The sequence below is a fragment of the Streptomyces sp. NPDC059917 genome (assembly GCF_042730635.1).
Taxonomy (GTDB): Bacteria; Actinomycetota; Actinomycetes; order Streptomycetales; family Streptomycetaceae; genus Streptomyces.
The window spans coordinates 93,781-146,884 of sequence record NZ_JBHWLC010000005.1; the positions used below are offsets into that span (position 1 = coordinate 93,781).

Consider the following 53,104-nt stretch of genomic DNA (forward strand, 5'->3'; position numbering starts at 1 on the left):
AGGCGCGGTCATGGGCTGCGCCGTCGCACCGGACGGCACCTGGCTGGCATCGGCCGGAGCCGACGGCACGGTCCGCGTCTGGGACCTGCGGTCCGGTCTGGAGCGGCTGTCCTTGACGGGCCACGAGGGGTGGGTCAACGCGTGTGCCGTGGCGGCCGACGGCGCCCTGCTGGTCTCGGCGGGTGCGGACCGCACCGTCCGCGTCTGGGATCCGACCGCCGGGCACCTCGGGATCACCCTCTTCGGAGACACCGGAGGCGCCACCTCCTGTGCGGTGGCCCCCGATGCGAGCTGGATCGCCGCGGGCGGTGCGGACACCATGGTGCGGGTCTGGCGCCCGCGGTGGGGTGACGGGGACGGCGGCAGGCTCCCCGGGGCGGCAGCCGTGCGCACCCGGGTGCGCGGCCCGGTCGAACCGGTCCGCGAGTGCGCCGTCTTCCCGGACGGCGCCCGGATCGTCTCCTCGGGCGACGACGGCGCCGTGCGGCTCTGGGACGTCGCCACGGGCAGCGAACTGGCCGTCCGCAACGCCGGTACCGGCGGGGCGGCGTGCTGCGCGGTCGCGCCGAACGGCTCGTGGATCGCTTCCAGCGGAGCCGCCGACGGACACGACAGCACCCTCCACCTGTGGAAGCCCGACGGTGACGGCCGGCTCCCGCACCTCACCTTGAGCGGCCACACGGCATGGGTCGAGCGCTGCGCTTTCACCCCGGACGGCGCGCAGGTGGCCACCGTCAGCGGTGACGGGACGATCCGCCTGTGGGACACCGCCGACGGCGCGCCCCTCGCCGTGCTCGGCGCCGATCTCGGCCAGCTGTTCGGCTGCTCGATCTCCCGCGACGGGACCAGGCTCGCCTCGTGCGGAACGGATCGGCTCGTGCGCCTGTGGGACCTCGGGTCCCGCACCCTGATCTCTGTCCTGGCCGGCCACACGAACCGGGTGATCAACTGCGCCTTCTCGGCGGACGGTGCGTGGTTGGCCTCCGCCGCCTACGACGGGACCGTCCGCACCTGGGACACCGCCACGGGGACCTCCCTGCTCACCATGGACGCCGGCAGCGCCGTCTGGGACTGCGCCGTCTCCCCGGACGACGCCTTGATCGCGAGCACCGGCACGGACGGCGTCATCCGGATCTGGGACGCCCGCACCGGGCAGTGCCGCAGCGCGCTGCGCGTGGGGCAGGAACTGCGTTCGTGCGCCTGGATCTCCGACTCCCGCCTGTGCGTGTCGGGGTACGCGGGCGTCTACGTGCTGGATTACGCCGCCGGAGGCTGAGCCCGCCTTCGCGGGGTTCCCCCCGCCGGGATGACGACGGCCGCGGAGCGCGGCGGCAGGTCGAGGCGCCCGTCGACGACGCCGGTCCACCTGTCGTCGCCGACGAGCCGGTAGAGGGGCCGGGAGCCGATCCCTTCGATCCGGACCGACGCGGTCTCGGCGGCGTAGTTGGCGACGGCGAGAGCGGGCTCGCGCGTGTGGCGGTGCAGATGGACGGCATACGGGTGGTGCGGGCTTCCGTCGGCGGACCGCACCTCGGCGCCCACGGTGTCGCGGAACGTGCCGTCCCAGAACCAGTCGCGCAGTTCGGTGCGGAGCGCGTCCATCTGCCGGCCGTAGGCGATGGTCCGGGGGAAGTCGGTCGGGCGTCCCTTGAAGTGGAACGGTTCGTAGCTGATGAGGTACCGGTACAGCAGGCACTGGTTGATCATGTTGCGGTCGTCGAAGCCGCTGACCGCGGTCATCATCGACGCCCCTGGCAGCAGGTACCGGTGGAGCGGGAGGTGCCCGGGGTCCGCGCTCTGGAGGTACGAGAGGTGGTACCGCTCGAATTCCCAGTCGTACAGGCGCTCCCCGGCGTAGAGGAAGTCGGGCGTCCGCGGCGTCTGCCGGGAGAACCGGCGGACGAGCTCGTTGTCGTTGCCGTAGACGGGCCAGGCGAGCGGATGGCCGTGGCCGGGGTCGAAGCAGAGCCGGGCGTCGGCGTGGTGTTGGCACTGGTCGAACAGCAGGCCCGCCGCGCCCAGCGCGACGATGATGGCGAACTCCCGCTCGCAGACGGCCAGGTAGCGCTCGCTGCCGAAGCACATCGGGATCAGGTGACGGACGTTGACGCCGAGCAGTTGGGTGGAGGTCTGGTAGCGGTAGTGGACGCCGTTGTAGGGGTCGCCGTACGGGTCCTTGACGGTGTCCGCGGCGATCTCCGAGTACCGGGGGGCGGTCCGGTCGCCCCACGTGAACTTGGCGAAGAGCACCACCTTGACGCCGAGCTCCTGGATCCGCGCGATCGCGTCGTGCAGTTCCTCGAAGGTGCCGAGCCTGGGATCGGGCCGGTGGAAGGGGTAGCCGCGGTCCTGGCCGCCCTCGTTCCACCCCACGAGCTGGATCGCGCGAATTCCCGCGTCGGCGCACTCCCGCCCCACCTCGGGCAACTCACGGAAAGGAAGGCGCAGTTCGTCCTCGGGCGAGTTGAGGTGCAGCTGGAGCCAGGCGTGCGGCTCGCCCGTCCAGGCGGGCGCCGTCGGTCCGGCCATCCACTCCCCCCGCCAGCGCCGGTAGATGTCCGCACCGGTGTGCCAGTCGCCCTGGAACAGTTCGAGCGCGATCGGGGTGAGCGCCTTCGTCGTGCCGGGCGCGACGAAGGGCAGGTGGACGGTGGAGAACCGGATCGTCGCGTCGGGGTCCGGCTGTCGGGCGATGGTGTCCGCGTACCCGGGGACCAGTTCGGACCGCCAGCTCACGAGATCGTCCCGGCGCTCGGCGACACCGACGTACATCCCCTGGTCCCGCGCCAGGACCAGCATGAAGGGGGAACCGGGTGTCGCACCGGCGTTCGGATCGTCGAAGCTGGCCATCTGGGTCGGGTGATCGACGCCGTGGGGTGGGCAGTTGCCCTGGAAGCGCGGCCACAGCCGCTGCTGCACGGCGGTCGCCTGGGACAGGCAGAAGCTGCGCAGCTCCTGGTCCGCGGAGGGTGGGCGGAGGTCCCCGAGGCACGGTGCCCAGACGTTCTCGACGGTGTGCTCGGACCGGTTGTCCACGGTGGTCTCGAACAGGACCCGTCGTCCGGTGACGCTGATCCGCTGGACCACGCCGATCGGGTGTTCGCCGCCGTGCTCGGAGCGCACCCGCCGCCAGGAGAGCGTGATCGCGCCGCCCGAGGGGTCGACCCGGATCTCGGGGGGATCCTGTCGCACGCCGTCGGCCGGATTGTTGCGGCGTCCGGGAAGCGGGATGAGCAGTCGGAACCCGGCCGCCAGCTCGGTCCGGTCGGTGACCCGCCATCCGGTCCCCGTCGACTCCACCCGCGCCAGGGCGCCGGTGCGGCGGTCGATCGCCACCCTGATCCCGTCGCCGGACAGGTGGACCAGGTCGGTCTTCGTCATCGAGCCGTCTCCCCTCCGAGCGGGGGCGTCGCCGTCGACGCCTCCGGCTCGTACGCGGCCTCACTGCCCACGAGGCGACCACATGAGCGGCGGCGCGGTCAACCGTCACTTCCTCTTCCCGTACGTCGGCCGGCCTGAACGGGTGTCAGCGGATGCCGGGAGGCCGGGTCGGATCCCGCCAGATGTCCAACGGAACGGCGCGCACCGCGCGTCCGTCCGCGTCGAGGATCCGGCCCATCCGCTTCACGGTGCGCAGGGACACGCGGCGCTCGGCCACGCGCAGGTCGGGGAACCTGCGGGCGAGAGCGGTCTCCAGGCGCTGGACGTCGGCGAGGGAGCGCTGCCAGACGGAGAGCATCAGGTTGTGCGCGCCGGTGACGGATACGCACAGCCGGACCTCGGGGAGTCGGGCGAGCTGATGGCCGACCTCGTCCAGCCGGTCCGCCGGGAGGTCGGCCAGGAAGGTCGCCAGGACCGGTCGGCCCGCGTCGCGGGCGGCGATCTCGCAGCGGAAGCGGATCGCGTCGGAGGCTGCGAGCCGGTCGAGGCGGCGGCGCAGCGTGGACGGGCTGAGCCCGGTGGCGGCGGCCAGCTCGGCTTGGTCGAGGCGGCCGTCGACACCCAGCCTGATGAGCAACTCGCGGTCCTCGACGCGGACTTCCGCCCGGACCCCGGAGGCCGTCCCGTTGCCCGCCGCATGATCGTCGTGCAGCTCCACGCGCTGGGCCGGGTCCAGCGAGTCCAGCCGCCAGCGGATCCCCTCGGCGTAGAAGCAGGTCGCGAGGTGGACGCGTACGGCGTCGACTCCGTGGAGTCGGCCGAGGCGTTCAGCGGTGTACCGGGAGACCGTCGCGAGGTCGGTGAAGGCGGCGGTGACGACGAGGTCGCAGCCCTGGGAGTGGTGCTCGATGCTCATCACGTGCGGGTCCTCGGCCAGTTCGTCAGCGATCTGCCGCAGCCGGTCGGGCGCGCAGTCCAGGTCGAGGTAGGCGACGCAGCCGCGGTCATCGGGGTGCGGCAGGCCGTACGCCGTCACCCAGGCGATCCCGGCCGACGAGAGGCGGTGCCAGCGGCGGGCAGCGGTGACGGGGCTGATGCCGAGGGTCTGGCCGAGCAGCGACCAGGGCGCCCGGGGGCGCAGCTGCATCGCGTTCACCAGGGCGAGGTCCAGTTCGTCCACCGTCGCGTCGGCGCGGCTCACCGGCGGCTTCCGGTGGATTCGTTCATGGGAGGTCCCCTGGTGGCGTGATCCTGCACAATCGCGGGAAACTCCCGCCTCGGGACCAAGAATCAGGGAACAAGATCGCTCTGCACAAGTTCCCGCTCGCGCGGGTGCGACGGAGGTACCCGTGTCCCTGTACGACGATGCTCTCGGGCTGGCCCCGGACCTGGTCCGGCTCCGCCACGACCTGCACCGGTTCCCCGAGCTGGGTCTGGCCCTCCCGCGCACCCAGGAGCGGGTGCTCGAGGCCCTGGACGGACTGCCGCTGGAGGTGAGCCGGGGCTCCGCGCTGAGTTCGGTCACCGCGGTGCTGCGCGGCGGGCGACCGGGGCCGGTGGTGCTGTTGCGCGCCGACATGGACGGGCTGCCGATCACGGAGAAGGCCCCGGTGTCCTTCGCCGCCGACAACGGCGCCATGCACGCCTGCGGGCACGATCTGCACACCGCCATGCTCGCCGGTTCCGCGCACCTGCTGGCCGCACGTAGGGACCGGCTCCACGGCGACGTGGTCTTCATGTTCCAGCCCGGCGAGGAGGGCTGGGACGGCGCCGGAGCGATGCTCGCCGAGGGCGTGCTGGACGCGGCGGGCAGGCGTCCGGTCGCCGCGTACGCCCTGCACGTGGCGTCGACCATGCCGCACGGCGAGTTCAGCTCCCGGCGCGGGCCGATCCTCGCCGCCTCCGATGCGCTGAACGTCACCGTGCACGGCGCGGGCGGCCACGGTTCGATGCCGCACCGGGCCATGGACCCCGTTCCGGCGGCCTGTGAGATGGTCGCCGCCCTGCAGACCATGGTGACCCGCCGCTTCGACGTGTTCGATCCGGTGGTGGTCACCGTCGGGCTCCTGCGGGCCGGCACCCAGCGCAACATCATCCCGGAGTCCGCGCGCTTCGAGGCGACCGTGCGCACCTTCTCCGCCGAGGCGCGGGCCAAGGTCGCCGAGACCGTGGTGGAGCTGGTCGCATCCGTCGCGGCCGCCCACGGCCTGCGGGCGGAGGTCGAGTACCTTCCCGAGTACCCGGTGACCGTGACGGACGGGGCCGAGACCGACTTCCTGGCGGAGACGGTCCGCGAGGTCTTCGGCGAGGAGCGCTACCGGACGATGGCGAACCCGATGACCGGGTCGGAGGACTTCTCCCGGGTGCTCGAAGCCGTTCCGGGATCGTTCGCGTGGCTCGGCGCGGCCCCGAAGGGGGCCGACCCCGACGACCTGCCGCTCAATCACTCGCCCTACGCGGAGTTCGACGACGCGGTGCTCCCCGAGGGAGCCGCGCTCTACGCGGAACTCGCCACCCGTCGCCTCGCGGCCTGACACCGTAGACCTGCAACGCAAGGAGCCACCACATGACCGAACCGCGCGACGTGGTCGAGCGGCAGCTCGCCGCCTACAACGGCCACGACATCGACGCCTTCGCCGCCACCTACGCCGAGGACGTCACGGTCCGACGGTCCGACGGCAGCCGACTGCGGGGCCGACAGGCCCTGCGGGACAAGTACGCCGCCCAGTTCGCCGAAGGCCGCTGCCGGGCGGAGATCGTGGGGCGGCTCGTCGAAGGCGACTGGGTGGTCGACCACGAGATCGCCCACGGCCTGGCCGACGAGCCGGTCCGCGTCCTGGTGGCCTACCGGGTGCGCGAGGGTCTCATCGACCGCGTCGACTTCCTCGGCTGAGCGCAGCGGGCCCCGGTCGACGACTCAGCCGGTGGGCTTCAGGGCCTTCGCCAGGGCCTTGTCCACGTGGGCGTCGACGAGGGCGGGGCTGCCCGAGAGCACGACCAGTACGTTGCCGGACCGGACGGCGATCACCTTCGTCACGCTGGGACGTCCGTCGGCCGTGAGCGTCAGGACGTGCCCCCACTGCTCGTCGCCGAGCCGCGGCGCGGCCACCTTCTGGACGGTCGCCCGCAGCGTCACGTCGAGGGGCGGGGTTCCGGACACCATCCGGAACTCCGGGCACGCCTCCGTGGCGGTGAAGACCTCCCGGGACCGGCCGGAGATCTTCGCCTCGGTGTCGCTGTAGATCTCTTCGCTCAGCCCGGCCTCCTGCGACGGGTGCGCGAAGGAGACGGTGGCCCGGTGCGGGAAGCCCAGTGAGCCGTCCGCCGGCAGGGGGCCGAGCTTCTCCAGGGGCGGGCATCCCACCACGGCCGTCTCGTCGGGCTTCGCCGTCGCCTGGGGCCGCACCCGGAAGTCGGTGCCCAGATCGGTCGGCTCCAGCAGGCGCGGGCGGAGTTGCGCGTCGGTCAAGGGCCGCACGGACGCGCCGGGTCCCCCGTCGGCCGGCGCCGGGGCCCGCGCCGCCGGGGAACAGCCGGTCAGCACGAGGACCCCCAGAGCCGTGAGGCCGAGCAGGTTCCTGACGTCGTTGCGCATGTGTGATTCCCCCCAGAACGCGCGTGCGGGCGTACGCTACCCGATCACACCGGGTGGGCCGACGGGCCCTCGGTCACCGCCGGCCCCCGCGGTTGCTCGCGGGGCGGGGTCAGGCGCGGGCGGGGGTCAGGGTGTCGTCGAGCCAGTCGTAGATGCGGGCGTTGGCGTGGCGCATGGCGCCGGGGTGGCAGTGGGCGCCGGCGCCCTCGTCGGCGGTGAAGAGCATGAGGGTCTTGGGGCAGGTGAGGTGTGCGTAGAGCTGTTCCGGCTGGCCCTTGAAGAACTCGTCCTCCGCGGCGTCGCACACGAGGGTGGGGCACTGGATCCTTTCGGCGATCCCGTCCGCGAGGGTGTAGTCGAGGTAGGAGGCGTTGAAGGCGCGGGGGGTGTCGACCCCCATGACGTACATGCCGTGGTTCAGTGCCCAGCGGGCGATCGGGTCCTTGGCCATGATCTGCTCGAGGGCGGCGTCGAGTTCCGGGGCGGTCCGTGCCCGCAGCAGGCGTTCGGCTTCCTTCCGGTCGCCGGGGATGTTGCGGACGGACGTCTGGCCGAGGTCGTAGAGGCCGTCGACGGCTATCAGCGCGGCCAGCCGGTGCTCGAAGGCGGCCGCCCGGGGGGCGAGCAGTCCGCCCATGCTGAGACCGAGCAGCGCGATGCGGCCGTTGTCGACCTCCGGCACCGTCTCGGCGAAGTCGATCACCGGGGTGATGACGTTCTCCCAGTCCGGGCGGAAGACCAGGCCCTGGTGGTGGCGCGGCCCGGGCATTCCGGGGCCGTCGAAGACGAGCACGGTGTAGCCGCGCTCGACGGCGGCCAGCGCGCCGAAGAAGTGCATCTCCTCGGCGGTGCCGTCGAAGCCGTTGTGCATGATCAGCGTCGGCCGGGGGGTGCCCGAGTCGTCGACGCGGTAGAGGTAGCCGGGCAGCGTGGTGTCCTCGTAGGGGATCCGGACCGGCTCGATGCTCGGGGTGGTGTAGAGGGCGGCAGCGGCCCGGAAGCACTCCACGGAACGGTCGTAGGCGTGGTCGTGGCGCGGGTCGCAGTCCTTGCCGTGCAGGAAGAACTCCGCCGACCGGTAGTAGTTCGAGGCCCGCAGGAACCCGTCGCGGGCGCTGACCCGGTGGCCGCCCGACAGCGCCTTCTCGGCCTCCGAGGACACCCGGCCCGCGGTGGCGAACCATTCGGTGTACCAACTGTCGTAGTCGCCCTCGGTGATCCGCGCGGCGGTGGAGACGACCTCGCCGAAGTCGGCGCCGCCGTAGGCGATGTGACTCATCGAGCGCAGGGTCTCGTACCAGAACTGGGTGTTGTTCGGGAACAGCAGCTGCTTCATGGCGGTCTCCTTCGACGGCACCGTAAGCACAGATCTGTGCTTGTGGTGGCGACTGTAGGGCCTCGGCCGCCTGGAAGCAAATATCTGTGCTTAAGATGGGGGTGTGACTCAGAAACAACCGGCCGCGCGCATCCGCAGGAGTCCTGAACAGGTCCGCGAAGCGGTCCACCAAGCGGTCATCGAGCTGCTCTCGACCCCGGAGGGCGAGGACCTCTCCATCCCCGCGATCGCGGGACGCGCCGGTGTCAACCACACCAGCGTCTACCGGCGCTGGGGCAGCCTGGACGCACTGCTGGCCGACACGGTGACCACCCGCCTCGAACGCGACTCGCCGCTGGGCGACACCGGCACCCTGCGCGGCGACCTCGTCGCCTGGGCCGAGGCCAGCGTCGCGAGCATGCACACCCCCGAAGGGCGCGCCCTCGTGCGCGCCGTCATCCTGTCCATGCCGAGCAGCACGCAGGAACAGAGCGAGCGGGCGCGGCACTTCCGGCGGCGCATGCGCTCGATAGAGCAGATCCGCGAGCGGGCCGCGGCCCGGGGCGAGGTGCCGCCGCCGCTGGAGGAGATCCTCGACCAGCTGATCGGGCCCTTCTACGTCCGGGCGATCTTCGGCATCGACCTGCCGGCCACCGGCTACCCGGAACTCCTCGTGGACAGGCTGCTCGGCGGCGCGAGCGGGCCCGGCCCGGCCTGAGGAACAGCGCTGCCCGATGTCGACCGGGCGCGGGGGCACGCGCCGGAGCGCGCCCCGGCGCGCACCCGTTGCGGAGGCTCTGCTTTCGTTTCAGCCGTTTCGGCGCGGGGGTAGGTAGCCCTCATGGGTACACGACGATTTCTGCCCCTCGCTCTGACCGCCCTGCTGCTGGGTGTCACCGCTCCGGTCGCCACCGCCGCCCCCGCGGCCCCGAGAGCCTCCGCGGTGGATCCCTGCGGGTACTTCACGAAGAACTTCCTGGCCTTCTACAACCACTGCACCTCGGACGGTTCCCACATCCAGATCAAGATCGACCGGATCAACGAGTGGGACACCAAGCACTGCGTCCGCCCCGGTGTCACGCAGCTGGGCACCACGTCGCAGATCCGCAACGCCTGGTACACCGGCAAGCTCTGCTGAGGGCGCGGCACTTCGCGGCCCCGCGGCCTTCGACGCCGATCAAGCGCCCGGGTCCGGGGAGCGGGCCGGAGGTTGCTCCTCGCCCGGCCCGGCTTCCAGCGGTCCGGTGCCCGGCTGGGCGCCCGGGCGGGTGTGCGTGAAGTGGCCGAGGGTGCCGGTGAGGCGCAGGAGCCGGTCGAGTTGGGTGGTGCGGCTCTCCAGCTGGAGGACGGCCCCGGCGGCGTCGGTGTGCCGGCGGATCATGAGCAGGGCGGCCAGGCCGATGCTGTCGACGGTGGTCAGGCCCGCGCAGTCGACCCGTACCTCGTGCGGTCCGTCGTGCTCCGCGAGGGCGCGACGGACGGCGTCGACGAGGAGTTCGGCGTGCCGGTGGTCGAGGTCGCCGTGCAGCTCCACGCCGACGACTCCGTCGGCGTAGTGGTGCGACAGGCGCAGCGGGGTGGTGGGGGAAGTCGTCATGCGGTGGTCCCGGTCGGGGTCAAAGGGGTACGGGTGCCGGTGCGGGTGAGCCGGGCCGATGCGGCCCGCAGGGTGGCCGTGGCCCGGGGGAAGTCGGACAGCCGGTGGGCCAGCAGGGCGAGCGCGGGCAGCAGCGAGGTGGCCGGTACGCCCCGGGATTCCAGTACGTCGGCCGTCCACAGCAGGAAGCGGAGGAAAAGGTCCGTGTCGTCGGTGTAGAGCGACGCGGCGAGGAAGTCGACGATGTGGGAGAGGTCCTCCGCGGTGCGTTCGCGCTGGACGTCGGTGTACTCCCGCATCGCCGGGTGGTTCTCCTGGAGTTCGACGAAGACCTCGCGGACCAGCCGCTGTCTCCCTCGTGCCACCAGGGTGTACTCCTGGTCCTGCAGGTGCGGGAGGTCGTCGAGCGACTGCCGGCCGGGGCAGGGACGGCCGAGGGGTGCCCGGGCCAGGTCGTCCGCGGCCGTACGGGCGTCCGGCGCCCACGCGTCCGCGCCCAGGAGCCGGGCGTACCGGCCGTCGGGGCCGAAGGCGGCTCCGCCGACGATCACCGGGGTGCCGGCGGCCCGACACGCGGTGATCGTGGCGTGCGCCGTGGGCAGGCGGGTGGGCAGGGAGCTGGAGAGGGCCACGACGTCGGGCCCGGTGCGGTGCACGTGGGCGATCAGGTGCGGGGCGGGGACCTGGGCGCCGAGGTAGTCGACGTGCCAGCCGCGCAGCCGCAGGACTTCGGCCAGCAACCGGGCGGGCAGGGCGTGCCATTCGCCGTCCACGCAGGCGACGGTCACCTTGCCCCGGTGCGGTCGCGTCCGGGCCGCGGGGTGCAGGGCGACCGCTCCGACGGCCCGGTCGTTGATCGCGGTCGCCGCGTGCTCCTGGGCCACGGTGATGCGGTCGGCCGCCCATTCCTCGCCGATCCGGCCCTGGACCCGGGCGATGACGTCCAGCAGGGCGGATTCCGGGGCGAGTCCTTGGTCCAGGGCGCGCAGCACCGCGGCGACGGCCGCGGATTCGTCGAGGGCCAGCAGCGCCTGCCAGAGCTGCTCGGCGAGCTCCGCCGGGCGGGTGGGCGCCGACCTCGGGGCGGGCGCGGCGGGGGATGTGGTGGTGTGGTGCGGGCTCATGCGGTGAACCTGCCCCGTGTGTGGCCGTCCACCGCACTGAGGTGGTTGGTGCGCGGGGCGGAGATGACCACGACGGCCATGTCGTCGTGGCGCCCGGCGCCGATCCACTGGGCGGCGAGCATCTGTACGCGTTCCACCACGGCCTCGGCGGGCATGGCCGCGCACTCGGACAGGGCGCGGCGCAGCCGTTCCTCGCCGAACATCGCCCCGCCCAGGGGGCCGCCGCGGGCTTCGCTGATCCCGTCCGTGTACAGGACGCAGGCGTCGCCGGGGGCGAGCGTCACCGAGGCGGTCTCGGTGGTGATCTCGGGCAGGGCCCCGACGAGGGTGCCCCGGGTGGGCGCCTCCTCGATGCTGCCGTCGACGCGCAGGACGAGGGGCGCCGGGTGGCCCGCGCTGGTCAGGCGCAGGCGCACGGCGTTGCCCTCGCGGGCCGCGGAGGCGAGCACCATCGTCGCGAAGCGGGTGCTGTCGGATTTCAGCAGCGAGGAGTTGAGCAGGCTGAGGACGCGGTGGTGGTCGTCCGCCATGGGCAGGAGGGCCTGCAATGTGTTGCGGATCTTCCCGGTCATGACGGCGGCCTCGAGCCCCTTGCCGCAGACGTCGCCCAGCACCACCAGGGAGGCTTCGTCGCGGCCGCCCATCGGGTGGAGGTCGTAGAAGTCGCCGCCGACCCGCTCGTGGTCCTTGGAGGGCCGGTAGCCGCCCGCGTATTCCACTCCGGACGTCTGCCGGAGCTTGGGCGGCAGCAGTTCTCGCATCAGCGTGTCGGTGACGGCCGCCTGGTCGGCGTACAGGCGCGCCGCGGACATGGCGGCGCCGGCGCGCGCCGCGAACAGCCGGGCGAAGACCTCCTCGTCCTCCGAGAACGGGGCGCCCCCGGCCGTGCGCAGGAGGACCAGGGCGCCGGCGGGCACGCCGTGCCCGGGCAACGGGGTGACGACGATCGATCCGACCCGGGCCAGCCCGTCCGGCAGTAGCCAGTCGGGCGCGACCGCGGGGTCCAGCCAGCGGGAGGGGACGGGCGGGAACCCCTGGAGGGCCTCGGCGAGTCCGGGGGCCTCCCCCGGGTCGACCGCGAGGAGGGCGGTGCAGGGGTGGCCGCCGCGGACGCAGGAGACGACGCGCAGGCCGCCGCCGTGGTCGGGGGCCAGGACCAGGGCGGCGTCCGTGAAGTGCTCGGCGGCCAGCTGCGCCGTGGCCTCCATGCACCGGTCGAGGTTGAGGGAGGACAGCAGCAGGTTGGAGGAGCGGACCAGGAACGCGGTGCGTTCGCGTTCGGTGCGCAGCTCCTCGCGGGTGGTCCGGTGGTGCGTTTCGTCCACCAGCCACCACTCCACCGTGCCGTCCTCGCGGGCGGTGGGGTGCGCTTCGTACGAGCGCGGGCCGATCGGTCCCCGTGCGGGGCCGGTCTGCGGCTCCGGCGGGCGCATCGCGGGCGGTTCGGCGCCCACGCGGCGGGCGTGGGCCGACGCGATCCAGGCGGGTACCGCACCGGACAGGGGGGTGCCGGGCCGGGCGCCCGGGAAGAGCAGGCGGGCCGCGTCGTTGCTGGAGACCAGGTGGAGCCGCGCGTCCGCCACGATCACGGGGTAGGGGAATTCGTTCCCCGCGCGACCCGCGGCGGGGGAACCGGACGTGATCTGCGTGGAAGGAACCAAAACGGTCCGGGCCCGCTGTGCGGCCCCCTCACCTCTTCGTCTGGAGCGGAAGCAACGGGGATGTCGTTGCCTTGCGGCAACCATCCTCCATGGACGGCGTCTTCCGCAACCGGACCCCCCGCCTCCGTACGGAAGGCGTGACACAGCGTCACCCGTGCGCACGAGCGTGCGCGCCCCTGTTCGGAACGTAGTGGGGCGCACCGGCCCCGGCGTGCGTAGGACAATGTCCGGGTGATCGGAGACGAACCGGTCGTCGCGACGACGACGCAGAGCGGCGCGTCCGTGGTCCGGCTGCGCGACGACGGCCCCGTGGGCGCAGCGCGCTCCGGCGACGACGCGCCGGCGCCCGGCCACCCGCCCGTGTCCGCCGCGGACGCGCGGGCCCGGGTGCGGGCCCTGCTGCCGGCCGGGACCGACCTGGACGCGGTGCGCGTCATGGACGCCCTGCTGGTCACCTCCGAGCTGGTCACCAACGCCATCCGGCACGGCGGCGGCGTCACGGGCTTCCGGGCCCGCGTCGCCGGGTCGCTGCTGCACCTGTCGTGGCCGACGCCAGCCCGCGGCTCCCCGTGTCGCGCACGGGTACCACCGAGCGGCCGGGCGGCTACGGGTGGCCCCTCGTCCAGCGGCTCGCCGCGCGCGTGGAGTGCCGTGCGCACGACGGGGGAAAGACCGTCGTCGCCGTGCTGCGCCTGGGCTGAGGCCTCAGGGCGCCTCACAGGAAGCGGCGCACCGGCTGCACGGACAGCTCCCGGGCGCGTTCCAGCACGGAGCGGCGCCGCCAGCGGGCCGGGCCGATCCGGGTGCTCTCGCGCAGGTCGTCGTCGAAGTGCGCGTCCAGGGTCCGGGTGAACTCGGTGTCGAGCACGGCCAGCATGACCTCCTCGTCGTGGTCGAGGGAGCGCCGGTTGAAGTTCGACGAGCCGATGAGGGCGGCGATCCCGTCCATCGTGAGGATCTTGGCGTGCATCATCGTCGGCTGGTACTCGTGGATGCGGACGCCCGCGGCGGTCAGCCGCTCGTAGTGGTGGCGGCCGGCCAGTTGGCACACCCGCTTGTCGGTGTGCGGGCCGGGCAGCAGGATCTCGACCGTGACGCCGCGGCGGGCGGTCGCGGCGAGCAGGTCGACGAAGTAGCGGTCGGGGGCGAAGTAGGCGGTGGCCAGGCGCACGCGCTCCTCGGCGGACTCCAGGACCACCCGCATCAGCGTCTGCATGTCCTGCCAGCCGAAGGCGGCCGAGCCGCGGACCACCTGGACGACCGCCGAACCGGCGGGCTCGTGGTCCACGAAGCGGTCCCGGGCGTCGAAGAGCTCGGGGTGGCACTCCGCCCAGTTCTGCGCGAAGGCCGCCGCGATCCCGTCGACGGCGGGCCCCCGCACCTCGGCGTGGGTGTCGCGCCATTCGCGCGGGTTGCGGGCGTCACCGCACCATTCCTCCGCGATGCCCACGCCGCCGGTGAAGGCGGTCCGCTCGTCGACGACCAGGACCTTGCGGTGGCAGCGGTGGTTCTGCTTGAGCGGCGAGAGGAAGGCGGGCTTGCGGAACCAGGCGACGTGCACGCCCGCCCGCTCCATCCGATCCAGCAGGTCCTGTTCGATCAGGCGGCTGCCGAAGCCGTCGAGGAGCAGCCGGACCCGGACGCCGTCGCGGGCCCGCTCGGCGAGCGCCTCGGCGAAGCGGCGGGCGATGTCGCCCTTCCAGTAGACGAAGGTCATCATGTCGACGGTGTGCCGGGCGGAGGCGACGGCGTCCAGCATCGCGGTGAAGATCTCGTCGCCGTTGCGCAGCGGGCGCACGTGGTTGCCCTCGGTCGCGGCGATGCCGATCAGGCGCTCCAGGCGGCGCCGGACGCGGTGGATGCGCTCGTCCTGGCGGGCTCCGGCTTCGGGGTCCCCGTCGGGGGTGCGGACGTCCTGGGTGAGGCTCACGCGGACGCTCCACGGGCCGGGACCTCGGTGGACGGCCCGGTGGCGCTCCCTGCGGACGCGGGTGCGCCCTCCACGGCCATGGTCATTCGGGGGCCCCTCTCCCCTGGGCCGCCGCGCTCCCCGTCCGGCGGGTGCGGGGCGGGGGACCGTGGCGGACGCCGACGTTCGTTCGACGCCCGTATGGCCGCGATGGCGGAGTTCAAACCGGGGGCGGGGCTCCGATCGTCCCGGATCAGCCGTGCCGGGGCGCGAGGGGCATGGCCACGGCCTCCTCGATGCTGGCGGCCACGGCGAACGCCTGGTCCGCCCCGGTGACTTCCAGCAGTCGGGCCAGCCGGGGCGGTACGGTGCCCGCCAGGACCACGGGCCGCTCCAGGGTGGGGCGCAGCAGGATGCCCAGGGCCGCCGAGTCGACGAAGGTCACCCCGGCCGTGTCCAGTACGTAGCGGGTGACGCCGGGTGCGTCGGGTGCCATCGCGGTGCGCAGTGCGCTCACGGTGTCCATGTCGAACTCCCCCGCCATCACGACGATGCGCACGTCCACCTCGGTGCGCACGCTGACGCGGCCGGGCATCTGGCCGCCGTACTCCTGCGTGTCCGTGTTCGTGGCCGGGTGGTCGGTCATCTCGGTTCCCCTCGTGTTCAGTGCGTGCGCGGCAGTTTGACCACGGTGACGAAGAAGTCGTCGATCTGCTGGATCGCGCGGATGAACTGGTCGAGGTCCACCGGCTTCGTCACATAGGCGTTGGCGTGCAGTTTGTAGCTGCGCAGGATGTCCTCCTCCGCCGCCGATGTGGTGAGCACGACCACCGGGATGTGGTTCAGCTCGGGGTCCGTCTTGATCTGCTCGAGCACCTGGCGGCCGTCGTACTTGGGCAGGTTCAGGTCGAGCAGGATCAGGTCGGGGCGGGGGGCCTCGGTGTGCGCGCCGCGGCGGTACAGGAAGTCGAGCGCCTCCAGGCCGTCGCGCACCACGTGCAGCACGTTTCCGATCTTGTTGTCCTCGAACGCCTCGCGGGTCATCAGCTCGTCGCCCGCGTCGTCCTCGACGAGCAGGACTTCGGCGGGGGTGGCCTGCGGGCGGTCGGCGGGGATGCTCATGAGTCGGTTCCTTCGGAAGGGGTGGCCCGGGCGGAGGGTTCGGCCTCGCCGGGGGTGTCCGGTGCGTCGGCGACGGGGAGGGTCAGGACGATCCGGGTGCCCGCCTCGTGGGTGGTGTCGATGCGGATGCGCCCGCCCGCGTTCTCGACGATCTTCTTGCAGAGCGAGAGGCCTATGCCGGTGCCGCCGTAGGCGTCCCGGCTGTGCAGTCGCTGGAAGATCACGAACACCTTGTCGGCGAACTCCGCCGGCACGCCGATGCCGTTGTCCGTGACCGCGAAGGCCGCGAAGCCGGGCTCGGCCGCGGGGTCGTCGACCACCGCCACCTCGACCCTGGGGGGCCGGTCGGGCGAGCGGAACTTGACGGCGTTGCCCACCAGGTTCTGCCACAGCATGGTCAGCAGGGTCGGGTCGCCCACCACTTCGGGGAGCCGCTCGGGCCTGCTGATCTCGGCGCCGCCCTCCTCGACGGCGGCGGCCAGGTTGCGCAGGGCCCGGTCGAGGGTGGAGTCGAGGTCGACCCGCTCGCACCCGTCCTGGACCCGGCCCACCCGGGAGTAGGTGAGCAGGTCGTTGATCAGGACCTGCATGCGCTTGGCGCCGTCCACGGCGAAGCCGATGTACTGGGTGCCGCGCTCGTCGAGCTGGTCCCCGTACCGCTTCTCCAGCAGCTGGCAGAAGGAGGCCACCTTGCGCAGGGGCTCCTGGAGGTCGTGCGAGGCGACGTACGCGAACTGTTCGAGCTCGGCGTTGGAGCGGCGCAGCTCCACCGCCTGGGCGTCGAGTTCCACGGCTGTGCGGTCCAGCCGCTCGGCGTTGCGGCGCGAGGTGCGCAGCTCGGCCACGGTGCGCCGGCGCATCGCCTCCACGGAGCGGGCCAGGGCCCGCAGGTCGGAGGGACCGGCGAACGGGATCTCCTCGTCGAAGGCGCCGTCGGCCACCCGCTGGGAGGCGGTCCTGATCCGGGTGAGCGGGCGCAGGACGCCGATGTGGAGCAGGACCGCGAGTCCGCCCGCCGCCAGCAGGAGGCCGACGATGATCGCCAGCAGGATGTGGTCACGCTGCTCGCGCGCCTCGCCGAAGGTGGTGCGGGCCTCGGCCTGGACGGTGTCGAGCCGCTCCTGCTGTGCGGCGATCCGGCGGCGCACCTCGTCGAAGCGGACCTTGCCGCTCTGCGCCGAAGGCCGCGCCGTGCCTTCGCGCACGGCGCGGACGGCGGGCTCCGCGAACTCCTGCCGCCAGGTGCGCGCGGCCTCCTCCACGGCGGCCAGGTCCGCGCGCTCCGCGGCCTCGCCGTCGCCGCCGCCGTCGAGGACGCCCTTCAGCCGGTCGACGGCGGTGCGCTCCTCGACGAGGCCGCGTTCGTACGGTTCCAGCAGTGCGGGGGCGTCCGCGAGCAGGTAGCCGCGGACCCCGGTCTCCTGGTCCAGCAGGGCCGTCTCCAGGCGCAGCGCGTCGCGTTGGGCGGGCAGGATCCCGTCGACGAGCCGGTCCCCGGCGGTGGTGGTGTGCGAGAGCAGGGTCGCGCCCAGCGCGCCCGTGCCGACGACCACGAGGGCCAGGACGACGAGCACGGTGTTTAGCCAGGTCTGCAGGCTCGGGCCGTGGCGGTCCTGCCGGGTCCGCCTGTCGGGGGTGGTTCCGGTTTCTGCGGGGTCGCTCACGTGGGGGCGTTCCATTCGAGGTGGAGTACGGCGACGTCGTCGGCCAGGCCGCCCCAGTCCGCGGCGAGGCCCTGCGCCGCCTGGATGAGGGAGTCGACGAAGGGTTCGGCGGGCAGGTCGCTCTGGCGGCGGGCGATCTCCAGGAGGCCCTCCTCGTCGAGGCGGGCGGGGCCGGGGCCGATCCGTCCCTCGATCAGGCCGTCCGTGAAGAGCATCACGGCGCCGCCGGGCGCGACGGGGACTTCGGTGACGGGCCAGCCCGGACCCCATCCGGGCATGATGCCCAGGGCGGGCCCGCCGGGGACGAGGCGCAGCTCGACCTCGCCCGGTGAGCGCACCAGGAAGCCGGGGTGGCCGGCGCGCTGTACGGAGACCGAGTCCGCTCCGGCGGCCCGGGTCAGTGCGGTGAGGGTGGTGAAGATCTCCGCGCCGGAGCGCTCCGCGAGCAGGATCTGTTCGAGGAGCCGGAGCAGTTCGGCGCCGCGGGCACCGGCCATGACGAAGGCCCGCCAGGCCACGCGCAGGCACACGCCGAGGGCCGCCTCGCTCGGGCCGTGTCCGGAGACGTCGCCGACGACGGCGTGGGTGGCTCCGTCGGCGGTCTGGACGACGTCGTAGAAGTCCCCGCCGAGCAGTGTCTGGGCGCGTCCCGGCTGGTAGCGGGCGCAGACATGGACGGTCTCGACCGGGTCCTCCAGCAGGAGGGGCGTGGGCAGCAGACCGCGTTCGAGACGGGCGTTCTCCTCGGCGCGCAGGATGCCCGACCGTACGGCGACGGCGGCGAGCTCGGTGTGCTTGCGCTGGATCGCGTAGCGGATGGCCCGCATGAAGACGTCGGCTTCCAGACGCCCCTTGACCAGGTAGTCCTGGGCTCCGGCGGCGACCGCGCCCAGGCCCGCCCGTTCCTCGGAGAGCCCGGTCAGGACGACCACCGCGGCCTCCGCGCAGACGCCCAGGACCTCCTTGAGGCCGTCGAGGCCCTGGGCATCGGGCAGGTGCAGGTCGAGCAGGACGCACTGGGGTGCCTCGGCCTCCAGCAGGCGCAGGGCGTCGGCGAGGGAGCGGGCCCGTCCGAGGCGGACGTCGATGCCGCTGTCCTCGACGAGCTCCTCGACGAGGACGGCGTCGCCCTCGTCGTCCTCGATGAGCAGGATGTACGGCGGCACGCCGTTCCAGAGCGCCAGGGACTCGTCCGTCTCCTCGGCGGGGGCCCGGCGGGGCGGGAACGCGGTCTGCTGCTGTGCCGGAGCGGCCGTACGCCGTTGCGGACCCACTCCGATGGTGCTCCCCATGGTGTCGCGCTAGTCCTTCCCACCGCTGAGCGCGGACACCTGGACGCCCGATTGCGCCGGCGCCAGCTTAGTTCGATCATTTGCCTCAAGGCAATATTTCAGAAAGTCAATTACTGGCCTTCTCCCCCGGGTGCGAGCGGCCCCGGGTCGGGCCGACCGTGCCAGTCGAGGCAGACCACCATGGCGTCGTCGACGATCTCCACGCCGCCCCGGTGCCCGGCCAGCTCTTCCAGGAGGGCGCGGGGCACCTGCGAGGGCGGCAGCAGCCGGGTGTTCATGACGGCGCGGGCCAGGGCGTGCAGGCTGTAGCGCTCGCCGCCCGGCGAGAGGACGTCGTAGACGCCGTCGCTGAGGAAGAACAACCGGTCACCGGGCAGTACGCGGAAGCTCTGGCAGGAGTAGACGGTGTCCTCGAACATGCCGAGCGGCAGCTGCGCCTCCAGCACCACCTCCTCCACCACGCCCGCGCGCAGTCGCCAGACGCGCGGCGATCCGGCGTCGATGACCTGGACCTCGCCGGTGTCCAGGCAGAACCGGAGCAGCAGCATCGCCAGGTGCACGCGGCCGTGGTACTGGCCGAATACGGCCTGGTCGGCCAGGGCGACCTGGTCGGCGAGGTCGAGGCCGGACCGCCGGGCGTTGCGCAGGGCGCTGACGGCGAGATTGGTCAGCAGCGCGGCGTCGATCCCCTCGCCCATGCCGTTGTTGACGGTCAGCGTCAGGTGGTCGGGGCCGGACGACCAGTCGAAGCTGTCTCCGAAGACGGCGTAGGCGGGATCGAGCTGGGCTCCGAGGTCGTACTCGGGACGGGAGCAGGAGCGCCCCGGCAGCAGCTGCCACTGCATCTCGGCGGCCAGGGTCAGCCGCCGGGCCCGCCTGGCCTGGAGGAACACGTCGGTGTCCCGGTCGGCGACGAGGATCTCGTGGCCGAGCGCTTCGGCCACCTCCTGGAGCGGCCCGAGCCGCGAGCGGTCGTAGGCGCCGGCGGCGTAGGTGACGCTCAGCACTCCGAGGCGGTCCCCGCGCACGCTCACCGGCAGGTGGACGACGACGCCGCCCGGGCCGGGACCCGCGGGGTCGTCCGCCCGCCCCGGGGCGACGTACGGTTCCTGGGAGCCGAAGGCCCGGCCCGCGGGGCCCTGCTGCGCGGGCAGCGACTCGACGGTGAAGGGCTCCTGCGTGAAGGGCTGGAGCCGGGCCGAGGCGTAGTCCGCCATCAGCAGTTCGGCGCCGTGCGCGCCGTGCTGCCGGAGCAGCAGCTCATGTACCGCGTCGAACAGCTCGTGGGGGGCCGCCCCCCGCAACGCGCGCCCCTCATCGCCGCCCACCACGTCGACTCCAGCCACCGGACCACTACCTACCTCTCGCGCGAATGCTAAGAATGGAGGACCACGAAACAACCCGCCCGCACGAGCGGGACGTACGAATCTCCGGTAGGGAGTGTCACATGAGCCAGCGGCAGATCCGCTCCGCCCGGCCCTCCGTGGCAACCGCGCACGTCGCGGTGGCGGAGACGAGCGAGCTGATCGAGATGCTGGCGGTGATCTGGGAGCGCGGCCGGGACACGGCCAGCGCGCCGCCCGTCTCCTCCGCACAGGCACGGGTGCTGTTCCTGATCGACGGGAACGGGGAGATGAACCTGCGGGAGCTGGGGCGGCTGCTGGAGGCCGCCCCTCCGTCGGTGACCCGGCTGTGCGACCGCCTCCAGGCCGTCGGGTTCGTCGAGCGGCACCCCGGGACGGGCGACCGCCGCGAGGTCCTGCTGGCCCTGACGCCCGCCGGGCGGTCCTACCTGGCGGACCTGCGCGGCCGTCGTCAGGAGGCACTGGCCGCGGCCATGGCGGCGATGCCGCCGGCCTCGCGCGCCGCGCTGGCGGTGGGCCTGGCCGACTTCTGCGCGGCGGTCGGCAGCCCGCTCCGGCTGGCGCACGAGCGGACGGCGCCGCCCCGCACGGCCTGACCGGGCTCCGTGCCGCGGCGATGATCGCCGCATCCGACCGTCACGCCCCTCTCGCCCGTCAATGTCTTCCAAAAGAGAACCCGTTCGGTCATCTTCGACATGGTTCGACAAGTGGGCTCATTTCCCCTCGGATCATTGAAAACATGGGAGCGCTTCGCCGTGCCCGTCCTGCGGGTGCACGAGGCGCTCGCTGTCGTGGCCCGGACGGGCGGCGGTGGTGTACGGGGGCGGGAGAGCGGCGGGGCGACGAGGACGCCGCGGGCCGTGGGGCCGTCCTGTGCGACCGCACCGCTGCGGTTTCCCGGGGCCCTCCGGTTCCCGCCGTCGTGGTGCGGCCCTCGGAAGGAGAGACAGTGACGTCTTCTCGCACGCCCGGAGCCCGGCCCTCGCGCCGGACGCGCCGCTACGGGCACCGGCCCCTGATCGCCGCGGCCTGCTCCGCCGCCCTGGTACTGACCGGCCTGACCGCCTTGGCCGGGACGCCCGCCCGGGCGAACGCCGGGGGCCGGATGGCCTACGTCACGAACCTGCGCGGCAATTCGGTCTCGGTCATCGACACCGCCACCAGCACGGTCACCGCCACCATCCCCGTCGGCAGGTTCCCCGAAGGCGTGGCCGAGTCCCCCGACGCCTCCCGCGTGTACGTCGCCAACGACGGGGACAACACCGTCTCGGTGATCGACACCGCCACCAACACCGTCACCGCCACCATCCCCGTCGGCCAGATACCGGGTCCGCTGGCGGTCTCCCCGGACAGCTCCCTGGTCTACGTCGGCAACAACGTCGCCGCGGGCGTCGGCGGGATCACCGTGATCGACGCCGCCACGAACACGGTCGCCTCGACGTTCACCACCGGCAACCAGCCCTTCGGCATCGCGTTCACCCCCGCCGGGACCAAGGCGTACGTGGCGAACTTCGTCGGCAGTTCGGTCTCGGTCGTCGACACCGCCACCAGCACGGTCACCGCCACCATCACCGACCCCGGTGCCAGGACGCCCGCGGCGGTGGCCGTCACCCCCGACGGAGCCCGCGCCTACGTCGCCAACTTCAACAGCAACAGCGTCTCGGTGATCGACACCGCCACCGACACCATCACCGCCATCCTCGGCGGTTTCGGCGGGCCCGAGGGGGTGACGACCACCCCCGACGGGGCCCACGTCTACGTGGCCAACGCGAACTCCAACACGGTCTCGGTGATCGACACCGCCACCAACACCGTCACCGGCGCCGTCCCGGTCGGCAGGGCGCCCGTCACCGTGGTCGCCGACCCGGTCGGCGCCAACGCCTACGTCGCCAACTCCGGCGCCAACACGGTCTCGGTGATCGACACCGCGACCAACACGGTCACCGGCACCGTCGCGGTGGGCAACACCCCGTTCGGCATCGCCGTGACCCCCTCGCCCCTGGCCGTGACCGGCCTCAGCGTCAGCGAGGGCCCGGCCTCCGGCGGGGCGACCGTCACCATCACGGGCACCGGCCTGGCCGGGGCCCGCGCCGTGCGCTTCGGCACCACCGCGGCCAGCGGCGTCACCGTCGTCAACGACCGGACCGTCACCGCGACCGTCCCGGCCCACGCCGCGGGCACCGTGGACGTCACGGTCACCACCCCGGCCGGCACCAGCCCGACGTCCGCCGTCGACCGGTTCACCTATGTCGCCCCGCCGGTCGTGACCTCGGTCGCCCCCGGCAGCGGACCCACCGCGGGCGGCACCCCGGTCACCGTCCACGGCACCGGCCTGAGCGGCGCCACCGCCCTCACCTTCGGCACCGGCAACCCGGCGACCGCCGTGTCCTGCCCGACCGACACCACCTGCACGGCCACCTCCCCGGCGCACGCGGCGGGCACGGTCGACGTCCAGGTGACCACTCCCGGCGGGACCAGCCCGACCGGGAGCGCGGACCGGTTCACCTACGTCGACCCCGCGGCCGACATCGCCGTCACCGTCGCCGGCCAGCCCCACCTGGGCATCCTCGTGCCCTACCTCACCTACACGCTGACCGCCCGCAACAACGGCCCCGACCCGGTGACCTCGGCCACCCTCACCGCGACCCTGCCCCCCGGCGCCGGCGCCACCCACCTCTCCTCCGGCTGCACCAGCACGGCCAACCACGTGACGTGCGCCTACGGCGCCCTCGCCAACGGCGCCAGCGCCGTGAAGTCCTTCCGCGTCCCCCTGAACCTCCTGTCCCTCGGATCCGTCCAGGTCACCGGGGTGCGCACGGCCTCCGCACCCGTCGACACCGTCGCGGCCAACGACACCGGCACCGCCACCTGCACCGTCATCTCCATCGTCCTGGCCACCTGCCCGTAGGCACTCCCCCGCCGGGTGGTCCGGCCCGCTCGCCCGGCCGCACCACCCGGTGCGGCCGGGCGCCCCGCGGGGGCTCTTCTTGGTGACATCCTGTCGGAAAGCCGAGGCCGCCGACGCACGTAGCATGAGTGACCAACAAGCTCTCGGATGCGTGGAGTTGGGGCGAATGGGTGACGTGATCCGAATCGGCTCCAGGGCGAGCAAGCTCGCCAGGCAGCAGGTCACGGAGTGGCTCGCACCGATCGCCGAGCGGTTCCCCGAGGTCACGTTCAAACGCGAGACCATCCTCGAAGGCGGCGATCAGGACCGGGTGACGCCCACGCTCGCCGAGGTCGCCAGGACCGCCGGGGGGAGCGCCTTCTCCACGAACCAGGAAGCGGCGCTCGTGTCCGGGCGGGTGGACGTGATCGTGCACTCGCTCAAGGACCTCCCCACCTCCGTGCGCGAGGGCACCCTCCTGCTGACCACCCCCGGCCCGCGCGAGGACGTACGGGACGTCCTGTGCGGAGCCACGCTCGACGGCCTCCCGAAGGGGGCCCGGGTCGGAACCGGCGCTCCGCGCCGGGTCGCCCAACTGCTCGCGCTGCGGCCCGACCTGGACGTGGTCGCGATCCGCGGCAACGTTCCCGGACGCCTCGCCCGGACGACCAGGGGCGGCCTCGACGCGGTGGTGCTCGCCGCGGCCGGACTGAACCGGCTCGGGTTGATGCCCGAGGTGCACGAGGTCCTCGACCCCGCCGTCTTCCCGCCGTCCCCGGGACAGGGCGCGCTCGGCATCCAGGTCCGCGTCGGCTCACCGGCCGCGAGGCTCCTGGAGCGGACCGGCGATCCGCACGCCGACGCGTGCGTACGCACCGAGCGCGCCCTGTTGGCGGAGCTCCACGGAGGCTGCTCGGTCCCGGTGGGCGCCTGGGGACGGGTGGGCCCCGACGGGCTCCTCCGCCTCTGCGCCACCGTGACGTCACTGGACGGCACCCGGCAGGTCACGGCGTCGGGAGAGGGGCCGCTCGACGCCCCGGAGAAGCTCGGCGCCTGCGTCGCGGACGACCTCCTCGCCCAAGGCGCCGTCGACATCCTGGAGCGGATCAGGCGGGGCTGAGGCGCCGCGCGTCAGGCCCCGGCCTGGAGGCGCAGCCCCGCGAGGGTGAGGTCCAGGGCGGAGCGGAACTGCTCGGCATCGTCGTGGCCGTCGAACTCGTCGACGATCTCGTGCACGAACGGGAACTCCTCGGGGTCGAGCTCGCGCCAGGTCTGGGCGAACCGGCCGAGGTATTCGTCGCGGTCCGTGGCGCCGTCGCGCACCTCCTGGGGCGGCTCCTGACCCAGGTCGACGGCGGAACCGACGACCACGCCCGCGATGGCCGAGACCGCGTGGAAGCGCTGGCGCGCCGTCAGGTCGAGGCGCAGGGTCTGGCGGCCGAGCTCCTCGTACAGGCGCAGGGAGTTCGACTGGAGCGTGGTGTTGCGCATGAAGTACGCGCCGAGCCAGGGACGCTCCACGATCGCGTCGAAGAGGGTCACGGCCATCGCGCGGAGGTCGTCGATGGGGTCGTCGCCACCCGGGAGCCCCTCGATGTCCGCCAGCACCGCGCCGATCACGTGGTCGGTGGCCAGGTCGAGCAGTTCGTCCTTGCTCGCGACGTACCAGTAGATGCTGGCGACGCCGCCGCCGAGGCGCTGCGCGAGGGCCCGGAACGTCAGCGCGGGCACCCCGGCCTCGTCGAGGAGGGCCACCGCTTCGGTGAGCACGGCCTCCATCGAATGCGAGGCGCGGCGGCGGGTCGCGCCGCCCCGGCGGTTCTGCGGGCGCTCCATGGCGTCCATCCTTTCGCGTCTTGCATCGCATCGAACGTTGTTCTATCGTACCCGATCGTACGCTGTTCGATACTCGAACCGCGTTCGATCGGAGGAACCCATGAAGACCGCCACATCACCGTCGCCGCCCCGCACACCGTCCGCGTATCCGTCCCTACGCGCCGCGTGGATCCCCCTCACCGCTCTCTGCCTGGCCTTCTTCGTCGAGATGGTCGACAACACGCTGCTCTCGATCGCGCTCCCCACGATCGGCCGCGACATCGGCGGCGGCACGACCGCGCTGCAGTGGGTCACCGGCGCGTACTCGCTGACCTTCGGCGGCCTGCTGCTCACCGCCGGATCGCTGGCCGACCGGCTCGGCCGGCGCCGGGTGCTGCTGGTGGGACTCACCGTGTTCGGCTCGCTGAGCCTGTGCGCCGTCCTCGTGACCTCGGCGGGCGAACTCATCACCCTGCGCGCCCTGCTCGGTGTCGCCGCCGCCGCGATGGCCCCGATCACGAACTCGCTGGTCTTCCGCCTGTTCGACGACAAGGCCCTGCGGATGCGCGCCATGACGGTGATGATCGTCGTCGGTATGTCCGGCTTCGTGCTCGGGCCGCTGCTCGGCGGCACCGCGCTGGCGCACGTCCGGTGGGAGTGGCTGCTGGTCGTCAACGCTCCGATCGCGCTCGTCGCCTGCGTCGGCGTCCGGCTCGGCGTCCCGGCCGACCGCCCCGAGGACCTGACCGCCGACCGGCTCGACCTGCCGGGCGCCCTCCTCAGCGTCAGCGCCATCGGGCTCGCCTGCTACGCGCTGACCAGCGGTGTCGAGCACGGCTGGGCTTCGGCGCCCACCCTCGGGTCCATCGCGGGCGCCGTCGTGGCCGCGATCGCGTTCGTGGCACACGAACGCCGGAGCGCCGCGCCCATGCTCGACCTGCGCCTCTTCTCCGACGGCACCGTGCGCGGCGCCGCCCTCGCCCAGATCGGGACGTCCATCGCGATGGCCAGCGTGATGTTCGGACTGATCCTGCACTTCCAGTACGCCTACGGATGGAGCCCGGTGCGGGCCGGCCTCGCCAATCTGCCGATCATCGTGACGATGATCGCCGCGACCCCCCTGTCGGAATGGCTCGCACGCCGGTTCGGCCACCGGATCGCCTGCCTGATCGGCTCGGCCTGCCTGGCCGGGGCGCTCGCGGGCCTCGCCTGGGGCGTCGACCGCGGGTACGCCGTCATCGCGCTCTGCATGGTGGTCATGACCGTCGGTCTGCGCACCGTGATGACGATCTGCGCGGTCGCGCTCGTCGACGCCATGCCGAGCAACCGCACCTCCATCGGCGCGGCCCTCAACGACACCGCCCAGGAGGTCGGCTCCAGCCTCGGCACCGCCGCGGTGGGCACGCTGATCGCGCTGCTGGTCACGACCCGGCTGCCGAACGGCACCTGGAGCGGTGAGCTGGTCGCCTCGTTCTTCCGCGGCGAGCGGATCACGTACGCGCTGCTCGCGGTCGTCGTCGGGGTGATCGCCGCGGGCGGCGCGCTGAGCCTGACCGACTCCCGCTCCTCCGAGGAAGCCCGGCCCGACGCGACGGGCGGATGAGTCCGCTCCGGCGTTACGCTGCTTATGTCCCGAAATACAGCTGTGGCGAGAGCGTCCGAGTCCCAGAAGGCGGGGAACTGCCATGAGCCAGTACGACGAGTACTCCACCCCCTCACAGGCCGAGGGCGAGCGGCTCGACGAGGACATGGACGAGGCCCAGCGAAGGCAGCGCCACCCGCAGACGCAGCGCAGCACTCCCTCACAGGCCGAGGGGGCCCGCGAGGCGGACGAGGACGGGCAGAAGTAGCGGGGCGGTCCGGCGCGGGGGCCGGACCGGGACCCGGATCGAGGGGAATCGAACCGCTCTTCGCGGGCAGGAGCGCGATATGACGCTCCCTCAACACACCTCTCTGTCCATGGCTCAGGTGATCGGTCCCTCCTGGGTCCACTTGCTCGTGATGGGCTTCGCCCTGCTCGTCCTCGTCCGCTCGCTCACCCGGCACCGGTGAGGATCCCGGGCCCCGCCCGTCACGTCCCGACCGTCATCGCCGCACACCGGGTGACGACGGACGCCAGGCTCCGTCCTTCTGCGCGCAGCCTGCGCTGGATGCGGGCACCGTTCCCGCGTTCGTGCAGGTGGGAGATGGACTCCCGGACGCGCTCGGCGTCCCCGTGGTCCTCCAGCGCTTCGCGCACGTGCCGGAACAGGGCTTCGACGGCCTGCTCGGGGGACGTCTCGCGCATGGTCACGGGGTGCAGCAGGGGTCCGTCCAGTCCCGAGCGCGCGGCTCGCCACGAGGCGAGTCGCAGCAGGTTCGTACCGATCCTGGCCGGCGGCCGGCCGTCCTGCCAGGCGCGGGCCGCGGTCTCGACCAGGGCGCGGACGAGGGCGGCGAGGAGGACGGGCGTGGTGGCGTCGAGGCACACGTCGGCGACCCGGACCTCCACGGTGGGGTAGGTGGCCGACAGGCGGGCGTCGAAGTAGATCATGCCTTCGTCGCACAGCACCCCGGTGTCGATCATCGCGCGGACCTGCTCGTGGTAGCGATCGGCCGAGCCGAAGAGGTCGACCGGGCCCGCGGAGGGCCACCGGTTCCACACGCGGCTCCGGTAGCTCCCGTACCCGCTGTCCTCGCCCTGCCAGAAGGGCGAGTTCGCGCTCATCGCCGTCAGCACGGCCAGCCAGGGCCTGATGCGGTCCAGCACCGCGACGCCCTCTTCGTCGGAGGCGACCGACACGTGGACATGACAGCCGCACGTCAGCTGCTCCTGCACCATCAGCCCGAACTGGTCGCCCATCCACCGGTAGCGCGAGCCCACGTTCAGCGACGGCTGCACCTCCAGGGGCGACGTCGCCACCGCCGCCACCAGGGCGCCCGCGCTCGCGGCGTGCCGGGCCGCCTCGGCGCGGATGCGGAGGATCTCCTGCTGGAGCCCGCCCATGTCCACCGCCGGTTCGGTGGCGAACTCCAACTGCTCCTTCTGCAGTTCCTTCTCGAACGCGTGATCCGGGCCGACCGTGTCCGGGCGCCGCGGTGCCGAGCGGTCCGCCGCCGCCAGGGCCGCCCCGGAGACCGCCATCGGGGCACCCGTCCGTGCGTCCACGAGCAGCAGCTCTTCTTCCACGCCTACGCTTCGCATCTTGCCGCCCGTGCGTCGAACCGTCAGATGCCCCGCACCTGCCCCGCTTCCCGTCGACCATGTCGACGACTGGTCCCGACGGTGAACAGACTGCGGGTTCCGGTGAGATCCAGGACGCGTCGTCCCTGGTGGGGAACATCGGCCAGTTCGAGCGTCCACTCCTCCTCGATGGCGCGGGCGCGCAGCGCGAGCAGGACGTGCAGTGCGCTGGTCCCCAGGAACGTGCTCCGTCCGAGGTCGAGCACCAGGGTCCGACCCGACAGTTCCAGGGTGTCCAGCACCGCGGTGACCATGGGGCAGGTGTGGTAGTCGATGTCGCCGGTGACGGACACCACCACCCGCTCCGCCGACTGCTCGGTGAGCTCGACCTCAAAGGTGAGGACGCGCATGGCCGCCCGCCGTTCCTGAGGAGCCCGTCACGGCCGCGTCCGCTGCGCAGCGCGGGCCGTCAAGCGCGCGACCCGTGCCGCGCACGGCCCGGTGGGCACCCGTGGGCGGCACGGCACACGGGACGACGGCGATCGGGTGCCGCCGCCGCGACCCACCGGACCAGGCTGTCCGACACGCTGCGCCTACCCCTGCCACGGCGCCGCCAATCGAGGATCTCCGCAGGTCGAATGGCGGGCTCACGGCCGCCGGTCCGTCCGCCGGGGCGGCGGCGCGGCTCGCCGCTCACGTTTCGAAACCGGGTTCGTGGCCAGACGAGCGGGTGGAGCGCGTGTTCCGCAGGGCCCGGCGGTAGGAGACGATCGGAATGGCGAAGGTGTCGCATCTGCCCGGGAGGGCCGAACACCACTGGATATGGCAGATGGAGGCCGCGTGCCGGGGGGTGGGGTCGGAGGTCTTCTTCCACCCCGAGGGGGAACGCGGTCCGGAGCGCGAGGAGCGCGAGGAGACCGCCAAGACCGTGTGCGCCGCGTGCCCCGTCCGCGCCCGCTGTCTGGAGCACGCGCTGCGCGTGGCGGAGCCCTACGGAGTCTGGGGCGGGCTGTCGGAGAAGGAGCGCCGCTCCGCCGTCGCGCCCGGCAGGACAGCGGCATGACGGCCCCCGGTGCCCCGGAACGCGAGCAGGGCGACCCGGCGGAGCGTGCCGAAGAACCGGCATCCGAGCCGCCTGGGCGGTCCTGGTGGGCCGTACTGCGCGCGACGGCCGCGGAGTTCACCCACGACGAGCTGAGTGACCGCGCCGCGGCGCTGACCTACTACGGCGTGCTGGCGCTCTTCCCCGCGCTCCTCGTGCTCGTGTCCTTGCTGGGCACGGCCGGGGACGCGGTGACCGGGCAGGTGCTGGACGCCCTGCGGCAGCTGGCTCCGGGGTCGGCCCGGGACGTGATCGGCGACGCGGTGGCGCGGTTGCAGGCCCGTAGCGGTGTCGGCTCGGTGATGGCCGTCGTGGGCCTGGTGCTGGCGCTGTGGTCCGCCTCCGGCTACACCGCCGCGTTCATCCGCGCTTCCAACGCGGTCTACGACGTGCCCGAGGGGCGACCGGTGTGGAAGGTGCTGCCGCTGCGCCTGGCGCTCACCGTGACGCTGATGGCGCTCGCCTGTGCGAGCGCGCTGATCGTCGTCTTCACCGGCACCCTGGCCCGGCGGGCGGGCGACCTCCTGGGCATCGGTGACGGCGCGCTGACGGTGTGGTCGATCGCGAAGTGGCCGGTGCTGGTACTGCTCGTCACGATCATGATCAGGCTGTTGTACTGGGCCGCGCCCAACGCGAAGGGCCGCGGCTTCAAGTGGGTGACCCCCGGCAGTTTCCTCGCCCTCCTGATCTGGCTGGTCGCCTCGGTCGGCTTCGCGTTCTACGTCGCCAACTTCGCCTCCTACAACAAGACCTACGGCGCCATCGCCGGGGTGGTCGTCTTCCTCGTGTGGCTGTGGATCAGCAATCTCGCGGTCCTGCTGGGGCTGGAGTTCGACGCGGAGATGGTGCGCCGGCGGGCGATCGCCGGGGGGCTGCCCCGGGGAGAAGAGCCCTACGTCGAGCCCCGCGACACCCGGGCCTGGAGCGAGGAGGACCGCCGCCGGATGAAGTGAGCGCTCACCTCGCCCCGCCGCCCGGCCTCGCCCTCAGGGGCGGCCGGGCGGCGGGGTGGCGGGACCGATCCGGCGGGATCAGCCGGGCCAGGTTCCGGTCAGTCGGCGGGTGGCCACGGCTCCGGAGCGGTCGACCGCGGCCTTGACCACGGCGAAGACGGCTCCCTGGAGACCGGCGGCGAGGAGGATCTCCCTCCACGAGCGGTGCTCGTCCGTCGCGTCGGGAGCGTCGCCCTCGCCTTCGATCAGCTTCCAGGCCTGCTTGAACGCCACTGCGGCCAGCATGCCGCTGACCGCGCCCAGGGCCAGGCCGACCGGCTTGTACGCGATCGCCGATGCCTTCACTTGCGCCCCCGGCCCCGGCGCACCAGCAGGAACACGACCAGGGCGGCGCCGAGGGCGAGCAGCGGGGTGCGGTTGCCCTTCGCCGCGGTCGCGACCTGGCCCGTCGTGTCGAGGACCGGCTCGGGCGTCTTCTGTCGCACCAGCCGCGCGGCCTGCCCCGCCGTCACGCGGATCTGGTCGCTGACGTGCTCGATCAGGTGGCGCGGTGCCGCGGCGCCGGGGTCGGATGCGTTTCCGTGGGGATGGGCGGTCATCGGTGGGTCCTCTCCCTGGTCTCGGCCGTATCGGCCCTGACGCCGTCGACGCTCCGCTCGGGGACGGGCGGCGGCCACTGGGCGAAGGGGCCCGAACTCGGTTGGTTCGGGCCCCCGTTGACCCCTGCGGGCGCTGCTTCTCGCGTTGCCCCGCGCGGCGAAGGCGTGTACTGCGCCTGCCCTGGCCCGGACGGGTCATTCGCTCGACCGGGGAGTCTTCAGGAGCGCGCCCGCGCCCGCGCGGTGCGACGAGGGCGGCCTCGCTCATGCCGGCCAGCTCCATCGGGTGATCTCGGCCGGGTCGGTGCCGGTACGGCGCAGCTCCGCGCGCAGCCGGTCGCGGCGGTCGGTGTACTCCTCGGCGAGTGCCGCGGCCCCGGGGTGGCGACCTTGAAGGTGCCTCAGGGCGGCGACGGCCAGATCGTGCCGCGAGGTTCCGTTCAGGGCCAGCAGGTCGTACGGGGTGGTCGTGGTGCCTTCCTCCACGTATCCGCGGACGTGGAACCGATCGGGGCGGGGGCGTCCGTGGAGCAGCTGGTGCACGGCGGAGGGGTAGCCGTGGAAGTCGAACACGACGTGCGTGTCGTCGCCGAACAGGTCGCGGAACCGGTCGTCCGGCATCCCGTGGGGGTGGCGGTCCGGCGGCGCGAGGGCGCAGAGGTCGACGACGTTGACGAAGCGGATCCTGGCCCGGGGCAGGTCGCGCCGCAGCAGGTCCGCGGCGGCGAGCGACTCGACCGTGGGGATGCCCCCGGCGCAGGCGAGGACGACCTCCGGGTGCCGGCCCGCGTGCGTGCTCGCCCAGGTCCATTGCGAGGCGCCGGCGCGACAGTGGGCGCGCGCGGCGTCGAGGTCGAGCCACTGGGCGGCGTCGTGCTTGCCCGCGACGACGACGTTGACCTTTCCCGTCTCGTCCAGCAGCTCCCTCATCGTGACCAGCAGCGTGTTGGCGTCGGGCGGCAGGTAGACGCCGGTGACCGTGCTCTTCCGGTCGAGCAGGTTGTTGATGAAACCGGGTCCCTGGTGGCTGTACCCGTTGTGCTCCTGGCGCCATCCCTCGCTGCTGAGGAGGTACGTGAGGCTGCTGACCGGGGCGCGCCAGGGAACCTCGCGCGCCGTCTTCAACCACTTCGCGTACTGGTTGACCATGCTGTCCACGAGGGAGGCGAAGGCCTCGTAGGTGGGGAAGAGGCCGTGCCGTCCGGTGAGGAGGTAGCCCTGGAGCCAGCCCTGGCAGTTGTGTTCGGACAGCATCTCCATCACCCGGCCGCTGCGGGTGAGGTCCTCGGAGTACTCCTCGACCGGCCACGTGTAGGCACGTCCACTGGCCGACAGGACGGCGTCGAGCTTGTTCGAGGCCAGTTCGTCGGGACAGACGACGCGGAAGTCGCGCTCGGCGGCGGTGGCCCGCATCAGCTCCGCCAGCCAGTCGCCGAGGACGCGGGTGGGGCTCGCGGTGGCCGTGCCGGGGCCTTGGGCGACGTCGACGGCGTACGGTTCCAGCGGAGGCAGCGGGAGCGGGCGGCGCAGGTGGCCGCCGTTCGCCGCGCGCTGGGCGCCGATGCGCGCGGTGCCCTTCGGGACGCAGGCCAGGACGTCCGGCACGGGCCGTCCCCCGGCGTCGAAGAGGTCCTGGGGCCGGTAGGAACGCAGCCAGCCTTCGAGGGCCCGCAGTTGCTCCGGGTCGTCGGCGGCATCGGGAAGCGGCACCTGGTGGGCGTGGAAGGTGCCCTCGACGGCCTTGCCCTCGACCTCGGCGGGCGCGCCCTGCCCCTTGAGGCTCCGCAGCACGATCATGGGCCAGGCCGGGCGGGCCGGCACGTCGCCGGACCGGGCACGGCACTGGAGGTCGCGTATCGTCGCGTGCGCGTCGAGGACCGCCTCGTCGAGGGGCTCGCCCGGTACGTCGCCTCTGACGTCCACGATCCGCGGGGCCCAGCCGTATCCGCGGAACAGCGCCGTCAGTTCCTCGTCCGACATCGTGGCGAACACCGTCGGCGAGGAGATCTTGTAGCCGTTGAGGTGGAGGACGGGCAGGACCGCTCCCCCGGTCACCGGGTCGAGGAACTTGGGCGAGTGCCAGGCGCCCGCGGTGGGTCCGGTCTCCGCCTCGCCGTCACCGACGACGCAGGCGACGATCCGGTCCGGCGCGTCCAGGGCGGCGCCGAAGGCGGTCGCCAGTGCGTAGCCGAGTTCACCGCCTTCGTGGAGGGTGCCGGGGACGGACGGCGAGAGGTGGCTGGGGAAACCGTCCGGCGCGCAGTAGCGACGGGCCAGCTCGCGCAGCCCGGCCGCGGTCCTGGCCAGGGCGGGGTCGTACGCCTCGTGGGTGCCTTCGAGCCAGAGGTTGGCGTGGAGGGCCGGCGCCCCGTGACCGGGCCCGGTGACCAGGAGCACGTCGGCGTCGCGCTCACGGACCAGGGTGTTCAGGGCCGCGTAGACCATGGTGATGCCGGGACAGGTGCCCCAGTGGCCCAGCAGCCTCGGTTTGACGTGTTCGGGCCGAAGCGGCTCCGTCAGGAGCACGTTCTCCCGCAAGAAGACGAGGGCCGCGGCGACGTAGTCCGCCGCCCGTCGGTAGCTGCGCTGGTCCGGCCGTCCGGTCTGCCGGGTGGGCTCCATCACGGGACTGCTCCGTATCGTCGGGGCTCGCGGGACACGCTGCCCGCGCGTCTGCCCCCGGCCGGGCGCCCGAACCGGTCGCCCCCGCGCGGCGGAAGACCGGGCCGCCCCGGCGCGGTGGGCCGAGCGGGCGCCGCGCAGCGTCCGACGCCGCTCGCGCCACGGGCTCGGCCCGATGGGCCGCGGTCAACCCACGACGGCCGGGCGGAGGGGGAAGAGCGGGGCGGTACCGGTCAGGTCGAGCAGCCGCAGCATCTGGTGGCTGGGGGCCGCGAGGCTGAGGACGCGCCCGCTCCGCGAGGCGGCTTCACGCGCGCGCAGGAGGGCGTTCAGGCCGGAGGAATCGCAGAAGGACGAGTTGCTCAGGTCCACGACGATTTCCGTCGCGGGTCCCGCGTCGGCGAGGGCCGCGGTGATGAGGCTCTCCAGCTCGCCCGCGTGCTGGATGTCGATCTCACCGGCCACGCGGACGACGATCGGGGCCCGGGCGTCGCCGCCCGCGTGGCCGGTCGTCCGCGCATCGAATTCGGTAGCCATGTGAGGCCTCCTCGCCCCCTGCTCCGGACGCCTGGCTCCTGCCCGCGCCGTCCCCGGCCACACCCGGCGGACCGTACCGGTATCGGGTGACGGGTGACGGGGCGGCCGTACGGGTCGGCGTCCTCGGGGCGGATCCCGCCCGCCCGCCGTGCGCGCATACCGGAGGGGAGTGCGGGCAGCTGCGGACCATGGACACCACAGAGACCACTCCGCTGCGCGCCGTCGCACTCGTCTGCACCCTGTCGCCCTCGCCGTCCCCGTCCAGTTCCCAGCTGCTGGCCGAACAGACCATGGCCGCCCTCGCCGAGCACGGCGTCACGGGAAAGGTCATCCGGGTCGCCGATCACGACGTCAAGGCGGGCGTCCAGGTGGACATGGGCGAGGGGGACGCCTGGCCCGAGATCCGGGACACGGTCCTGGGCTGCGACATCCTGGTCCTGTCCACGCCGATCTGGCTCGGGCACCCCTCCAGCGTGGCCCAGCGCGTGCTGGAACGCCTGGACGCCGAAATCGGCGAGAGCGACGACGAAGGCCGCATGCTCACCTACGGCAAGGTCGCGGCGGTCTGCGTCGTCGGCAACGAGGACGGCGCGCACAAGGTGTGCGCCGATCTCTTCCAGGGCCTGAACGACGTGGGCTTCTCCCTCGCACCGAACGCGGTCACGTACTGGGTCGGCGAGGCCATGCAGGGCACCGACTACCAGGACCTCGACAAGACGCCCGAGAAGACCGCGGCCACCACGTCGACCCTGGCCGCGAACACCGCGCACCTCGCCCGCCGCCTCAAGGCCGCCCCCTACCCGGCCTCCTCCTGACGCGGTGAGGCCGCCGGGGGCCGGTCCCCGACCGCGCGTGCGCGGCGCGATCACGGGTAGACGCTCGACATGATCACTTCTGCTCCTCAGGACCCGCCCGGTCCGCGGGCACGCGCCGCACCCGCACAGGACGCCGCCGCCGAGTGCCCGCGGGCCCGGCGGGTCCGCGTGGAACCCTCGGGCCCCGTACTCGTGGAGGGGCCGGTCGAGATCGTGCGGGAGGACGGCACGACGGCCCGCTCGGACCGGTTCATGGTCGCCGTGTGCACGTGCCGTCGCAGCCGTGACTACCCGTGGTGCGACACCAGCCACCGGGCCCGCGAGCAGAGGTCCCCCTCGCCCGAAGGCACCCCCGACGGCAGGAGCGCGTCATGACGCCACCCTCCGGAGCCGACCCCGTCACCGGGTCGGCGTCCGCGCCCGCACTCGTGCGGGGCCGCGGCGAGCTCTCCTCGGCGGTGGTGCGCGCCCTGCGCACCGGGCGACCCCCCGCGTGGGCCCCCGGCTCCGCCCTAAGGGCCGATCCGTGGGGGGAGGACCTCCAACTCGCCCTCTACCTGCTGTACGAGCTGCACTACCGCGGGTTCGCGCAGGTCGACGAGGCTCTCGAATGGGATCCCGGGCTGCTGCGCATGCGTCGCGCCCTGGAGGACCGCTTCCTGCACGCCCTCAAGGCGGGTACGGCGGACGCGCCGCGGTCCGTGGCGGCGGCGTTCGCCCCCTTGCTCGTCGAACCCGTCGACCTGAGCGACAGCCTCAGCCAGCGCCTGCGCGTCGAGGGCGAGTTGTGGCAGCTGCGCGAGTACGCGGCCCTGCGCTCCCTCTACCACCTCAAGGAGGCGGACCCGCACGTCTGGGTGATCCCCCGGCTGACCGGCCGTGCCAAGGCCGCGATGGTCGCCATCGAGTACGACGAGTTCGGAGCGGGCCGCCCCGAACGCATCCACGCACGGCTCTTCGCCGACCTCATGGCCGACCTGGGCCTGGAACCGGCGTACGGTCACTACCTGGACCGGGCCCCCGCGCCCGCGCTGGCGACCGTGAACCTGATGTCTTTCCTCGGCCTGCACCGGGCCCTGCGCGGCGCCCTGATCGGTCACTTCGCGTGCGTCGAGGTGACCTCCTCCCCCGGCTCGCGCCGCCTGGCCGCCGCCATGCGCCGGTGCGGCGCCGGTCCGGCAGCCGTCCGCTTCTACGCCGAGCACGTCGAGGCGGACGCCGTCCACGAGCAGGTCGTGCGCCACGAGGTCATCGGGGGACTCCTCGCCGACGAACCCGCTCTGGAGCCCGACATCGCCTTCGGCTGCGCGGCGACCCTGCTGCTGGAGGACCGCCTGGCCACCCACATCCGCACGGCCTGGGACCGGGGCCACAGCGCGCTCCGCCCCGTCTGAAACGGTGTCCGGACAGCACGTCATGGCTGTGGCCCGCCACCCCGGTGGAGCAGGGGGCAGGCCACACACAGCCATGACGTTCACGAGCCGTACGAACGGCGGGCGGCTACCAGCGGTACCAGCGGCCGCTACCGCCCTTCGGACGGGCCACGAACCCGACCAGCCACAGTACGAGGACCGCGATCGCGACCCACCAGAGAATCTTCAGCGCGAAACCCGCACCGAAGAGGATCAGTACCAACAGGAGAACGAGAAGCAGGGGAACCATGAGTATCAACCTCCAAGGCACCGCATGCCCGGTCACCCTCTGAACATGCACGCACAGTCGCCGCCTCACCCGGGGCGGGACGACCGGGTCCCACCGTCAGGACCGCCCGCCGCGCCGCGTGCTCGCCCCCGGCGGGTAGGTCGACCGTCGCGGGGTAGACGTGGGCACGGAGGCACCATGAACGACACCGATCCGGACCGGATCCACCGCAGCGCCACCGGCAGGCCGTGGCGCCACTTCGACGAGGTGCGCCAGGCCATGGAGCACCTCTTCGCCGATTCCGCGGGAACGGCTGCCCGGCCCTTCGACCGTACGGGCCGCGGCCCGGCGCCGGCCACGGGGCCGGGCGACGAGGGAGCGCCGTCATGATCTCGGTGGCGATCTCGCTGATCCCGGCGACCGACGGGCAACTGCTGATCCCGGCCGCCCAGGTGACGGCCCTCCTGCGCACCATGGCCGATGACCTGTTGGCCCCGGCCGGAGCCGAGGACGCGCAGGGCCGCTCCAGAACCGTCGACGAGGCGGCGGGCGCCATGAACCAGCTCGCCGACCACCTGGACGTGGAGTGCATCGCGTGCACCGACGACCGGGGCGACGGACCACGGCGCTGACGACCACCAGCGGCGGTCCGCCGGGGGCGTCCCCGAAGCCGGGCGGGCTCGCGGCGTACCTCCTCGGAGCCGTCGCGCCTCACGCGCGCCCGGAGGAGCGGGTGGCCTCCCAGGCCGCTTCGATCATCTCGAAGATCTCGTCCACCGCGGCGTCCGGATCGGCCGCCTCGCGGCCCAGCGCGTAGGCGTCGATCACGAAGCGCGCGATGGCCCGACAGGCCGTGGGAGTCGCTGCCAGTGCGGGGTCCGCGGCCATGGCCCCGGCCAGGGCTTCCGCGTGCCGCAGGCGCATCGAGTCCTCGTACTCGCGCAGGGCGCGCGACTCGTCGATCATGCGGTAGATCGGGGCCGCGCCGTCCGCCGTGCAGTGCCGCACCATGCCGCGGATCTCGTGGCGCAGGGCCGGCATCAGCGGTTCCGCGGGGGCCCTGTCCGTGACCGCGCGCGTGAGGCGCTGCTCGAAGTCCTCGTCCTGCTCGAAGACCAACGCCTCTTTCGAGGCGAAATGGTAGAAGAGCGTGGTCACGGCGACGTCGGCCTCGGCGGCCACGTCACGGATGCCCACCGCGTCGTACCCGCGCTCCAGGAAGAGCCGTAGGGCGGTGTCGGCGATCTTCTGGCGGGTCGCGGCCTTCTTGCGTTCACGGCGTCCGGTCGGCACGGTCATGGCCTGATGCTAACAGGGGCATATTCATAACGATCCCTAAATGCTAACCGTTAGTGCTACGGTGGTCGGCATGAAGAAGGTGAGCTTCGCCGAGTTCGGCGGTCCCGACGTCCTGCACCTCATAGAGGCCGAGGAGCCCCACGCGGGCCCCGGCCGCATACGCATCGCCGTGCGCGCGGCGGGCGTGAACCCCGTCGACTGGAGGCTCCGCGAGGGCCAGGTCCTGGGTCCACGTCCGGTGCGACTGCCCTCCGGCGTCGGCCTGGACGCGGCGGGGGTGGTGGACGAGATCGGCGAGGGGGTCGAAGGCGTCGAGATCGGCGACCGCGTCTTCGGCGAAGGGGCGAGCACCTACGCCGAGTTCGCCGTTCTCGGGGTCTGGGCCCGGATGCCCGACGACCTCACGTTCGAGGAGGCGGCGGGATATCCGTCCGTGGTGGAGACCGCCCTGCGCGTCATCGCCGAGACGGGTGTGCGCCCGGGCCAGACGCTGCTGGTGAGCGGCGCGTCCGGGGGCGTCGGATCGGCGGTGCTGCAGATCGCACGCGAGCGCGGCGTCAAGGTGATCGGCACGGGCGGCGCCGCGAACCAGGACTACCTGCGGAGCCTGGGCGCGCTGGCCACGACGTACGGCGACGGCTGGGTCGATCGGGTGCGGCGGCTCGGCACCGTCGACGCGGCGCTCGACCTGGCCGGCTCGGGCGTGATCCGCGAACTCGTGGAGCTGACCGGCGACCCGCGCAAGGTGATCTCCACCGCCGACCTCGACGCACCGCGGCTGGGCGCCCGCTTCTCCGCAGCGGCGGGCAGCGTGCAGGACGCGCTCACCGAGGCCGTCGACCTCATCTCCAGGGGGAAGCTCCGCATCCCCGTGGAGAAGTCCTACCCGCTCGCCGAAGCCGCGGCCGCACACATCGACAGCCGGGCGGGCCACACCCGGGGACGGCGCGTCATGTCCATCTGAGCCGATTCCCCTCGCGGTTCGGCGACGGGGAACGCGCGATCCACCCTTCCAGAGTTCCTGCCGCGCACCCGCCGGGGCACCCCCGGCAGGTGCGCGGCGGCAGAGGAGACCCATGCACACCCTGAAACCCACGGCATCCGGGCGGACTTCGGTCACGATCATCGGCGCAGGGCTCGGCGGCCTCGTACTGGCCCGCGTCCTGAGCCTCCACGGCATCCCGGTCGCCGTCCACGAGGCGGACCCCTCCCCCGCGGCGCGTGCGCAGGGCGGGATGCTCGACATCCACGAACACAACGGCCAACGCGCACTCGCCGCGGCCGACCTGATGGACGAGTTCCGCGGCGTGGTCCTGGAGGGCCGCCAGGAGACACGGCTCCTGGACCGGGACGGGACCGTCCTGTTCCACAAGATCGACGACGGCGCGGGCGGGAGCCCCGAGGTGCAGCGCGGCGAGCTGCGGCAGATCCTGCTCGACGCGCTCCCCGCCGAAACCGTCCGGTGGGGCCACAAGGCGACCGGCGTCCGCCGCCTCGGCGAGGGGCGCCACGAGGTGGCCTTCGCGGACGGCTCCGTCACCGTCACGGACCTGCTGGTCGGCGCGGACGGTGCCTGGTCGCGCGTCCGACCGCTGCTCTCCGACGCCACGCCCGCGTACATCGGCCGCTCCTTCGTGGAGACGCGGCTGTACGACGCCGACACCCGCCACCCGGCCACCGCGAAGGCGGTCGGCGGCGGAACGCTCTGCGCGCTCGACCGGGACCAACAGGGGAAGTGGTTCGTGGCTCACCGGGAGAAGGGCGGGACCCTCCGCACCCATCTCACGCTGGCCAAGCCCCTGGACTGGTTCACCACCATCGACTTCACCGATGCCGCCGGGGCAGCCGCGCGGATCGCGCGGGAGTTCGAGGGCTGGGCACCGGAGCTCACCCCCCTGATCACCGCGGCCGGGACCGCACCGGTCCTGCGCCCGCTGCACGCCCTGCCGATCGGGCACCGCTGGGACCGGGTACCGGGAGTGACCCTGCTCGGCGACGCCGCCCACCTCTCGGCCCCGGACGGCGAAGGCGCCAACCTGGCCATGCAGGACGGCGCCGAGCTCGGCCGGGCCCTTGCCGCACACCCCGACGACCCGGAGGCCGCCCTCACCGCGTACGAGCGGGCGCTGTTCCCCCGCAGCGCGCGGGCCGCCGCCGTGGTCCCGCACGACCCCACGCCACGGGACCTGATCGACTTCTTCACCGGACGCCCGCCCGGCGCACGCTGACCGATCCGCCGGGCCGCTCGGCTGCCGGACCGGTCGGTTCCCGGCCCCGGTCGTCGCGGGGCGTCAGAGAACGCGGACGGCGCCCGAGGGGCTGGACCAGTCGAGGCTGCGCTCGACGACACCGACGCGGGAGTTCTGGGCGCCGACGTAGGTGCCGTTCCCTAGGTAGACGGCCACGTGGGTGGCGGCGCCCTTGGCGCCCCAGTAGAGGAGGTCGCCCGGCCGCAGGTCCGACAGGGCGACGTCCCGGCCGCTCGCGGACTGGTCCTGGGAGACGCGCGGGAGGTCGACGCCCGCCTGACGGTAGGCGGCCTGGGTCAGGCCGGAGCAGTCGTAGGCGTTCGGTCCCGTCCCGCCCATCACGTACGCCTTGCCGACCTGGGCCCGCGCGAAGGCCACGACCTTCGCGGCGGCTCCCGTCACGCTCTCCGATCCCGAGCCGTCGGAGCTGTCGGAGTCCCCGGAGGCGGCAGCGCCGTCGGGCCGGGAGGACGGTATCTGCCCGCTCGCGCCCGTCGGGCCCGAATCCGCCTGGTGGGCCGAGGCCGGAGTGGCCGTGGCGGCCAACGCGAGGGTGCCGAGGACACCCCCGAGGACACCGACGCGCGTCGAGGAGGTGCGGGAACGGGGCTTGGCATGGCGGGGCTTTCGAATCGTTGTGATCATGCGGCCAGCTCTACCAGCGACGTCGAGACTCGCTCAAATCGTATGGAATGCGCCACAACTGAGACAACGTGCAGCCGAAACGGCTCCACACGACGCCCCGCCACCGCCGCGGCATTCGCCGCCGCACCCCGTTACCCTCCCGTGACCTGCGCTTCTTGACGCACGCTCACGGCCCGACCCCGCCCTACCATTTCGAGTCGACCAGGGCCACCCGCGCACCGACCGGCGATCCGACCACGTGGCACACCTCACCCCGGACCCCGCGGCTAGTCGCCCGCCTTCCGGGCGTCCTCGGCTATCTCTTCCAGCACCTTCGCCGGTCGCGCGCCCGGCTGCACGGCCGTGCCGATCTTCTTCTTCATGTCGGCGTTCACCCCGGCCCAGGACTTCTTGCCCACCGGGTACAGCCGCGAGGACGGCAGGGCGTTCAGGAACACCTTGAGCGGTGCGGTGCCGGGATCGTCGGAGTCGAGCATCCGCTGGTAGCCGCTCGTCGTCACCGGCAGCAGTCCGTACTTGGAGGTGAAAGCGGTGACGTTCTTCTCCTCGTACAGGTAGTCGAGGAACTTCCCGGCTTCCCGCGGGTGCCCGTTCTTGAAGGCCATCAGCCAGTCCGCGACGCCCATCGCCTGCGGCTCCGAGCCGTTCGCCGTGGGCAGCGCGACCATCCCCAACTTGACTCCCTTCGCGGCGGCCTGCTTCACCAGGGTGGGGTGACCGTTGAGGATCCCGACCTCCCCGCGGGTGAAGGCGTCGAAGGCCTTCTGGCGGTCGAGCTTTCCCGGTTCGTCCGGGCCGGTCAGTCCGGCGCCCACCAGGTCGTCCCGCAGGAACTCGAAGGTCTTCACGTTCGCGGTCGAGTCGATGACGTAGTTCCCTGAGTCGTTCGTGATGCCGCCGCCGCCGGCGAGCATCCACTGCATCGACTCGGCCTGCGCCTCCTCCGGCCCCAGGGGCAACGCGATCGGGGTGCGCACCCCGTCGCTCTTGAGCTTCCGCGCCGCCGCCGTGAGGTCCGCCCAGCTCCGGGGCTGCCACGGCGCGCCCTTGGCGGTGACGCCCGCGCTCTCCAAGAGCTTCGTGTTGTAGAACATCAGCCGGGTCGAGGCCACGAACGGCAGACCGTACTGGTCCCCCCGGACCCTGCCCGCTTCCGCGAGCGGCGCGAGCAGATCGGATTCCGTGCGCAGCGAGAGGAGATCGTCGGCCACGTACAGCTTCCCGGCGGCCGCGTAGTCGGCGTAGGCGCCGATCTGCGCGATGTCGGGCGGGTGGCCCGCCGCGACCATCTCGGCGACCTTGGCGTCCACGTCGTTCCAGGACAGGACGGTCACCTCCACCCGCACGTTGGCGTGCGCCTTCTCGAAGCCGGAGGCCAGCTCCTTCCAGTACGGCTCGGAGGAGTTGGCCGGGCCGTCGCCGTAGTCGGCGGCCACGACGCGGAGCACCACCTCGGCCGCCCCGGGGTCGGACATCATTCCGCAGCCGGCCAGCAGCACCATCGCCAAGGAACTGGTCGCGGACGCCCGCAGCCAACGACGCTTCACCCTCATGCCTCACCCTTCTCCGCTCCGCACTGGGCGTAAGGTCTACACCACATGTACGTCGCCCTCACAGGGTTCTGCACTATCGAATCGGCATCGCTTCCTCCACCAAATCACTTCTTCGACGGACCAGTTGCCGCCCGTGCGCGGTTTCCCCACCGGCCCGTGACCAACGGGTGGTCAGCGGGCCGAGGAGCGGCGAAGGGGGCGAATCCGTTTCCGGCGGCGGGCGACGTTCGGCGGCGAGGGCGGTGCCGTGTGGCATCCTGCGCAGACACCGGCGGGCCGGCCGCCGGCAGCGGAAAGGACCTCCCGTGACCCGTAGCGCCCTCCTGGTCGGAGCCACCGGACTGGTCGGCGGACAGCTGCTGGCACGGCTGCTGCACGATCCGCTGTACACGCGCGTCACCGTGCTCGCCCGGCGCCCGCTCGCCCTCCAACACCCCCGGCTGGACACCCGGGTGGTGGACTTCGCCGAACTCGGGGCCGACGATCTGGCCCTCGGGCCCGGTGGGGCCGACGTGTACGGCGCGCTGGGGACCACCATCCGGCAGGCGGGCTCGCAAGCGGCCTTCCGCGAGGTGGACCAGCACCACACCGTGCGGGTGGCCGGGCTGGCCCGGGAGGCGGGTGCCGAGCGGATCGCGGTGGTCTCCTCGGTCGGCGCGAGCTCCGGCTCCCGGACCTTCTACCTGCGGGTCAAGGGGGACATGGAAGCGGAGGTGACGGCACTGGGGTACCCGCAGACCGAGTTCTTCCGGCCCTCCTTCATCCTCGGGCGCCGCCCCGCGCACCGCCGGGGCGAGGGGCTCGGCAGCGGCGCCGCGACCGTGCTGGCCCCCCTGTTGGCGGGGCCCGCCCGCCCGTACCGGCCGGTGCCCGCGGGCCGACTCGCCGCGGCGATGATCGCCGCCCTGGCCGAGGACCGGCCCGGGCTCCGGGTCCGCACCCACGACGACTTCCTGGCCCTCGCCCCGGAGCCGGCCGCCGACCGCCGGGCGTGACCGGTACGGTCGTCCACGCCATCGCGTTCCGAACGCCGAGGGCGAGGGGCCCGATGCGTCACGCGCACGACCGCCGCGCGCTTCACGAGCGGGCGGCGCCACGGTCGGGTGCGCTCATGTCGCCCGTACCCGGCGTACCGTCGGCGAGCCCGTAGCACAGGTGGACCGTGCCCTTCGGGCTGGTCTGCGGCGGTGTGAGGAGAGTGAGGTTGGTGGGCACCGCGCCGCCGTCGAACACCTTCTTCCCGACGCCGAGCACGATGGGGTGCACCCAGAGGTCGAGGCGGTCGAAGAGCTTCTCGCGCAGCAGGGTCTGTACGAGGTCCAGGCTCCCGACGACCTTCACGCGCTCGTGCCGCTCGCGGACCTCGCGCACCGCCCCGACCAGGTCCGGACCGAGCAGCGTGGATCCGGCCCACGCGAGGTCGGGCTCGCCCCGGGACGCCACGTACTTCGGGACGCGGTTGAAGAGGGTGGCGAACCCGTCGTCCTGTCCGCCCTCCTGGTGCGGCCAGTAGGCCGCGAAGATGTCGTACGTCCGCCGACCGAGCAGCAGCGCGTCCGTGCCCTCGTAGGCGGCGTCGACCTGCGCACCGGCGTCCTCGTCCAGCAGCGGCACCTGCCAGCCGCCGAAGGGGAAACCGGCCGGGTCCTCGTCCGGGCCTCCGGGCGCCTGCCCGACGAGGTCGAGGGTGGTGAAGAGCTCGATGTCGATGCGGCCCATGGCCTGCTCCTTGGGTACTCGTCGTCCTGGTCGTCCCGCTCGAAAGGTAGACCGGAGGGCGCGCGAGAACTCATCGGTCCTCGCCGCGCCTCCTCCGTCCGGCCGTGTCTTCGCCCGGATTCCGATCGTGAGCAACTGCGACGACACACGGGAGCACCGACCCGAGCGGGACTCCCCCGCAGGCCGCGGAGCAAGGGCCGGGGGGCGGCACCCGGACCTGCGGGGGAATCCCGATGAGGCCTCAGGGCCTCCGCGTCTCAGAGCCTCAGGAGCTCGGGAGCTCAGGCGTCAGAGGATCTCGATGGAGTTGACCTTGGGCGGGCGGTTCGGGAAGGTGATCTCGGTCCAGCGGTCGATCCGCACGGAGTCGCCGTTGGCGTCGTAGTAGATGAGGTCGTTGTTACCGGTGGAGATCTTGTCCACCCACCAGCCCCCGAAGTCGGTCCGGCCCGCGTTCGCGTAGCAGTCCACGCTGTTGGAGCCGCCGCTGTGGGACCAGATCTTCAGGAAGTTCTCGCCGCCCCGGCACTCGACGTGGTTGATGGCGTAGGCGTTGCCGGGGATGGTCAGGGTGAACGACGCTGCCGCGGCGAATGCCACGGCGGCCGACCGGAGGAACCTCTTCGCATTCATGCGCACGCACTCTCCTTGCACGGAAAACGAGTGACCGACGCACCCGCGAAGTCTTCGCGGGTGCACATCAAGACTCCTGTGCAATGGGTGCGCCATGCAATCAACTCGGCTGCGCACGGCTGGATTTGGCGCCACGATGTCCCGTTTTAGGCATCGACGTCGGAGATGAAACGTTTAAGCCATGATGTGGCCCATCGCCGATCGGCCACATGTCAGGCCGCGTGGCGCCCGTGCTTGCCCCGCGGCGCCGCCGGGCGCGGGGCTCCGGCCCGGGAGTCTGCCGTCACCGGTTCCGGAACGACGCGCAGGTGTCGCGCCCGGGCCGGCTCCGGGGCACCTCTCACCGGGCCCAGCACGTACTCCTCGTAGCGTCCGAGCCCGAGGAGGGCGCACATCAACAGGGGCGGTATGAGCAATGCCAGGAACAACACGGAGGGTCCTTCGGCCGAGGATGTCTCGTACGGGCTCCGTGCGCGCATGCCCGCTCCCCGGCCGCGAACACCCGGTCTGCGGGCCCTGCTCCTCGTGCGGGGTCGGTCGGCTACGGCGCCCAGGGCCCGAGCGCGGCCTTCATCGCGTCCGTCATCGCGAGTTGCAGCAGCGGGCCGTAGGTGATCCGGCCGACGCCGAGGCGACGGAAGCGTTCGAGGTCGTGCTTGACGGGGTGGGCCGTGGAGTTCACCGGAATGCCGACGGCGGCGATCACGGCCCTGAGCAGGTCGTCGTCGTCCTGGATGCCCACCGGGTAGACGCTGTCGGCTCCGGCCTCCTCCAGGGACCGCAGCCGCTCGACCGCCTCGTCCAGCACGGCGGAGGGATCGTCCGCGTGCAGGAAGACGTCCGTGCGCCCGTTGATCCAGAGGGGGACCCCGGCGTCGTCGGCCGCCGCGCGCAGGCCGGCGACGTAGCGCGCGTGTTCCTGCGCGCCGCGCAGCCGCCCACCGTCCGAGTGGACGGTGTCCTCGACGTTGAGGCCGACGCCGCCGACCTCGAGGAGTCCGGCGACGAGGTCCGCGGGCGTCTGCCCGTACCCGGCCTCCAGGTCCACGGACACGGGAACGTCGACCGCCGCGATGATCGGCCCGACGGCGGCGAGCACCTCCCCGAAGGTCTGCCCCTCGTGGTCCTCGGCCCCCCGGGACTCGGCGAGCGGATGACTGCCGACCGTCAGCGCCGCGAATCCGGCCCCGACCGCCGTACGCGCGGACCAGACGTCCCACACGGTCGGCAGTACGAGCGGCTGGTACGCGCCGTGCAGGTGCTTGAGGCGCCTGGCGCGCTCAACAGTGGTGCGGAGGTCCATGCCCAGCACGCTACCCCCGGAACGGCCCGGACGGCGCGCGGGCGGGCGGGCGGGCGGGCGGATGCGCTGTGGCGCGTGCGGGCGTCAGAAGGCGTAGCGGATCCTCAGCCACGGGGCGTGGGCGGCGACGAGCGCGCGCAGCGCCTCGACGGCTCCGGACTTCACTCCGCCCCGGTAGCGGACGTTCCAGCTGCCGTTCTGCGAGCGTTTGGGCTCCTGGAGGTCGGGGCGCCACAGGGCGTCCTCGGCGCGCGGATGCCAGCCGAGGTTGAGGTCGTGCAGGTCCTCGTTGTGCGTCAGCATGATCACTTCCGCCGCGGCCTGCGCCTTGACCGGCGCCGGCAGTACGTCGTCCATGTGGCGCAGCAGCTCGGCCCAGTCCGTCTCCCAGCCCGGTCGCAGCACGACGGGCGAGAGGTTGAAGTGGACCTCGTACCCCGCTTCCAGGAAGTCTCCGGCCGCGGCGATGCGGCTTTCCACGGGGCTGGTGCGGATGTCCAACAGCCGGGAGTCGGCCTGCGGCATCAGGGAGAACCGGACGCGGGTCCGGCCGCGCGGGTCGAGCAGGAGGAGGTCCGGGTTGACGAACTTGGTGGCGAAGGAGGCCTTTGCGGAGGGCCACCGGGCGAAGGCCCGGACGGTGTCGCCGACGTTGTCGCTGATCAGGGCGTCGACGGAGCAGTCGCTGTTCTCCCCCACGTCGTAGACCCACGCGGTCGGATCGCACTGGTTGGCCTCCGTCTTGGGGCCGAGGCGCGCGACGTGCCGCGAGATGTGGGCGATGATCCGGTCGCTGTTGGTGAAGACCGTGATCGGGTTGGCGTACCCCTTGCGGCGCGGGACGTAGCAGTACGCGCAGGCCATCGCGCAGCCGTTGGCGGCGCCCGGGGCGATCCAGTCCGCCGAGCGTCCGTTGGGGCGGGTCGTGAGCGTCTTCTTCTCCCCCAGGACCAGGACCTCGCTCTTGATCCGAACCCAGCGGTCGACGTTCCCCGCGTTGCCGTGGAGGTCCGGGATGCCCCAGTGCGAGTCCACGGGGACGATCTCGGCGTCCGGGAAGCGGGCGAGGACCTGCCGGCCGCGCGGGGAGGCCGCGGCGGCGGGCTCGGCGCGGATCTCGCGCACCGCGAGCAGGCGGCGGGCGGCCGGGGAGTCGCGGAAGAGCGGCCCCGTCTCTGCCGGGGAGGGGCGTTCCCGCCCCGTGTCGAGGTCGTCGAGGGCGAACAGGGCGTCCGGCTCGCCCTGTGCCGGTCGACCCCGGTGGGGCGGTGCCCCCTCGTGTCGTGCCCGGCCCGTGCGCGGCTCCCGCGGGATGTCGGCCTCAGGCATCCTGGACGCCCTCGTCACGGTCGGACGCCGGCCAGACGTACGGCAGGTCGTTCGGCACCCCCGGGAAGTGCCCGAGGTAGAAGTCCGGGGCCTTGCGCACCAGCGCCGACTGGTGGCTGCGGTGGAAGTCCGGTGCGCCGAGCCACGGCGGCAGATCGCCGTCCGCGTCCAGTTCGTCCTGCGTCCTCGGCGTGCCACCCGGCAGCCAGCCGCGGAAGTCCTGGACCAGCGTGACGGCGCAGGTGTCACGGCGGCCCTCGGCCGTCCAGACCGAGCACACGTCCAGTCCGTAGCGCACGAGGGCCTCCTCGTAGCCCGCCCACATCCGTACGGCCGGGTGCCGGCGCCAGCCGTACCCCGGCACGATCAGACCGCGCAGCACCTGCACGGCTTCGACCCGCTGCTTTCCGAGCCTGAGCCCGTCGAGGACACCGGCCGAGTCACGAAACGACGCGAACGGAAGGAACGTCTGCACGGCGCTCTCCTCACTCCCTTCCTTGCGACACGCTCTGCTCCTGCTGCTCCTGCTACTCCTGCTACTCCTGCGACACGTTCCACTCCTACGGCACGCGCTTCCGGCCCGGTCGGGCCCATCGCCCGGTGCAGCGCGGGGCCGATCATGGGGCTGCCCAGGCCTTCCCCGGAGGACACCGGAAGAACCCCTGGGCCGCGAGATCACCCGAACGGGGCGGCCGGGAACGACGGAGCGGCTCTCCCTCGAACGGGGAGAGCCGCTTCCGGTACCGCCGTCCGGGCATACCGGTCAGGCGTGTCGGTGGGAGTGGCGACCGCCGGTCACGAGGCGGTACAGGGCCAGGAGGATGACGGAGCCGACGACGGCCGCGATCCAGGTGGAGAGGTCGAAGAAGCCGTCGATCGAGTCGACGCCGAGGATGACCTTGCCGAGCCAACCACCGAGCAGGCCGCCGGCGATGCCGATGAGCATGGTGATGATGATGCCGCCCGGGTCCTTGCCCGGCATGATCGCCTTCGCGATGATGCCGGCGAGCAGACCGATGACGATCCAGGCGATGATGCCCATGGTGGGTCTCCTACCTCGTGATGTGTGGTCGGTGTCAAAACCCCGTCTGCACCGTCCGAGCGTTTCCAAACCCCCCGGCGGACGTCGTCGCGTTCACCTCGGCGGAAGGTCCCCCGGCGATTGCCGCGGCCCGGCAGGTGCACACCGCCGCGAACGGGGCATGCGCATGAGCGACCTGGTGGACCACAGAAGGGACGAGACCGTGGCGCGACCGAGGATCCTCGTGGTGGGTGCGGGCTTCGCAGGAGTGGAATGCGTACGTCGGCTGGAGCGCAGCCTGTCACCCGGCGAGGCCGACATCTGCGTGGTCACCCCGAACTCCTACCAGCTGTACCTGCCCCTCCTCCCCCAGGTGGCGTCCGGAGTCCTGACCCCGCAGTCCATCGCCGTGTCCCTGCGCCGCAGCAGCCGCCACCGCACGCGGATCGTGCCCGGCGCGGCGATCGGCGTGGACACCGCGGCCAAGGTCGTCATCGTCCGCAAGATCACCGGCGAGGTGATCGACCAGCCGTACGACCACCTCGTACTGGCACCCGGCAGCGTCACCCGCACCTACGACATTCCGGGGCTGCTGGACCACGCGCGGGGCATGAAGACCCTCGCCGAGGCCGCGTACCTGCGGGACCACGTCATCGCCCAGCTCGACCTCGCGGACGCCAGTCAGGACGAGGCCGAGAGGGCGGCCCGGCTGTGCTTCGTCGTGGTCGGAGGCGGTTACGCGGGCACCGAGACGGCCGCGTGCCTCCAGCGGCTGACGGACCACGCGGTGAAGCGCTACCCGCGGCTGGACGCCCGGCAGATCAGCTGGCACCTGCTGGACATGGCACCCAAGCTGATGCCCGAGCTGGGCGACTCCCTGGGCCGCGCGGCGCTGGAGATCATGCGGCGGCGCGGCATCCGCGTCTCGCTGGGGGTCAGCGTCGCCAAGGCGGGGCCCACGGAGGTGACGCTCACCGACGGACGGATCCTGGCGACCCGGACCCTGATCTGGACGGCCGGTGTCGCGGCGAGCCCACTGATCGGGACGATGGACGCGCCGACGGAGAAGGGACGGCTGCTGGTGACACCGCAGATGACGGTGCCACGGGCGGCCGGAGTCTTCGCCCTGGGAGACGCCGCCGCCGTCCCGGACCTGGCCAAGGGCGGAACCGGGGCGATCTGCCCGCCGACCGCGCAACACGCGCTGCGCCAAGGACGCGTCCTCGCCGACAACCTGATCGCCTCGCTGCGCGGGCAGCCGCTGCGGTCGTACGTCCACAAGGACCTCGGCCTGGTCGTGGACCTCGGGGGCACCGACGCCGTGTCCAAGCCCCTGGGCGTCCCGCTGCGCGGACCGGCGGCCCAGGCGGTGGCCCGGGGGTACCACTGGTCGGCGCTGCGCACGAACGTGGCCAAGACCCGGGTGATGACCAACTGGCTGCTCAATGCGGTGGCCGGCGACGACTTCGTCCGCACCGGCTTCCAGGCCGCGCGACCGCCCGCCCTGCGGGAGTTCGAGGACACCGACATGTACCTGACGCCGGCGCAGGTCCGGGAGCACACGCGGAGCCTGCTTGCCGCCGGCTGACCGGGGGCCGACCGATCGGCACGGGCACGGCGCGCGCCCTCGGTTCAGGGGGTCCAGTACCGGGCGAGGGCTCCTTCCCGGTAGGGATCCGGGCTGACGCTGAGGTCGCCGGAGAAGGGGCGGTCCAGTACGAAGACCAACAGCAGGCTGAAGCCGATCAGCCCGGACACCGAAGCGATGAACAGGATCTGCACCCGCAGCTTGCGCAGACCGTAGAGGAACGTGAGCGGCACCAGGACGATCGCACCGCCGAAGGCCAGGGCCTGCAGCAGCGGCGGTAGTTCCTGACGCGCCATGGTCAGGCGGGCGCGGCGCTGGGAGGCGACGTCGTTGAGGTGGTCGACGGCCTGTTCGTAGAAGACGCGCTCCGTCTGGCTCTTCGGTTCGTACGACTGGAGCACCCGGAACGCGGTTTGCAGGTGTACCTCCGTGGCTCCGTAGCTGGGCCGTCCCGCGCGCATCAGGGGCCACTGGTCCTCGACGACCGCGTGGACGTACCCGCTGATGGCCGCGTCGAGACCGGCGCGCACCGGCGCCGGGAAGGCGGCGGCGTCGCGGGTGATGAGCGCCGCGTCGGTGGCCTCGGAGGCGACGATGGTCTGGGTGTCCTCCAACTGCGTCCACAGGGTGACGATGACGAAGGCGAGGATGATCCCGTAGATCGCGCCGAACATGCCCAGCGTCACACCGACCATGTCGTTGTGCTCTCCCCTGGCCAACGACGGATACCTGCGACGCAGCAGCAAGCTGCCGGCGACGGCCAGGAGAACGGTTCCTCCGACAGCGACGGTGGCCAGGGTGAACGTACTGAAATGGTTGAGAAGCCATAGCGCCATGACCGCCGAGCCTAAGCGCGCGGAACGGCCCGTCGCGGCTCCATGCACCCCGCACCACTCGTACGGGGCACGGGATCGCACGGGTTGATCAGGCGCGCGGTGGCGGCGGTGGTCAGTCGGCGGCCCCCCGGGGCACGGTGGGGCGCAGGCCGTGGAGGGCGTTGTCGATGAGCGCGTCCGTGTACTCGGGGGTGAGCGGTCCGGTGCGCAGCAGCCAGCGGTTCAGCAGCGGGCCCCAGATGGCGTCGATGGCGAGGTCGAGGTCGATGCCGGGGGCGAGTTGGCCGGCCTGCTGGGCGGCCTCGAGGCGGCGGCGCTTGAGGGCGCGGACGGGTTCGTCGAGGTGCTCGGCGTACCGGGCGGCGAGCTCGGGGTCGCCGGCGACCTCGATGGTCAGCGCGCGCATGGGTTCCGCGATGCGCGGGTCCTGGAGTTCGGCGAGGGTCTCGCGCAGCACCGCCTTGAGGTCCGCCGCCAGGTCTCCGGTGTCCGGCAGTCCGGCGGCGGTGGCCTCCCCCGGCCCGGCGTCGTCGCCCGTGCCATCGCCCGCGCCGTGGCCTTCGCTGAGCATGCGGAACGCGTCGAAGAGGACGGCGCCCTTGCTGGGCCACCAGCGGTAGATGGTCTGCTTGCCGACTCCCGCGCGGGTGGCGATGGCCTCGATGTTGAGCTTGCCGTAGCCGAGCTCTCCGGCGAGGTCGAAGGCGGCGGTGAGGATCGCGCGGCGGGAGGCCTCGCTGCGCCGGGCGGCGTTGGGGGCCTTGGACGGCGGAGTTGTCATGGGGGAAGCCTACCCAACGCGAGAGACGAGACGATCCGTCTTGTGCAACCCGTGCCGCGTGTGCCATGCTGGCGATGTTGCGAGACGGACCGTCTCGTCTCAGGTTGACTCGGTTCCGCGCGAGAGAAAGAGGTAGTCATGACCACCACCACCGCAGCTTCGGCCGGTCCGCTCACCGACGGACCGCGGACCTGGTTCGTCACCGGCGCCAGCCGGGGCCTGGGGCGCGCGTTCGCGGAGGCCGCCCTCGCCATCGGCGACCGGGTGGCGGCCGTTGCCCGTACGACGGCCGCCCTGGACGAACTGGCGGCGGCCCACCCCGGTCGCGTCCTGCCGCTGACCGCGGACGTCACCGACCGGGCCGCCGCGTTCGCCGCGGTCGAGGCGGCCGCCGACCACTTCGGGCGGCTCGACATCGTCGTCAACAACGCCGGCACGCTGTCGGCCGGCATGGTCGAGGAGTTCACCGAGGCCGAGGCCCGGGCGCAGATGGAGGTGAACTTCTTCGGCGCCCTCTGGGTCAGCCAAGCGGCCATGGGGGTGATGCGGGCCCAGGGCGGCGGTCACATCGTCCAGATCTCCAGCATCGGAGGCATCTCCGGCTTCACGACCACCGGCCTCTACAGCGCGAGCAAGTTCGCCCTCGAAGGCATGAGCGAGGCCCTGGCCATGGAAGGCGCCCCGTTCGGCGTGAAGGTCAGCATCGTGCAGCCGGGCGGCTACTGGACCGACCTGTACGCGGCCATGCGCACCACCACCCCGATCGCGGCCTACGCCCCGCTGCGGGCCGAGCTGGAGAAGCAGTGGGCCGAGGGATCGATCGACAGCGAACCGCGGCTGGCCGCAGAGGCGCTCCTGAAACTGGTCGCCGCCGAGGATCCGCCGATACGCATGGTCCTCGGGAGCATGGTGTACGACCTCGCCGTCGACGTGGCCGAACGCCGCAAGACGACCTACTCCGGTTGGGAGCAGGTCAGCCGTGCGGCGGAGAAGGCGGTGCCGGCACCGGTCTAGTTCGCCCCTTTCGGAGCCTCCGCACCCGTTGGGTCGGCCTCGGGCGACGCGTCCCGTCGGGGAGTCGGTCGGCCATGTCGGTCGGCCGTGGTCGAGCAGCGCTCGTGCTCGGGGGCTTGGGGTGGGGATACGGCGGCGGCGCTGCGGATCACGACCGCGGAGCGGCCTCCTCCGGGGCGAGGGAGTTGCCGCTGGCGATCCGACCGCAGTCGGACGGCGCTGTCCGGCCGGCGAAGCGGTCGCCCAGCCAGCCCAGTGCGACGGGGGCCCAGGCCAGGGTCGCGCCCGTGTGGCTGAGCAGCTCGTACTGGTCGTACTTGACGGCGGAGCCGCCGGTGGCGCAGTACTGCCGGGCGAGCGAGCGCACGTCGCCGGCGACCATCACGCCGTCGCCCGTGCCGATGCCCGGGCGGTTGCTGAAGGTTCCCTCGAAGACGCCTCCGTTGCCCTGGCCGATGAAGCCGGGGACGGTCGGGGTGCCGGCGGAGCCGAGGTTGAGCTTGTTCATCGCCGTCACGAAGGCGGGGATCGAGTTGGGGTCGGCGTATTCCGGCTTCGCCATCTTCTTCCAGGTCAGACCCGGGTAGTGGCCGAGGGCGTTGATGATCGAGCCGCGCTCCAGGTCCTTGTAGACGCTCAGACCGTAGCTGTTGAGGTAGCTCTTGAGGTCGATGCCGTAGGAGCGGGAAACCCCGATGACGGCCATGGGGATGACGCCGGACCACGCCAGCGAGCCGTCGACGTACTTCAGGTTGTGCGCCGGGTCCACGAGCAGGCCGCCCTCGGCGTAACCGACCAGTCGGCGGTTCACGTCCGGCGCGTAGCTCGGCGCGAGCGCGGCGGCCCAGTTGGTGGCGATCGCGCCGCCCGAGTAGCCGATGAGGCCGAAGGACGTGGTGGAGTTCAGGCCGGTCTCGGTCGCCTTCGTCGCGGCGCGGATCGAGTCCAGCGTGTTCGTCCCGTACTCCGGTCCGGC

General features: G+C 72.6%; 57 protein-coding genes (1 of these 57 cut by a window edge). 24 read left to right on the forward strand and 33 right to left on the reverse strand.

Annotated elements, in window-relative coordinates; translation table 11 throughout:
• A partial coding sequence (locus ACFWAR_RS04695; RefSeq protein WP_385773031.1) for a WD40 repeat domain-containing protein occupies nt 1-1,276 on the forward strand: 1,276 nt, incomplete at its 5' end.
• Here ACFWAR_RS04695 and ACFWAR_RS04700 read toward each other — a convergent pair.
• Complete coding sequence (locus ACFWAR_RS04700; protein WP_385773033.1) at nt 1,258-3,381, reverse strand: DUF6259 domain-containing protein; 2,124 nt, start codon at nt 3,379-3,381, stop codon at nt 1,258-1,260. The genes ACFWAR_RS04695 and ACFWAR_RS04700 overlap by 19 nt on opposite strands.
• 145 nt (nt 3,382-3,526) lie before the next feature.
• Complete coding sequence (locus ACFWAR_RS04705; RefSeq protein WP_385773035.1) at nt 3,527-4,582, reverse strand: Lrp/AsnC family transcriptional regulator; 1,056 nt, start codon at nt 4,580-4,582, stop codon at nt 3,527-3,529.
• A gap of 148 nt (nt 4,583-4,730) precedes the next feature.
• On the opposite strand from ACFWAR_RS04705, the gene ACFWAR_RS04710 reads away from it, so the two are divergent.
• Together ACFWAR_RS04710 and ACFWAR_RS04715 are read left to right on the forward strand one after the other, a co-directional pair.
• Nucleotides 4,731-5,915 (forward strand): M20 family metallopeptidase, encoded by a 1,185-nt coding sequence (locus ACFWAR_RS04710; protein WP_385773037.1) that lies wholly within the window; start codon nt 4,731-4,733, stop codon nt 5,913-5,915.
• 32 nt (nt 5,916-5,947) lie between these two features.
• Complete coding sequence (locus ACFWAR_RS04715) at nt 5,948-6,274, forward strand: nuclear transport factor 2 family protein (RefSeq protein WP_385773039.1); 327 nt, start codon at nt 5,948-5,950, stop codon at nt 6,272-6,274.
• Nucleotides 6,275-6,298: 24 nt separating this feature from the next.
• Here the strand turns inward: ACFWAR_RS04715 and ACFWAR_RS04720 are convergent, their stop codons facing one another.
• Both ACFWAR_RS04720 and ACFWAR_RS04725 read right to left on the reverse strand, forming a co-directional pair.
• Complete coding sequence (locus ACFWAR_RS04720; protein ID WP_385773041.1) at nt 6,299-6,976, reverse strand: hypothetical protein; 678 nt, start codon at nt 6,974-6,976, stop codon at nt 6,299-6,301.
• A 109-nt stretch (nt 6,977-7,085) separates the two neighbouring features.
• A complete protein-coding gene (locus ACFWAR_RS04725) occupies nt 7,086-8,312 on the reverse strand; it encodes an alpha/beta hydrolase family protein (protein WP_385773043.1) in 1,227 nt (408 codons plus the stop codon).
• Between the two features lie 103 nt (nt 8,313-8,415).
• On the opposite strand from ACFWAR_RS04725, the gene ACFWAR_RS04730 reads away from it, so the two are divergent.
• Both ACFWAR_RS04730 and ACFWAR_RS04735 read left to right on the forward strand, forming a co-directional pair.
• Entirely contained in the window at nt 8,416-9,009 is a 594-nt protein-coding gene (locus tag ACFWAR_RS04730; protein ID WP_385773045.1) for a TetR/AcrR family transcriptional regulator C-terminal ligand-binding domain-containing protein, read from the forward strand.
• A 123-nt stretch (nt 9,010-9,132) separates the two neighbouring features.
• Nucleotides 9,133-9,429, forward strand: a complete 297-nt coding sequence (locus ACFWAR_RS04735; protein ID WP_385773047.1) for a DUF6355 family natural product biosynthesis protein — start codon at nt 9,133-9,135, stop codon at nt 9,427-9,429.
• Between the two features lie 39 nt (nt 9,430-9,468).
• On the opposite strand, the gene ACFWAR_RS04740 is transcribed toward ACFWAR_RS04735, so the two are convergent.
• From ACFWAR_RS04740 to ACFWAR_RS04750, 3 genes are read right to left on the reverse strand one after another with little or no spacing between them, the layout of a single operon-like run.
• Nucleotides 9,469-9,888 (reverse strand): STAS domain-containing protein, encoded by a 420-nt coding sequence (locus ACFWAR_RS04740; protein ID WP_385773049.1) that lies wholly within the window; start codon nt 9,886-9,888, stop codon nt 9,469-9,471.
• Nucleotides 9,885-11,012, reverse strand: coding sequence for a B12-binding domain-containing protein (locus ACFWAR_RS04745; protein WP_385773051.1), 1,128 nt, complete (start codon nt 11,010-11,012; stop codon nt 9,885-9,887). The genes ACFWAR_RS04740 and ACFWAR_RS04745 overlap by 4 nt, the downstream gene beginning before the upstream one ends.
• Nucleotides 11,009-12,601, reverse strand: a complete 1,593-nt coding sequence (locus tag ACFWAR_RS04750; RefSeq protein ID WP_385773053.1) for a PP2C family protein-serine/threonine phosphatase — start codon at nt 12,599-12,601, stop codon at nt 11,009-11,011. Before ACFWAR_RS04750 ends, ACFWAR_RS04745 begins: the two co-directional genes overlap by 4 nt.
• A gap of 641 nt (nt 12,602-13,242) precedes the next feature.
• Between ACFWAR_RS04750 and ACFWAR_RS04755 the strand changes: the two genes are divergently transcribed.
• Complete coding sequence (locus ACFWAR_RS04755; protein WP_385773055.1) at nt 13,243-13,374, forward strand: hypothetical protein; 132 nt, start codon at nt 13,243-13,245, stop codon at nt 13,372-13,374.
• A gap of 14 nt (nt 13,375-13,388) precedes the next feature.
• On the opposite strand, the gene ACFWAR_RS04760 is transcribed toward ACFWAR_RS04755, so the two are convergent.
• From ACFWAR_RS04760 to ACFWAR_RS04785, 6 genes are all read right to left on the reverse strand, one after another.
• Nucleotides 13,389-14,603 (reverse strand): phosphatidylserine/phosphatidylglycerophosphate/cardiolipin synthase family protein, encoded by a 1,215-nt coding sequence (locus ACFWAR_RS04760; protein ID WP_385773057.1) that lies wholly within the window; start codon nt 14,601-14,603, stop codon nt 13,389-13,391.
• A 232-nt stretch (nt 14,604-14,835) separates the two neighbouring features.
• A complete protein-coding gene (locus tag ACFWAR_RS04765) occupies nt 14,836-15,228 on the reverse strand; it encodes an STAS domain-containing protein (RefSeq protein WP_385773059.1) in 393 nt (130 codons plus the stop codon).
• A gap of 17 nt (nt 15,229-15,245) precedes the next feature.
• The gene (locus ACFWAR_RS04770; protein WP_385773061.1) at nt 15,246-15,704 is read right to left on the reverse strand and encodes a response regulator; all 459 of its coding nucleotides are present in this window, start codon (nt 15,702-15,704) and stop codon (nt 15,246-15,248) included.
• Nucleotides 15,701-17,368 carry an ATP-binding protein gene (locus ACFWAR_RS04775; protein WP_385773063.1) on the reverse strand — a complete coding sequence of 556 codons (1,668 nt, stop codon included), beginning with the start codon at nt 17,366-17,368 and terminating at the stop codon, nt 15,701-15,703. Before ACFWAR_RS04775 ends, ACFWAR_RS04770 begins: the two co-directional genes overlap by 4 nt.
• Nucleotides 17,365-18,660, reverse strand: a complete 1,296-nt coding sequence (locus ACFWAR_RS04780) for a PP2C family protein-serine/threonine phosphatase (protein ID WP_385773065.1) — start codon at nt 18,658-18,660, stop codon at nt 17,365-17,367. Before ACFWAR_RS04780 ends, ACFWAR_RS04775 begins: the two co-directional genes overlap by 4 nt.
• Before the next feature lie 110 nt (nt 18,661-18,770).
• The gene (locus tag ACFWAR_RS04785; protein WP_385773067.1) at nt 18,771-20,006 is read right to left on the reverse strand and encodes a PP2C family protein-serine/threonine phosphatase; all 1,236 of its coding nucleotides are present in this window, start codon (nt 20,004-20,006) and stop codon (nt 18,771-18,773) included.
• Nucleotides 20,007-20,107: 101 nt separating this feature from the next.
• On the opposite strand from ACFWAR_RS04785, the gene ACFWAR_RS04790 reads away from it, so the two are divergent.
• The 3 genes from ACFWAR_RS04790 to hemC all read left to right on the forward strand — a co-directional run bounded on the left by ACFWAR_RS04790 (nt 20,108) and on the right by hemC (nt 24,031).
• The gene (locus ACFWAR_RS04790) at nt 20,108-20,620 is read left to right on the forward strand and encodes a MarR family winged helix-turn-helix transcriptional regulator (protein WP_385773069.1); all 513 of its coding nucleotides are present in this window, start codon (nt 20,108-20,110) and stop codon (nt 20,618-20,620) included.
• Between the two features lie 353 nt (nt 20,621-20,973).
• Entirely contained in the window at nt 20,974-22,932 is a 1,959-nt protein-coding gene (locus ACFWAR_RS04795) for an IPT/TIG domain-containing protein (protein WP_385773071.1), read from the forward strand.
• Nucleotides 22,933-23,098: 166 nt separating this feature from the next.
• A complete protein-coding gene (gene hemC, locus ACFWAR_RS04800) occupies nt 23,099-24,031 on the forward strand; it encodes a hydroxymethylbilane synthase (RefSeq protein ID WP_385773073.1) in 933 nt (310 codons plus the stop codon).
• Nucleotides 24,032-24,042: 11 nt separating this feature from the next.
• On the opposite strand, the gene ACFWAR_RS04805 is transcribed toward hemC, so the two are convergent.
• Nucleotides 24,043-24,690 (reverse strand): TetR/AcrR family transcriptional regulator, encoded by a 648-nt coding sequence (locus ACFWAR_RS04805; protein WP_385773245.1) that lies wholly within the window; start codon nt 24,688-24,690, stop codon nt 24,043-24,045.
• A 157-nt stretch (nt 24,691-24,847) separates the two neighbouring features.
• Between ACFWAR_RS04805 and ACFWAR_RS04810 the strand changes: the two genes are divergently transcribed.
• The 3 genes from ACFWAR_RS04810 (at nt 24,848) to ACFWAR_RS04820 (ending at nt 26,778) form a co-directional block, all read left to right on the forward strand.
• Nucleotides 24,848-26,329 carry an MFS transporter gene (locus ACFWAR_RS04810; RefSeq protein WP_385773075.1) on the forward strand — a complete coding sequence of 494 codons (1,482 nt, stop codon included), beginning with the start codon at nt 24,848-24,850 and terminating at the stop codon, nt 26,327-26,329.
• Nucleotides 26,330-26,411: 82 nt separating this feature from the next.
• A complete protein-coding gene (locus ACFWAR_RS04815; protein ID WP_385773077.1) occupies nt 26,412-26,576 on the forward strand; it encodes a hypothetical protein in 165 nt (54 codons plus the stop codon).
• A gap of 79 nt (nt 26,577-26,655) precedes the next feature.
• Nucleotides 26,656-26,778: a hypothetical protein gene (locus ACFWAR_RS04820; RefSeq protein ID WP_385773079.1), complete on the forward strand. Its 123-nt coding sequence runs from the start codon at nt 26,656-26,658 to the stop codon at nt 26,776-26,778.
• Between the two features lie 19 nt (nt 26,779-26,797).
• On the opposite strand, the gene ACFWAR_RS04825 is transcribed toward ACFWAR_RS04820, so the two are convergent.
• Both ACFWAR_RS04825 and ACFWAR_RS04830 read right to left on the reverse strand, forming a co-directional pair.
• Nucleotides 26,798-27,910: a glutamate--cysteine ligase gene (locus tag ACFWAR_RS04825; protein ID WP_385773081.1), complete on the reverse strand. Its 1,113-nt coding sequence runs from the start codon at nt 27,908-27,910 to the stop codon at nt 26,798-26,800.
• 23 nt (nt 27,911-27,933) lie between these two features.
• A complete protein-coding gene (locus ACFWAR_RS04830) occupies nt 27,934-28,299 on the reverse strand; it encodes an STAS domain-containing protein (RefSeq protein ID WP_385773083.1) in 366 nt (121 codons plus the stop codon).
• Between the two features lie 365 nt (nt 28,300-28,664).
• Between ACFWAR_RS04830 and ACFWAR_RS04835 the strand changes: the two genes are divergently transcribed.
• A complete protein-coding gene (locus tag ACFWAR_RS04835) occupies nt 28,665-28,952 on the forward strand; it encodes a WhiB family transcriptional regulator (RefSeq protein ID WP_385773085.1) in 288 nt (95 codons plus the stop codon).
• Nucleotides 28,949-29,944 (forward strand): YihY/virulence factor BrkB family protein, encoded by a 996-nt coding sequence (locus tag ACFWAR_RS04840; RefSeq protein ID WP_385773087.1) that lies wholly within the window; start codon nt 28,949-28,951, stop codon nt 29,942-29,944. The genes ACFWAR_RS04835 and ACFWAR_RS04840 overlap by 4 nt, the downstream gene beginning before the upstream one ends.
• Nucleotides 29,945-30,022: 78 nt before the next feature.
• Here ACFWAR_RS04840 and ACFWAR_RS04845 read toward each other — a convergent pair whose 3' ends face one another.
• The 4 genes from ACFWAR_RS04845 to ACFWAR_RS04860 all read right to left on the reverse strand — a co-directional run bounded on the left by ACFWAR_RS04845 (nt 30,023) and on the right by ACFWAR_RS04860 (nt 33,702).
• Nucleotides 30,023-30,289: a DUF4235 domain-containing protein gene (locus ACFWAR_RS04845; protein ID WP_385773089.1), complete on the reverse strand. Its 267-nt coding sequence runs from the start codon at nt 30,287-30,289 to the stop codon at nt 30,023-30,025.
• Nucleotides 30,286-30,543 (reverse strand): hypothetical protein, encoded by a 258-nt coding sequence (locus tag ACFWAR_RS04850; protein ID WP_385773091.1) that lies wholly within the window; start codon nt 30,541-30,543, stop codon nt 30,286-30,288. The genes ACFWAR_RS04845 and ACFWAR_RS04850 overlap by 4 nt, the downstream gene beginning before the upstream one ends.
• Nucleotides 30,544-30,807: 264 nt before the next feature.
• Nucleotides 30,808-33,165, reverse strand: a complete 2,358-nt coding sequence (locus ACFWAR_RS04855) for a phosphoketolase family protein (protein ID WP_385773247.1) — start codon at nt 33,163-33,165, stop codon at nt 30,808-30,810.
• 186 nt (nt 33,166-33,351) lie between these two features.
• Nucleotides 33,352-33,702 carry an STAS domain-containing protein gene (locus ACFWAR_RS04860; protein ID WP_385773093.1) on the reverse strand — a complete coding sequence of 117 codons (351 nt, stop codon included), beginning with the start codon at nt 33,700-33,702 and terminating at the stop codon, nt 33,352-33,354.
• A 188-nt stretch (nt 33,703-33,890) separates the two neighbouring features.
• On the opposite strand from ACFWAR_RS04860, the gene ACFWAR_RS04865 reads away from it, so the two are divergent.
• The 3 genes from ACFWAR_RS04865 (at nt 33,891) to ACFWAR_RS04875 (ending at nt 35,911) form a co-directional block, all read left to right on the forward strand.
• Nucleotides 33,891-34,517 (forward strand): flavodoxin family protein, encoded by a 627-nt coding sequence (locus ACFWAR_RS04865; RefSeq protein WP_385773095.1) that lies wholly within the window; start codon nt 33,891-33,893, stop codon nt 34,515-34,517.
• 69 nt (nt 34,518-34,586) lie between these two features.
• Nucleotides 34,587-34,892, forward strand: a complete 306-nt coding sequence (locus ACFWAR_RS04870; protein WP_385773097.1) for a CDGSH iron-sulfur domain-containing protein — start codon at nt 34,587-34,589, stop codon at nt 34,890-34,892.
• Nucleotides 34,889-35,911: an iron-containing redox enzyme family protein gene (locus tag ACFWAR_RS04875; RefSeq protein ID WP_385773099.1), complete on the forward strand. Its 1,023-nt coding sequence runs from the start codon at nt 34,889-34,891 to the stop codon at nt 35,909-35,911. Before ACFWAR_RS04870 ends, ACFWAR_RS04875 begins: the two co-directional genes overlap by 4 nt.
• Nucleotides 35,912-36,017: 106 nt before the next feature.
• Here ACFWAR_RS04875 and ACFWAR_RS04880 read toward each other — a convergent pair whose 3' ends face one another.
• Nucleotides 36,018-36,179 carry a hydrophobic protein gene (locus tag ACFWAR_RS04880; protein ID WP_385773101.1) on the reverse strand — a complete coding sequence of 54 codons (162 nt, stop codon included), beginning with the start codon at nt 36,177-36,179 and terminating at the stop codon, nt 36,018-36,020.
• A 177-nt stretch (nt 36,180-36,356) separates the two neighbouring features.
• Between ACFWAR_RS04880 and ACFWAR_RS04885 the strand changes: the two genes are divergently transcribed.
• A complete protein-coding gene (locus ACFWAR_RS04885; protein ID WP_385773103.1) occupies nt 36,357-36,548 on the forward strand; it encodes a hypothetical protein in 192 nt (63 codons plus the stop codon).
• Entirely contained in the window at nt 36,545-36,790 is a 246-nt protein-coding gene (locus ACFWAR_RS04890; protein ID WP_385773105.1) for a hypothetical protein, read from the forward strand. Before ACFWAR_RS04885 ends, ACFWAR_RS04890 begins: the two co-directional genes overlap by 4 nt.
• Before the next feature lie 79 nt (nt 36,791-36,869).
• Here the strand turns inward: ACFWAR_RS04890 and ACFWAR_RS04895 are convergent, their stop codons facing one another.
• Entirely contained in the window at nt 36,870-37,457 is a 588-nt protein-coding gene (locus ACFWAR_RS04895) for a TetR/AcrR family transcriptional regulator (protein ID WP_385773107.1), read from the reverse strand.
• Between the two features lie 70 nt (nt 37,458-37,527).
• Here ACFWAR_RS04895 and ACFWAR_RS04900 point away from each other — a divergent pair, with 70 nt between their 5' ends.
• Complete coding sequence (locus ACFWAR_RS04900) at nt 37,528-38,421, forward strand: NADP-dependent oxidoreductase (protein WP_385773109.1); 894 nt, start codon at nt 37,528-37,530, stop codon at nt 38,419-38,421.
• 112 nt (nt 38,422-38,533) lie between these two features.
• Nucleotides 38,534-39,685, forward strand: a complete 1,152-nt coding sequence (locus ACFWAR_RS04905) for an FAD-dependent oxidoreductase (protein WP_385773111.1) — start codon at nt 38,534-38,536, stop codon at nt 39,683-39,685.
• A 63-nt stretch (nt 39,686-39,748) separates the two neighbouring features.
• On the opposite strand, the gene ACFWAR_RS04910 is transcribed toward ACFWAR_RS04905, so the two are convergent.
• Both ACFWAR_RS04910 and ACFWAR_RS04915 read right to left on the reverse strand, forming a co-directional pair.
• Nucleotides 39,749-40,351 (reverse strand): C40 family peptidase, encoded by a 603-nt coding sequence (locus tag ACFWAR_RS04910; RefSeq protein ID WP_385773113.1) that lies wholly within the window; start codon nt 40,349-40,351, stop codon nt 39,749-39,751.
• A 266-nt stretch (nt 40,352-40,617) separates the two neighbouring features.
• Nucleotides 40,618-41,904, reverse strand: a complete 1,287-nt coding sequence (locus ACFWAR_RS04915) for an ABC transporter substrate-binding protein (protein ID WP_385773115.1) — start codon at nt 41,902-41,904, stop codon at nt 40,618-40,620.
• 305 nt (nt 41,905-42,209) lie between these two features.
• Here ACFWAR_RS04915 and ACFWAR_RS04920 point away from each other — a divergent pair, with 305 nt between their 5' ends.
• Nucleotides 42,210-42,899: an NAD(P)H-binding protein gene (locus ACFWAR_RS04920; protein WP_385773117.1), complete on the forward strand. Its 690-nt coding sequence runs from the start codon at nt 42,210-42,212 to the stop codon at nt 42,897-42,899.
• A gap of 82 nt (nt 42,900-42,981) precedes the next feature.
• On the opposite strand, the gene ACFWAR_RS04925 is transcribed toward ACFWAR_RS04920, so the two are convergent.
• The 6 genes from ACFWAR_RS04925 to ACFWAR_RS04950 form a co-directional block, all read right to left on the reverse strand.
• Nucleotides 42,982-43,623 (reverse strand): dihydrofolate reductase family protein, encoded by a 642-nt coding sequence (locus ACFWAR_RS04925; RefSeq protein ID WP_385773119.1) that lies wholly within the window; start codon nt 43,621-43,623, stop codon nt 42,982-42,984.
• Nucleotides 43,624-43,911: 288 nt separating this feature from the next.
• Nucleotides 43,912-44,256: a beta/gamma crystallin domain-containing protein gene (locus ACFWAR_RS04930; RefSeq protein WP_385773121.1), complete on the reverse strand. Its 345-nt coding sequence runs from the start codon at nt 44,254-44,256 to the stop codon at nt 43,912-43,914.
• Nucleotides 44,257-44,797: 541 nt separating this feature from the next.
• Nucleotides 44,798-45,559 (reverse strand): isocitrate lyase/phosphoenolpyruvate mutase family protein, encoded by a 762-nt coding sequence (locus tag ACFWAR_RS04935; RefSeq protein WP_385773123.1) that lies wholly within the window; start codon nt 45,557-45,559, stop codon nt 44,798-44,800.
• 84 nt (nt 45,560-45,643) lie between these two features.
• On the reverse strand, nt 45,644-46,888 hold the full coding sequence (locus ACFWAR_RS04940) for a spore photoproduct lyase family protein (protein WP_385773125.1): 1,245 nt from the start codon (nt 46,886-46,888) through the stop codon (nt 45,644-45,646).
• Nucleotides 46,881-47,363 carry an MSMEG_6728 family protein gene (locus ACFWAR_RS04945; protein WP_385773127.1) on the reverse strand — a complete coding sequence of 161 codons (483 nt, stop codon included), beginning with the start codon at nt 47,361-47,363 and terminating at the stop codon, nt 46,881-46,883. The genes ACFWAR_RS04940 and ACFWAR_RS04945 overlap by 8 nt, the downstream gene beginning before the upstream one ends.
• Nucleotides 47,364-47,651: 288 nt before the next feature.
• Nucleotides 47,652-47,930, reverse strand: coding sequence for a GlsB/YeaQ/YmgE family stress response membrane protein (locus tag ACFWAR_RS04950; protein ID WP_385773129.1), 279 nt, complete (start codon nt 47,928-47,930; stop codon nt 47,652-47,654).
• A gap of 202 nt (nt 47,931-48,132) precedes the next feature.
• On the opposite strand from ACFWAR_RS04950, the gene ACFWAR_RS04955 reads away from it, so the two are divergent.
• Nucleotides 48,133-49,497 (forward strand): NAD(P)/FAD-dependent oxidoreductase, encoded by a 1,365-nt coding sequence (locus ACFWAR_RS04955; RefSeq protein WP_385773249.1) that lies wholly within the window; start codon nt 48,133-48,135, stop codon nt 49,495-49,497.
• Nucleotides 49,498-49,541: 44 nt separating this feature from the next.
• Here the strand turns inward: ACFWAR_RS04955 and ACFWAR_RS04960 are convergent, their stop codons facing one another.
• Entirely contained in the window at nt 49,542-50,333 is a 792-nt protein-coding gene (locus ACFWAR_RS04960) for a DUF4239 domain-containing protein (RefSeq protein WP_385773131.1), read from the reverse strand.
• A gap of 112 nt (nt 50,334-50,445) precedes the next feature.
• Nucleotides 50,446-51,114 (reverse strand): TetR/AcrR family transcriptional regulator, encoded by a 669-nt coding sequence (locus tag ACFWAR_RS04965; RefSeq protein ID WP_385773133.1) that lies wholly within the window; start codon nt 51,112-51,114, stop codon nt 50,446-50,448.
• Between the two features lie 138 nt (nt 51,115-51,252).
• On the opposite strand from ACFWAR_RS04965, the gene ACFWAR_RS04970 reads away from it, so the two are divergent.
• Nucleotides 51,253-52,128 (forward strand): SDR family NAD(P)-dependent oxidoreductase, encoded by an 876-nt coding sequence (locus ACFWAR_RS04970; protein ID WP_385773135.1) that lies wholly within the window; start codon nt 51,253-51,255, stop codon nt 52,126-52,128.
• Between the two features lie 148 nt (nt 52,129-52,276).
• On the opposite strand, the gene ACFWAR_RS04975 is transcribed toward ACFWAR_RS04970, so the two are convergent.
• Nucleotides 52,277-53,104 carry the 3' portion of a lipase family protein gene (locus ACFWAR_RS04975; protein ID WP_385773137.1) on the reverse strand. Its footprint extends 531 nt past the window's final position, so the window shows 828 of its 1,359 coding nt (coding positions 532-1,359); its start codon lies off the right edge, out of view; the stop codon is at nt 52,277-52,279.

What these genes read in the sequence shown, in the direction of transcription:
- ACFWAR_RS04770 (WP_385773061.1), bottom strand. Translation starts at nt 15,704, where the DNA reads ATGAGCATCCCCGCCGACCGCCCGCAGGCCACCCCCGCCGAAGTCCTG.
- ACFWAR_RS04720 (WP_385773041.1), bottom strand. Translation starts at nt 6,976, where the DNA reads ATGCGCAACGACGTCAGGAACCTGCTCGGCCTCACGGCTCTGGGGGTC.
- ACFWAR_RS04855 (WP_385773247.1), bottom strand. Translation starts at nt 33,165, where the DNA reads ATGGAGCCCACCCGGCAGACCGGACGGCCGGACCAGCGCAGCTACCGA.
- ACFWAR_RS04765 (WP_385773059.1), bottom strand. Translation starts at nt 15,228, where the DNA reads ATGACCGACCACCCGGCCACGAACACGGACACGCAGGAGTACGGCGGC.
- ACFWAR_RS04715 (WP_385773039.1), top strand. Translation starts at nt 5,948, where the DNA reads ATGACCGAACCGCGCGACGTGGTCGAGCGGCAGCTCGCCGCCTACAAC.
- ACFWAR_RS04905 (WP_385773111.1), top strand. Translation starts at nt 38,534, where the DNA reads ATGCACACCCTGAAACCCACGGCATCCGGGCGGACTTCGGTCACGATC.
- ACFWAR_RS04735 (WP_385773047.1), top strand. Translation starts at nt 9,133, where the DNA reads ATGGGTACACGACGATTTCTGCCCCTCGCTCTGACCGCCCTGCTGCTG.
- ACFWAR_RS04965 (WP_385773133.1), bottom strand. Translation starts at nt 51,114, where the DNA reads ATGACAACTCCGCCGTCCAAGGCCCCCAACGCCGCCCGGCGCAGCGAG.
- ACFWAR_RS04915 (WP_385773115.1), bottom strand. Translation starts at nt 41,904, where the DNA reads ATGAGGGTGAAGCGTCGTTGGCTGCGGGCGTCCGCGACCAGTTCCTTG.
- ACFWAR_RS04700 (WP_385773033.1), bottom strand. Translation starts at nt 3,381, where the DNA reads ATGACGAAGACCGACCTGGTCCACCTGTCCGGCGACGGGATCAGGGTG.
- ACFWAR_RS04875 (WP_385773099.1), top strand. Translation starts at nt 34,889, where the DNA reads ATGACGCCACCCTCCGGAGCCGACCCCGTCACCGGGTCGGCGTCCGCG.
- ACFWAR_RS04910 (WP_385773113.1), bottom strand. Translation starts at nt 40,351, where the DNA reads ATGATCACAACGATTCGAAAGCCCCGCCATGCCAAGCCCCGTTCCCGC.
- ACFWAR_RS04895 (WP_385773107.1), bottom strand. Translation starts at nt 37,457, where the DNA reads ATGACCGTGCCGACCGGACGCCGTGAACGCAAGAAGGCCGCGACCCGC.
- ACFWAR_RS04870 (WP_385773097.1), top strand. Translation starts at nt 34,587, where the DNA reads ATGATCACTTCTGCTCCTCAGGACCCGCCCGGTCCGCGGGCACGCGCC.
- ACFWAR_RS04890 (WP_385773105.1), top strand. Translation starts at nt 36,545, where the DNA reads ATGATCTCGGTGGCGATCTCGCTGATCCCGGCGACCGACGGGCAACTG.
- ACFWAR_RS04950 (WP_385773129.1), bottom strand. Translation starts at nt 47,930, where the DNA reads ATGGGCATCATCGCCTGGATCGTCATCGGTCTGCTCGCCGGCATCATC.
- ACFWAR_RS04725 (WP_385773043.1), bottom strand. Translation starts at nt 8,312, where the DNA reads ATGAAGCAGCTGCTGTTCCCGAACAACACCCAGTTCTGGTACGAGACC.
- ACFWAR_RS04885 (WP_385773103.1), top strand. Translation starts at nt 36,357, where the DNA reads ATGAACGACACCGATCCGGACCGGATCCACCGCAGCGCCACCGGCAGG.
- ACFWAR_RS04850 (WP_385773091.1), bottom strand. Translation starts at nt 30,543, where the DNA reads ATGACCGCCCATCCCCACGGAAACGCATCCGACCCCGGCGCCGCGGCA.
- ACFWAR_RS04820 (WP_385773079.1), top strand. Translation starts at nt 26,656, where the DNA reads ATGACGCTCCCTCAACACACCTCTCTGTCCATGGCTCAGGTGATCGGT.
- ACFWAR_RS04930 (WP_385773121.1), bottom strand. Translation starts at nt 44,256, where the DNA reads ATGAATGCGAAGAGGTTCCTCCGGTCGGCCGCCGTGGCATTCGCCGCG.
- ACFWAR_RS04865 (WP_385773095.1), top strand. Translation starts at nt 33,891, where the DNA reads ATGGACACCACAGAGACCACTCCGCTGCGCGCCGTCGCACTCGTCTGC.
- ACFWAR_RS04925 (WP_385773119.1), bottom strand. Translation starts at nt 43,623, where the DNA reads ATGGGCCGCATCGACATCGAGCTCTTCACCACCCTCGACCTCGTCGGG.
- ACFWAR_RS04880 (WP_385773101.1), bottom strand. Translation starts at nt 36,179, where the DNA reads ATGGTTCCCCTGCTTCTCGTTCTCCTGTTGGTACTGATCCTCTTCGGT.
- ACFWAR_RS04960 (WP_385773131.1), bottom strand. Translation starts at nt 50,333, where the DNA reads ATGGCGCTATGGCTTCTCAACCATTTCAGTACGTTCACCCTGGCCACC.
- ACFWAR_RS04780 (WP_385773065.1), bottom strand. Translation starts at nt 18,660, where the DNA reads ATGGGGAGCACCATCGGAGTGGGTCCGCAACGGCGTACGGCCGCTCCG.
- ACFWAR_RS04810 (WP_385773075.1), top strand. Translation starts at nt 24,848, where the DNA reads ATGAAGACCGCCACATCACCGTCGCCGCCCCGCACACCGTCCGCGTAT.
- ACFWAR_RS04840 (WP_385773087.1), top strand. Translation starts at nt 28,949, where the DNA reads ATGACGGCCCCCGGTGCCCCGGAACGCGAGCAGGGCGACCCGGCGGAG.
- ACFWAR_RS04835 (WP_385773085.1), top strand. Translation starts at nt 28,665, where the DNA reads ATGGCGAAGGTGTCGCATCTGCCCGGGAGGGCCGAACACCACTGGATA.
- ACFWAR_RS04940 (WP_385773125.1), bottom strand. Translation starts at nt 46,888, where the DNA reads ATGCCTGAGGCCGACATCCCGCGGGAGCCGCGCACGGGCCGGGCACGA.
- ACFWAR_RS04900 (WP_385773109.1), top strand. Translation starts at nt 37,528, where the DNA reads ATGAAGAAGGTGAGCTTCGCCGAGTTCGGCGGTCCCGACGTCCTGCAC.
- ACFWAR_RS04790 (WP_385773069.1), top strand. Translation starts at nt 20,108, where the DNA reads ATGAGCCAGCGGCAGATCCGCTCCGCCCGGCCCTCCGTGGCAACCGCG.
- ACFWAR_RS04830 (WP_385773083.1), bottom strand. Translation starts at nt 28,299, where the DNA reads ATGCGCGTCCTCACCTTTGAGGTCGAGCTCACCGAGCAGTCGGCGGAG.
- ACFWAR_RS04825 (WP_385773081.1), bottom strand. Translation starts at nt 27,910, where the DNA reads ATGCGAAGCGTAGGCGTGGAAGAAGAGCTGCTGCTCGTGGACGCACGG.
- ACFWAR_RS04805 (WP_385773245.1), bottom strand. Translation starts at nt 24,690, where the DNA reads ATGGAGGCCGTGCTCACCGAAGCGGTGGCCCTCCTCGACGAGGCCGGG.
- ACFWAR_RS04740 (WP_385773049.1), bottom strand. Translation starts at nt 9,888, where the DNA reads ATGACGACTTCCCCCACCACCCCGCTGCGCCTGTCGCACCACTACGCC.
- hemC (WP_385773073.1), top strand. Translation starts at nt 23,099, where the DNA reads ATGGGTGACGTGATCCGAATCGGCTCCAGGGCGAGCAAGCTCGCCAGG.
- ACFWAR_RS04815 (WP_385773077.1), top strand. Translation starts at nt 26,412, where the DNA reads ATGAGCCAGTACGACGAGTACTCCACCCCCTCACAGGCCGAGGGCGAG.
- ACFWAR_RS04935 (WP_385773123.1), bottom strand. Translation starts at nt 45,559, where the DNA reads ATGGACCTCCGCACCACTGTTGAGCGCGCCAGGCGCCTCAAGCACCTG.
- ACFWAR_RS04745 (WP_385773051.1), bottom strand. Translation starts at nt 11,012, where the DNA reads ATGAGCCCGCACCACACCACCACATCCCCCGCCGCGCCCGCCCCGAGG.
- ACFWAR_RS04860 (WP_385773093.1), bottom strand. Translation starts at nt 33,702, where the DNA reads ATGGCTACCGAATTCGATGCGCGGACGACCGGCCACGCGGGCGGCGAC.
- ACFWAR_RS04970 (WP_385773135.1), top strand. Translation starts at nt 51,253, where the DNA reads ATGACCACCACCACCGCAGCTTCGGCCGGTCCGCTCACCGACGGACCG.